At 48.8% G+C, this 57,671-nt stretch carries 48 protein-coding genes and 1 pseudogene (2 of these 49 only partly in view); 42 read left to right on the forward strand and 7 right to left on the reverse strand.

Annotation, left to right across the window (positions count from 1 at the left end):
• The 3 genes in view from rimO to QZZ36_RS02115 are tightly spaced (at most 27 nt apart) and all read left to right on the forward strand, a layout consistent with a single transcriptional unit that may run on beyond the window.
• On the forward strand, window positions 1-27 hold the 3' portion of the coding sequence (rimO, locus tag QZZ36_RS02105) for a 30S ribosomal protein S12 methylthiotransferase RimO (RefSeq protein ID WP_295075977.1). 1,302 nt of this gene lie to the left of the window's left edge; the window shows 27 of its 1,329 coding nt (coding positions 1,303-1,329); its start codon lies off the left edge, out of view; its stop codon occupies window positions 25-27.
• On the forward strand, window positions 27-611 hold the full coding sequence (gene pgsA / locus QZZ36_RS02110) for a CDP-diacylglycerol--glycerol-3-phosphate 3-phosphatidyltransferase (protein ID WP_295075980.1): 585 nt from the start codon (window positions 27-29) through the stop codon (window positions 609-611). The genes rimO and pgsA overlap by 1 nt, the downstream gene beginning before the upstream one ends.
• 27 nt (window positions 612-638) lie before the next feature.
• Entirely contained in the window at window positions 639-1,025 is a 387-nt protein-coding gene (locus QZZ36_RS02115; RefSeq protein ID WP_295075983.1) for a metal-dependent transcriptional regulator, read from the forward strand.
• A 129-nt stretch (window positions 1,026-1,154) separates the two neighbouring features.
• On the opposite strand, the gene htpG is transcribed toward QZZ36_RS02115, so the two are convergent.
• A complete protein-coding gene (htpG, locus tag QZZ36_RS02120) occupies window positions 1,155-3,056 on the reverse strand; it encodes a molecular chaperone HtpG (protein ID WP_295075986.1) in 1,902 nt (633 codons plus the stop codon).
• A 606-nt stretch (window positions 3,057-3,662) separates the two neighbouring features.
• Between htpG and QZZ36_RS02125 the strand changes: the two genes are divergently transcribed.
• The 15 genes and pseudogenes from QZZ36_RS02125 (at window position 3,663) to QZZ36_RS02195 (ending at window position 19,049) form a co-directional block, all read left to right on the forward strand.
• The gene (locus QZZ36_RS02125) at window positions 3,663-4,040 is read left to right on the forward strand and encodes a hypothetical protein (RefSeq protein WP_295075989.1); all 378 of its coding nucleotides are present in this window, start codon (window positions 3,663-3,665) and stop codon (window positions 4,038-4,040) included.
• Between the two features lie 69 nt (window positions 4,041-4,109).
• Window positions 4,110-4,481: pseudogene (locus QZZ36_RS02130) on the forward strand (four helix bundle protein).
• A 49-nt stretch (window positions 4,482-4,530) separates the two neighbouring features.
• Entirely contained in the window at window positions 4,531-5,952 is a 1,422-nt protein-coding gene (gene cysS / locus QZZ36_RS02135; protein ID WP_295075992.1) for a cysteine--tRNA ligase, read from the forward strand.
• 151 nt (window positions 5,953-6,103) lie between these two features.
• Window positions 6,104-6,889: an MBL fold metallo-hydrolase gene (locus QZZ36_RS02140; RefSeq protein WP_295075996.1), complete on the forward strand. Its 786-nt coding sequence runs from the start codon at window positions 6,104-6,106 to the stop codon at window positions 6,887-6,889.
• Window positions 6,886-7,362 (forward strand): 23S rRNA (pseudouridine(1915)-N(3))-methyltransferase RlmH, encoded by a 477-nt coding sequence (gene rlmH, locus QZZ36_RS02145; RefSeq protein ID WP_365685439.1) that lies wholly within the window; start codon window positions 6,886-6,888, stop codon window positions 7,360-7,362. The genes QZZ36_RS02140 and rlmH overlap by 4 nt, the downstream gene beginning before the upstream one ends.
• A 212-nt stretch (window positions 7,363-7,574) precedes the next feature.
• The gene (locus QZZ36_RS02150) at window positions 7,575-8,345 is read left to right on the forward strand and encodes an ABC transporter permease (protein ID WP_295076002.1); all 771 of its coding nucleotides are present in this window, start codon (window positions 7,575-7,577) and stop codon (window positions 8,343-8,345) included.
• Entirely contained in the window at window positions 8,345-9,607 is a 1,263-nt protein-coding gene (locus QZZ36_RS02155) for an ABC transporter ATP-binding protein (RefSeq protein WP_295076005.1), read from the forward strand. The genes QZZ36_RS02150 and QZZ36_RS02155 overlap by 1 nt, the downstream gene beginning before the upstream one ends.
• Window positions 9,597-10,049, forward strand: a complete 453-nt coding sequence (locus QZZ36_RS02160) for a hypothetical protein (protein ID WP_295076008.1) — start codon at window positions 9,597-9,599, stop codon at window positions 10,047-10,049. The genes QZZ36_RS02155 and QZZ36_RS02160 overlap by 11 nt, the downstream gene beginning before the upstream one ends.
• Entirely contained in the window at window positions 10,049-11,128 is a 1,080-nt protein-coding gene (locus QZZ36_RS02165; RefSeq protein ID WP_295076011.1) for a glycosyltransferase, read from the forward strand. Before QZZ36_RS02160 ends, QZZ36_RS02165 begins: the two co-directional genes overlap by 1 nt.
• A 4-nt stretch (window positions 11,129-11,132) precedes the next feature.
• Window positions 11,133-12,332, forward strand: coding sequence for a glycosyltransferase family 4 protein (locus QZZ36_RS02170; protein ID WP_295076014.1), 1,200 nt, complete (start codon window positions 11,133-11,135; stop codon window positions 12,330-12,332).
• A complete protein-coding gene (locus QZZ36_RS02175; protein WP_295076016.1) occupies window positions 12,332-13,510 on the forward strand; it encodes a glycosyltransferase family 4 protein in 1,179 nt (392 codons plus the stop codon). The genes QZZ36_RS02170 and QZZ36_RS02175 overlap by 1 nt, the downstream gene beginning before the upstream one ends.
• A gap of 9 nt (window positions 13,511-13,519) precedes the next feature.
• The gene (locus QZZ36_RS02180; protein ID WP_295076019.1) at window positions 13,520-15,991 is read left to right on the forward strand and encodes a hypothetical protein; all 2,472 of its coding nucleotides are present in this window, start codon (window positions 13,520-13,522) and stop codon (window positions 15,989-15,991) included.
• A 17-nt stretch (window positions 15,992-16,008) separates the two neighbouring features.
• Entirely contained in the window at window positions 16,009-16,977 is a 969-nt protein-coding gene (locus QZZ36_RS02185) for a glycosyltransferase family 2 protein (RefSeq protein ID WP_295076022.1), read from the forward strand.
• Window positions 16,967-18,121: a glycosyltransferase family 4 protein gene (locus QZZ36_RS02190; RefSeq protein WP_295076026.1), complete on the forward strand. Its 1,155-nt coding sequence runs from the start codon at window positions 16,967-16,969 to the stop codon at window positions 18,119-18,121. Before QZZ36_RS02185 ends, QZZ36_RS02190 begins: the two co-directional genes overlap by 11 nt.
• A complete protein-coding gene (locus QZZ36_RS02195; RefSeq protein WP_295076029.1) occupies window positions 18,111-19,049 on the forward strand; it encodes a lysylphosphatidylglycerol synthase domain-containing protein in 939 nt (312 codons plus the stop codon). Before QZZ36_RS02190 ends, QZZ36_RS02195 begins: the two co-directional genes overlap by 11 nt.
• A gap of 132 nt (window positions 19,050-19,181) precedes the next feature.
• Here the strand turns inward: QZZ36_RS02195 and QZZ36_RS02200 are convergent, their stop codons facing one another.
• The 3 genes from QZZ36_RS02200 to QZZ36_RS02210 all read right to left on the reverse strand — a co-directional run bounded on the left by QZZ36_RS02200 (window position 19,182) and on the right by QZZ36_RS02210 (window position 23,024).
• Entirely contained in the window at window positions 19,182-19,424 is a 243-nt protein-coding gene (locus QZZ36_RS02200) for a hypothetical protein (protein WP_295076032.1), read from the reverse strand.
• Between the two features lie 90 nt (window positions 19,425-19,514).
• The gene (locus QZZ36_RS02205; RefSeq protein ID WP_295076035.1) at window positions 19,515-21,890 is read right to left on the reverse strand and encodes a homocysteine S-methyltransferase family protein; all 2,376 of its coding nucleotides are present in this window, start codon (window positions 21,888-21,890) and stop codon (window positions 19,515-19,517) included.
• An 18-nt stretch (window positions 21,891-21,908) separates the two neighbouring features.
• The gene (locus tag QZZ36_RS02210; protein ID WP_295076038.1) at window positions 21,909-23,024 is read right to left on the reverse strand and encodes a bifunctional chorismate mutase/prephenate dehydratase; all 1,116 of its coding nucleotides are present in this window, start codon (window positions 23,022-23,024) and stop codon (window positions 21,909-21,911) included.
• Window positions 23,025-23,268: 244 nt separating this feature from the next.
• Between QZZ36_RS02210 and ruvC the strand changes: the two genes are divergently transcribed.
• From ruvC to QZZ36_RS02305, 19 genes are all read left to right on the forward strand, one after another.
• Window positions 23,269-23,754, forward strand: coding sequence for a crossover junction endodeoxyribonuclease RuvC (gene ruvC, locus QZZ36_RS02215; protein ID WP_295076041.1), 486 nt, complete (start codon window positions 23,269-23,271; stop codon window positions 23,752-23,754).
• 29 nt (window positions 23,755-23,783) lie between these two features.
• Window positions 23,784-24,407 (forward strand): Holliday junction branch migration protein RuvA, encoded by a 624-nt coding sequence (gene ruvA / locus QZZ36_RS02220; RefSeq protein WP_295076044.1) that lies wholly within the window; start codon window positions 23,784-23,786, stop codon window positions 24,405-24,407.
• Window positions 24,408-24,437: 30 nt separating this feature from the next.
• On the forward strand, window positions 24,438-25,172 hold the full coding sequence (locus QZZ36_RS02225) for an enhanced serine sensitivity protein SseB C-terminal domain-containing protein (protein ID WP_295076047.1): 735 nt from the start codon (window positions 24,438-24,440) through the stop codon (window positions 25,170-25,172).
• Window positions 25,173-25,187: 15 nt separating this feature from the next.
• Window positions 25,188-26,246, forward strand: a complete 1,059-nt coding sequence (gene ruvB / locus QZZ36_RS02230) for a Holliday junction branch migration DNA helicase RuvB (RefSeq protein ID WP_295076051.1) — start codon at window positions 25,188-25,190, stop codon at window positions 26,244-26,246.
• 32 nt (window positions 26,247-26,278) lie between these two features.
• Window positions 26,279-26,806 carry a hypothetical protein gene (locus tag QZZ36_RS02235; protein WP_295076054.1) on the forward strand — a complete coding sequence of 176 codons (528 nt, stop codon included), beginning with the start codon at window positions 26,279-26,281 and terminating at the stop codon, window positions 26,804-26,806.
• Window positions 26,807-27,060: 254 nt separating this feature from the next.
• A complete protein-coding gene (gene glmM / locus QZZ36_RS02240; protein ID WP_295076057.1) occupies window positions 27,061-28,422 on the forward strand; it encodes a phosphoglucosamine mutase in 1,362 nt (453 codons plus the stop codon).
• Window positions 28,423-28,425: 3 nt separating this feature from the next.
• Window positions 28,426-28,944: a hypothetical protein gene (locus tag QZZ36_RS02245; protein ID WP_295076060.1), complete on the forward strand. Its 519-nt coding sequence runs from the start codon at window positions 28,426-28,428 to the stop codon at window positions 28,942-28,944.
• 18 nt (window positions 28,945-28,962) lie between these two features.
• A complete protein-coding gene (locus tag QZZ36_RS02250; protein ID WP_295076063.1) occupies window positions 28,963-29,829 on the forward strand; it encodes a class I SAM-dependent methyltransferase in 867 nt (288 codons plus the stop codon).
• 36 nt (window positions 29,830-29,865) lie between these two features.
• Window positions 29,866-30,657, forward strand: a complete 792-nt coding sequence (locus QZZ36_RS02255) for a hypothetical protein (protein WP_295076066.1) — start codon at window positions 29,866-29,868, stop codon at window positions 30,655-30,657.
• A 14-nt stretch (window positions 30,658-30,671) separates the two neighbouring features.
• A complete protein-coding gene (locus QZZ36_RS02260) occupies window positions 30,672-31,523 on the forward strand; it encodes an energy-coupling factor transporter ATPase (protein WP_295076069.1) in 852 nt (283 codons plus the stop codon).
• Window positions 31,524-31,560: 37 nt separating this feature from the next.
• The gene (locus QZZ36_RS02265) at window positions 31,561-32,424 is read left to right on the forward strand and encodes an energy-coupling factor transporter ATPase (protein ID WP_295076072.1); all 864 of its coding nucleotides are present in this window, start codon (window positions 31,561-31,563) and stop codon (window positions 32,422-32,424) included.
• A complete protein-coding gene (locus QZZ36_RS02270) occupies window positions 32,425-33,228 on the forward strand; it encodes an energy-coupling factor transporter transmembrane component T (RefSeq protein ID WP_295076075.1) in 804 nt (267 codons plus the stop codon).
• Window positions 33,229-33,251: 23 nt separating this feature from the next.
• Window positions 33,252-36,155, forward strand: a complete 2,904-nt coding sequence (locus QZZ36_RS02275) for a YfhO family protein (RefSeq protein ID WP_295076078.1) — start codon at window positions 33,252-33,254, stop codon at window positions 36,153-36,155.
• Window positions 36,115-36,876 carry a tRNA pseudouridine(38-40) synthase TruA gene (gene truA / locus QZZ36_RS02280; RefSeq protein WP_295076081.1) on the forward strand — a complete coding sequence of 254 codons (762 nt, stop codon included), beginning with the start codon at window positions 36,115-36,117 and terminating at the stop codon, window positions 36,874-36,876. Before QZZ36_RS02275 ends, truA begins: the two co-directional genes overlap by 41 nt.
• 29 nt (window positions 36,877-36,905) lie before the next feature.
• Window positions 36,906-38,078 carry a DUF5711 family protein gene (locus tag QZZ36_RS02285; protein WP_295076084.1) on the forward strand — a complete coding sequence of 391 codons (1,173 nt, stop codon included), beginning with the start codon at window positions 36,906-36,908 and terminating at the stop codon, window positions 38,076-38,078.
• 70 nt (window positions 38,079-38,148) lie between these two features.
• On the forward strand, window positions 38,149-39,045 hold the full coding sequence (locus tag QZZ36_RS02290) for a hypothetical protein (protein ID WP_295076087.1): 897 nt from the start codon (window positions 38,149-38,151) through the stop codon (window positions 39,043-39,045).
• A gap of 83 nt (window positions 39,046-39,128) precedes the next feature.
• Window positions 39,129-41,477 carry an ATP-dependent Clp protease ATP-binding subunit gene (locus QZZ36_RS02295; protein WP_295076089.1) on the forward strand — a complete coding sequence of 783 codons (2,349 nt, stop codon included), beginning with the start codon at window positions 39,129-39,131 and terminating at the stop codon, window positions 41,475-41,477.
• Window positions 41,467-42,162, forward strand: a complete 696-nt coding sequence (locus QZZ36_RS02300; protein ID WP_295076092.1) for a cohesin domain-containing protein — start codon at window positions 41,467-41,469, stop codon at window positions 42,160-42,162. Before QZZ36_RS02295 ends, QZZ36_RS02300 begins: the two co-directional genes overlap by 11 nt.
• A gap of 62 nt (window positions 42,163-42,224) precedes the next feature.
• On the forward strand, window positions 42,225-43,352 hold the full coding sequence (locus QZZ36_RS02305; protein ID WP_295076095.1) for a DUF4317 domain-containing protein: 1,128 nt from the start codon (window positions 42,225-42,227) through the stop codon (window positions 43,350-43,352).
• A 144-nt stretch (window positions 43,353-43,496) separates the two neighbouring features.
• Here QZZ36_RS02305 and QZZ36_RS02310 read toward each other — a convergent pair whose 3' ends face one another.
• Window positions 43,497-43,910: an NUDIX domain-containing protein gene (locus tag QZZ36_RS02310; protein WP_295076098.1), complete on the reverse strand. Its 414-nt coding sequence runs from the start codon at window positions 43,908-43,910 to the stop codon at window positions 43,497-43,499.
• A 232-nt stretch (window positions 43,911-44,142) separates the two neighbouring features.
• Here QZZ36_RS02310 and QZZ36_RS02315 point away from each other — a divergent pair, with 232 nt between their 5' ends.
• Complete coding sequence (locus QZZ36_RS02315; RefSeq protein WP_295076101.1) at window positions 44,143-45,690, forward strand: SPOCS domain-containing protein; 1,548 nt, start codon at window positions 44,143-44,145, stop codon at window positions 45,688-45,690.
• A gap of 107 nt (window positions 45,691-45,797) precedes the next feature.
• Window positions 45,798-47,273, forward strand: coding sequence for a stage IV sporulation protein A (spoIVA, locus tag QZZ36_RS02320; RefSeq protein ID WP_295076104.1), 1,476 nt, complete (start codon window positions 45,798-45,800; stop codon window positions 47,271-47,273).
• 297 nt (window positions 47,274-47,570) lie between these two features.
• Here the strand turns inward: spoIVA and QZZ36_RS02325 are convergent, their stop codons facing one another.
• Complete coding sequence (locus QZZ36_RS02325; RefSeq protein WP_295076108.1) at window positions 47,571-51,455, reverse strand: endo-1,4-beta-xylanase; 3,885 nt, start codon at window positions 51,453-51,455, stop codon at window positions 47,571-47,573.
• Window positions 51,456-52,025: 570 nt separating this feature from the next.
• Between QZZ36_RS02325 and yicI the strand changes: the two genes are divergently transcribed.
• Window positions 52,026-54,344, forward strand: a complete 2,319-nt coding sequence (gene yicI, locus QZZ36_RS02330) for an alpha-xylosidase (protein WP_295076111.1) — start codon at window positions 52,026-52,028, stop codon at window positions 54,342-54,344.
• A gap of 286 nt (window positions 54,345-54,630) precedes the next feature.
• Window positions 54,631-55,617 carry a CPBP family intramembrane glutamic endopeptidase gene (locus tag QZZ36_RS02335; protein ID WP_295076114.1) on the forward strand — a complete coding sequence of 329 codons (987 nt, stop codon included), beginning with the start codon at window positions 54,631-54,633 and terminating at the stop codon, window positions 55,615-55,617.
• Window positions 55,618-55,683: 66 nt separating this feature from the next.
• Here QZZ36_RS02335 and QZZ36_RS02340 read toward each other — a convergent pair whose 3' ends face one another.
• Window positions 55,684-56,679, reverse strand: coding sequence for a CPBP family intramembrane glutamic endopeptidase (locus tag QZZ36_RS02340; protein WP_295076117.1), 996 nt, complete (start codon window positions 56,677-56,679; stop codon window positions 55,684-55,686).
• A 143-nt stretch (window positions 56,680-56,822) separates the two neighbouring features.
• On the opposite strand from QZZ36_RS02340, the gene QZZ36_RS02345 reads away from it, so the two are divergent.
• Window positions 56,823-57,671: the 5' portion of an ABC transporter ATP-binding protein gene (locus QZZ36_RS02345; protein WP_295076119.1), read on the forward strand. 879 nt of this gene lie beyond the right edge of the window; the window shows 849 of its 1,728 coding nt (coding positions 1-849); it begins with the start codon at window positions 56,823-56,825; its stop codon lies off the right edge, out of view.

Below are 57,671 nucleotides of genomic sequence, written 5' to 3' on the forward strand. Positions count from 1 at the left end.
GACCTGATAGGAGAGGTGATAAAATAATGAATCTGCCAAATAAGCTGACTCTTCTGAGAGTTCTTCTTATACCGTTTTTCCTTTTGTTCATGTATATAAACGTGCCTTTTCACTATGCGATCGCCCTCATTATCTTTGCAGCTGCTTCCATAACGGACGCTCTTGACGGAAAGATAGCAAGATCGAGAAACCTCGTTACCAACTTCGGTAAATTCCTCGATCCCCTTGCGGACAAGGTGCTCGTAATAGCTGCGCTGGCGGTATTTGTAGAGCTTGCAGAGGTGAATATGGGTGCTGTACCCTTCATCATCATAACCGCAAGAGAGTTCATGGTATCAGGACTCAGGCTCCTTGCCGCAAACAGCGGTATAGTTGTTGCAGCCGGTATATGGGGCAAGCTGAAGACTGCCTTTACTATGGTGGCTATAATAGCTATACTGTTCTGGCTCAGTCTGTGCTTTGATTTCGGTATAGACTTCCCCGACGCGTTCAGAAATGCTGTGGACAATGTGATAATCCCTGCGCTTATATGGATATCTGCGGGTCTTACAGTAATTTCAGGTGCTGTATACCTGAAGGGTTACTGGAATCTCATCGACTCTGACAAGTAAGAAATGTCTCTTTGAAAGGAGAATATAATGAAACACTGTGCAGGTCAGATAAAGTATCTGGCAGCAATAAAGGAACTGTCCGAAAAAGAGGAATGTGTACGCTGTGTAAGCATAGCGCGGCACCTTGGAGTTTCAAGGCCAAGCGTAAGCAAAATGCTCAGGTGTCTCGCCAACTGCGGACTGGTATATGAGGACTTCTGCAACAGCGTCGTTCTCACTCCTGAGGGTGAGGAGACCGTGGAAAGGCTGTTCTCGTCATTTGACGAGGTATATGCGTTCTTCCACAGGTTTTTGAAGCTCCCCCGTGAGGAAGCTCATGAGCAGGCGATAAAGTTCATAACGGAATTTCCGCAGGATACCTGCGAGCGTGTGAAAGTGCTCATAAAGCGGACTCTGAAGAAAAAAGGAACATAAATTCAAGTTAGATACTTATGTATAAGACAAGCCCCTAAGCAATTGATGCTTCGGGGCTTGTTTATTTTTGTAGGGGACGATGCCTAACAGGCACTCGCCCCTGCAGAAATCATATTTTTACAGCATTTATTACATAAGCTCGCAGATAAGGTTCGAGAACTCGACGGGATTCTCAATGCTCATGCCTTCGATAAGAAGAGCCTGATCGTAGAGCAGCTGTGCGTACTTGCCCAGCTTTTCCTTGTCGCCGCCCTCGCTGAGAGCTTTAAGTTTGCCGAATATCTCATGGTCGGGATTGATCTCCAGAACTCTCTGCGCGTGTACCTTCTGATCTGTAGGCATGGAGTTGAGGACCTTCTCCATTTCAAGGGATATCTCGCCCTCGCTTGTAAGGCATACGGGGTGGGATTTAAGTCTCTGTGAGATAGCCACCTTTGTTACCTTGCCGTTCAGCGCTTCCTGAAGCTCTTTGAGAAGGTCTGCGCTCTCCTCCTCTTTAGCCTTGAGCTCTTCCTTCTTTTCAGGTGAGTCAAGTCCCAGGTCGTCAGCGGATACCGACTTGAATTCCTTATCCTTGTACTTCATCAGCGACTTTACAGCGAACTCGTCGATATTGTCCGTCAGGTAAAGTATCTCGAAGCCGTTGTCCTTTACCAGCTCTGTCTGAGGGAGCTGCTCGATACGTGCTGCGCTCTCGCCTGTAGCGTAGTAGATGTACTTCTGATCCTCACGCATACCTGTAACGTACTCGTCAAGAGTTACAAGCTTCTGCTCGTTGGAAGAAGTGAACAGGAGAAGATCCTGAAGCTTTTCCTTATTCATGCCGAAGTCGCTGTAGATACCGTATTTCAGCTGCAAGCCGAATGCCTTCCAGAATTCCTCGTACTTCTCACGCTCGTTCTTGAGCATCTTTTTCAGCTCGCTGCTGACAGTCTTTTCGATGCTCTTTGCGATCACTTTCAGCTGTCTGTCGTGCTGGAGCATCTCACGGGAGATATTCAGCGAAAGGTCCTCACTGTCAACAAGCCCCTTTACGAAGCTGAAATAATCGGGGAGAAGGTCTGCGCACTTGTCCATGATGAGTACGCCGTTTGAGTAGAGCTGCAAGCCCTTTTCGTATTCCTTTGAGTAGTAGTCAAATGGAGCCTTTGACGGTATATAAAGCAGTGCGTTGTAGGCAGGCATTTCGTTGCTGACGTGTGAATATTTCAGAGGAGCATTGTAATCGAAGAACTTCTCGGTATAGAAGTGCTTGTAGTCCTCCTCCTTCAGCTCGTTCCTGTTCTTTTTCCAGAGGGGAGTCATGCTGTTGAGAGTTTCAACCTCGATGTAGTCCTCATACTCAACAGGGAAGTTCTTCTCCTTTTCCTCTTCTGTCTGCTCCTTGGGACGGCTGTGGGATACCTCCATCTTGATAGGGAAGCGGATATAGTCAGAGTATTTGGAAACGAGGGACTTTATCCTGTACTGGTCGAGAAACTCGCCGTAGTTCTCGTCCTCTGTATCGTCAAGCATTTCGAGGATTATCTCTGTGCCGGCGTTCTTTTTTTCGTCCTCGGTAATGGTATAGCCGTCAATGCCCTCGGACTCCCAGCGGTAAGCCTTGTCACTTCCGTAAGCCTTGGATATGACGGTGACTTTCTTTGCTACCATGAATGCCGAGTAGAAGCCTACACCGAACTGTCCGATTATCTGATTGTCCTCTTCCAGCTTGTTCTCGTTCTTGAACTTGAAGGAGCCGCTGTTTGCGATAGTACCGAGGTTGTTTTCAAGCTCCTCCTCGGTCATGCCGATACCGTTGTCGGTAATTTTAAGGGTGCGGCTGTCCTTGTCAGCGGATATCCATATTGCGAAATCGTCTTTATTCAGTCCTACCTTGTCATCGGTGAGGGATTTGAAATACAGCTTATCAATAGCGTCGCTTGCATTGGAGATAAGCTCACGGAGAAATATCTCCTTATGAGTATAGATCGAGTGGATCATCATATCGAGCAGTCTTTTGGATTCTGCTTTGAACTGTTTGGTTTCCATTAAAAACATCTCCGTAGTAAATTGATTAGCACTCTATCTCGTAGAGTGCTAAAACAAGTATATAACTTTTACGGGGGTAAAGTCAAGGGGAAGAGGAAATGTTTACAATTTGTTCATATTTAAAAAGCGACGCTCCGTCTTGACAAATCCCGGTGCTTTGGTATATAATAGTTTTTAGAGCTTAGAGCTTAGAGCTTAGAGCTTAGAGCTTAGAGCTTAGAGCTTAGAGCTTAGAGCTTAGAGCTTAGAGCTTAGACTCAGCTTTTTTGTATACAACTAAATTCTAAGATCTTGGTTCTAAGGTCTTAGTTCTGATAAAGGCGTAGCAGTCAGAGTAGCTTTTCTGCGGACTTTCAGAGAGTGTGCGGGTGGTGTGAGCACACAGTCGGGATAAGTGAAGTGCGGCTGTCAGCTCCGGCAGTGAAGCGGTATGTGTGTATCTGCCGGCGTTTCGTCCGCGTTAAGGATATGATGAGTAAAAACGGAGTGGAAACGTGCTTTTGCGCCTCCGAGGGTCAGCCCTCGGAGGCTTTGTTTTTATGTCCTGACAACATAAAAAATGTGTGATATAGTTTCATTTCTTTATTTGTAAAAAGGAGGACGGAGATGAATATAATAAAGTATCCCTCAGACGAGGCGGTAAACGAAGCTGTAAAGAACGACAGCAGATTCCTTGCGGCTGTCAGCCTTGACGGAAGCATGGCTTATGTGGGAGCGGCTGACGACGCAGGAGACCATATCGCTCTCCTTGAAAGCTTCGGCGAGGAAAGTCCCTCTGGCTTTTTCAGGCTCAGCTTCGACAGTCTTACTGCCGACTGGATATTCTCATGTCCGCGGAGCTATAAGGGAATAGCTGAAGAAAAGGAGCGCATGGGAGCTTACTATCATGACGGACTTCGCATACTTCCGGAGTTCCTTGTGATGTTCGGCTATTTCTCAAAGCTGAAAATAAAAAATCCGCCCCCTGAGATATGGGAGTTCTGATTCAGTTGAGAGTTGAGAATTGAGAGTTGAAAGTTTTTAATTCTTAATTCGGAAAGCTGTGAGGAAGATATGAGTGATAGCATTGTAGGCGAAAAAAGTTTTAAATTTGCTGTAAGAGTAATTAATTTGTATAAATTCCTTTTGGAAAAGAAAGAGTATGTTTTATCTCAACAGGTGCTGAGAAGCGGAACGAGCATCGGCGCAAATATAAGTTAAGCGTTAGAAGCGCAAAGCGGCAGGGATTTTATTTCTAAAATGGGAATAGCTCTGAAGGAGTCGGCAGAAACGATATATTGGCTTCGGCTTCTGCGTGAAACAGATTACATAAATGAGATACAGTTTGAATTAATGCACAGAGATGTTCACGAAATAAAACTGATTATTTCATCAATAATAAAAACCAAAAAAGAGAATATGAAGAAAATGAGCAATGGGAAATAACTCTCCACTCTCAATTCTCAACTCTCAACTTTATATAGGAGGAAGAAAAATGCAGTTATATAATTCACTGTCACATAAGAAAGAGGAGTTCGTACCTCATACTGAGGGAAAAGTCAATATGTATACCTGCGGACCGACCGTGTACCACTTTGCGCACATTGGTAATCTCAGAAGCTACATCATGGAGGACGTTCTTGAAAAATACCTGCGCTTCATCGGCTACGATGTGAACCGTGTCATGAACATCACAGACGTGGGACATCTTACCAGCGACGGCGACACCGGCGACGACAAGATGCTCAAGGGCGCCAAGCGCGAGCACAAGACAGTAATGGAGATTGCTAAGTTCTATACAGACGCATTCTTTGAGGACTGCAAAAAACTCAACGTCAGAAAGCCCGATACTGTAGTTCCGGCAACTACCTATATAGACGAGTTTATCCGCGTTATCAGCACCCTTATGGAAAAGGGCTACGCTTACGAAGCAGGCGGAAATATCTATTTCGATACCTCAAGGCTTGAAAAGTATTATGTTTTCAACGATTTCAACGAGGAAGACCTTGCAGTAGGCGTCCGTGAGGGTGTTGAGGCTGACGAGAACAAGCGCAACAAGGCAGACTTCGTGCTCTGGTTCACCAAGTCCAAATTTGACGACCAGGAGCTGAAATGGGACAGCCCGTGGGGCGTAGGCTATCCGGGCTGGCATATCGAGTGCTCGTGCATAAGCATGAAGAACAACGGCGAGTACCTCGATATCCACTGCGGCGGAATCGACAACGCTTTCCCTCACCATACCAACGAGATAGCGCAGTCTGAGGCTTACCTCGGACATAAGTGGTGCAATTACTGGTTCCATGTGCTCCACCTCAATACAAACAGCGGCAAGATGAGCAAGAGCAAGGGAGAGTTCCTGACGGTATCGCTTCTTGAGGAAAAGGGCTACAAGCCTGTGGTATACCGTTTCTTCTGCCTGCAGTCTCACTACAGGAAGTCGCTGGTATTCTCATGGGAGAACCTTGACAACGCTGTGGTAGCATACAATAAGCTCACAGAGAAGATAGCTCCACTTACAAAGGAGAGCGGCGGAGATATCGACAAGGCTGAGTACGACCGCCTTATGGGAGCTTTCAACGAGGCTCTCGGAAACGATATCAATACCGCTATGGGTATCACTGTTATATATGACGTTCTGAAATCAAAGGCAAATGCGGCTACAAAGCTTGCACTTATAAACGAATTCGACAAGGTCATGGGACTTGACCTTATCGCAAACGCCAAGGAAGCGGCAAATCCTGTAGGTGACGGCGTCCTCGACGTCCCGAATGAAGTTATGGAGCTTGTTGAACAGCGTCAGGCTGCACGTAAGGAAAAGAACTTCGCACTGGCTGACGAGCTCCGCGATAAGATAGCGGCTCTCGGTTATGAGGTCAAGGAAACAAGACAGGGCACGGAGATCAATAAAATAAGTTGAGAGTTGAAAGTGGAGAGTTGAGAGTTAATGTGTTTGCTGTGTTCACGTTATTTAAATAATATCGCCGCAAGCGACACCAAAACTGTCAACTCTCAACTATAAGCTTTGCGCTTATAAGCATAATAATGATCAAAAAGAACGGAGAATCCCAATGGCAAGACTCTATCCCCTTTTCAGTTCCAGCAAGGGCAATTCCACATTTATCGGCACTGAAAAGGGCGGTATCCTTATAGACTGCGGCGTCAGCTTCAAACGGCTCTCGGAAGCCCTTGAAGTGAATAATATACCGCTGAGCGCGGTCCAGGGCGTGTTCATAACCCATGAGCACACCGATCACATCGCAGGCCTGACTATGCTCACAAAAAAGACGGGTATGCCGGTGTACGGACAGAAACGCACTCTGCAAAGGCTCTGCGACGGTAATAAGATAGCGGTGAATTCGCCTGTTATCGACATAAACGGCAAGACTATAAGCTGCGGCGGCAGCGAGGTGAGCTGCTTTGATACTCCCCACGACGCCATACAGAGCTGCGGCTATCGCATACATACCTCTGACGACAAATACTGTGCGATATGCACCGACCTCGGTCACGTTACCCCTGAGGTGGACGAAGCTCTTACAGGCTGCCGCATGGTGCTGATAGAAGCAAATTACGATGACTATATGCTGCGCAGAGGTCCCTATCCGCTGTACCTGAAAGAGCGTATCCTTTCGCAGAACGGTCATCTCTCCAACGACGACTGCGCTGTGCAGGTGGGCAGGCTCATAGAGCGGGGAACTACACATTTCCTTCTCGGACATCTCAGTCAGGACAACAACCGTCCCGATATTGCCGACGGAACTGTACAGAGAAGCCTTGAAAGATTCGCAAGAGGAAGGGACTATCTCCTCGGAGTAGCTCCTGTTGAAACACAGGGAGGAGCGGTGATATTCTGATGAATATAAATCTGATAGTCATAGGAAAACTGAAAGAGGATTATCTCCGCAGCGCCTGCGGGGAATACATCAAGAGACTGGGGAGATACTGCACATTCGAGCTCCGTGAGCTGGACGAGTGCCGCCTCAGTGACGACCCGTCGGAGAAGGAGATAGCGACCGCACTGAAAAAGGAAGCGGAGCAGATAAAGAAGTACGCAAGGGGCATGATAGTCCCCATGTGCATCGAAGGAAAGCAGCTGACAAGTCCCGAACTTTCGGAGAAGATAAGCTCAGCCGGAGTGAGCGGGCAGAGCACCGTCACTTTCATTATCGGCAGCTCCTTCGGACTTGACCCGGAGATAAAGGCAATGGGAACTCTCAAACTCTCAATGTCGAAGATGACCTTTCCGCACCAGCTTGCGAGGGTAATGCTCCTTGAGCAGATATACCGCGCGTTCCAGATAGCGGAGGGCGGAAAGTACCATAAATGATAGTTGATATGCAGGGGCGGTGACTGCATTGCTCCGGATTGAATATGTTATTTAAAAAAGCGGACAAAACTGTCCGTTTTTTGCATTATATGGCAGAACGGCAGCTTTTTACTTGACAGCATAAATGGCTTGTGATATAATTAAAAGATACTATGGAATTTTATGCGCTTTTGGCGGAAAGTACCGCTTATCAGCGCTTTAAGGAGCGTTAAATGAGTACGATAAAAGAGCTGTACGCATACAGGCAAATGATATTCAGCCTTGTGAAAAAGGATCTGCGCGGACGCTACAAGGGCTCTGTCCTCGGCTTTCTGTGGACCTTCATCAATCCTCTTTTTCAGCTGATAGTCTATACGATAGTTTTCACACATATACTCCCGAACAATAATGTGGATAAGTATTACCTTTATCTGTTCGTTGCGCTGATACCGTGGATATTCTTCTCCTCTGCCATAACAACCGGAGCAGCTTCCGTTCTGGCACAGAAGGACCTCGTGAAGAAGATATACTTTCCCAGAATGGTAATCCCCATATCCTATGTGACCAGCTGTTTCGTGAATATGCTGCTGAGCTTCATAGTGGTATTCGCGGTCATAATCGTAACGGGAACAGGCTTCAATTTTCTTGCGCTGCTTACGCTTCCTGTTATCATGCTGGTCGAATATCTCTTTGCTCTGGGAATGTCCCTGCTGACCTCTGCTGTCACAGTTTATTTCAGAGACCTGGAGCATATCCTCGGCATTGTGGCTATGGGTTGGATGTATCTTACTCCTATCGTGTATCAGGTGCCTCCGGGATATGAAAAGTATTTCGATCTCAATCCTATGACGCATATAATCGAATGCTACAGGACCGTGCTGTACGAAAAGCAGGTGCCTGACCTATCAACCCTTCTTCTGGCGGCAGGACTGGGAGTATTCTTCCTTATATTCGGCACAATGGTATTCAACAAGCTTCAAAGGCATTTTGCGGAGGAACTCTGATGGCAGGAAATGAAATTGCGATAGAAGTCAAAGACGTGACCAAGAGCTTCAAGGTATATCTTGACAAGGGTTCACAGTTGAAGGAAAGGCTTCTCTTCTTCAAAAGGAACAAATATGAGGAGCGAAAGGTGCTCAGAGGGATCAGCTTTAAGGTGAACAAGGGCGAGGCTATCGGTCTTATCGGCAGGAACGGCTGCGGAAAGAGCACGACCCTGAAACTGCTGACAAGGATAATGTATCCCGATTCGGGAACTATAAAGATGAACGGTAGAGTATCGAGCCTTATCGAGCTCGGAGCAGGCTTTCACCCGGATATGAGCGGCAGGGAGAACATCTACACCAACGCTTCCATATTCGGACTTACCAGAAAAGAAATTGACGCGAGATTACAGGATATAATCGACTTCTCGGAGCTCGCAAGCTTTATAGACAATCCTGTCCGCACCTATTCATCGGGAATGTATATGCGCCTTGCCTTTTCCGTAGCAATAAATGTTGACGCTGATATACTCCTCATTGATGAGATACTTGCGGTTGGCGACGCCAATTTTCAGGCGAAATGCTTTGCCAAGCTCAAAGAGATAAAGGCTCAGGGAGCGACAATAGTTATAGTTTCACATTCACTCGGTCAGATAGAGCAGATATGCGACCGCTCGATATGGATATACGACGGCCTTATTCGCGCTGAGGGCGACCCAAAAGAAGTAGACCTTGAATACCTTGACTTCATGAGCCGTGAGATGCAGAAGAACATGAACAGCGGCAATGTAACGGGTGCCTGTGAGACAGAACGTCACGGCAACGGCAATGCGCGTATCGAAAAGGTATCATCTTTCAGTGCCGAAGGAGAAGAACAGTCTGTTTTCCGCACGGGCGACAGGATAGTTTTCAGGATAGGCTACAGCGTGAAGAAAAAGGTGGAGGACGCTGTTTTCGGACTAGGCGTATTCAACAGCAAGGGCATATCCTGCTACGGCACCAATACGAGGATAGACCGCTTTGATATATTTGACATTTCAAAGGACGGAACAGTAGAGATAGTTCTGGAAGACGTACCTCTTCTTCCTGATGTGTATACCCTTGATTTTACAATAGAATGCGGCGACGGAATACCTGTTGATTACTGCCGCCATATATACAAGATAGAGATACTGTCGAGCGTCGGAGATGTGGGTGTCGCAAGGATAAAACACAGCTTCGGGCTTGACGATAATACAGACTGGAAAAAAAGTAACCGAAAGGACACGGAAAATGGACAATAGTATAAATATAGAGCAGATAATGGCTGACATAAGAAGGGAGATAAAGGAAAAAGGACTTACTTCGGATATGCTCAGCTTTGATGATATTCCCTATAAGAAGACCGCTCAGGGCGGCTCTCCCGCGGAAGCCATAGACTATGTTACTTCTCACTACTATGTGCAGCCATATCAGGAGTTCAAGGGCAATCCCGTGAAGGTATTCTTCAAGAAGGCTCTGCGCAAGATAATGAGATTCTATGTGGATCCTATAGTTATGGAGCAGAACGACTTCAACGCCAACACTGCCATAGCCGTAAAAGCAATATCAGAGGACAAGTCAAAGGATATGTGCAACAGGGTCGAGACCCTTGAAATAGTAAACAAAGAGCTTGCAAAGCGCCTTGAAAAGCTGGAGCGTGAGAACGCGGAGCTCCGCAGCATGATAACAAAGGAGCAGGCATAATGCGCGTAGTACAGCTCCTTCCCACCCTCTCATTCGGCGACGCTATAGGCAATGACACTATCGCTCTTAAAGGCGTTATCAGCGAGATGGGATATTCCACTGATATATACGCTGAGAATATCGACAAGCGGCTGCCCGGCGGTCTTGCGAAAAAAGTTGACAAGCTCCGTGATCTGAAAAAGGACGACGTCCTTATATACCACAAGTCTACCGGCACAGACCTTACCTTCAAGCTCGAAAAGTATAAGTGCCGCAGGATAATGGTGTATCACAATATCACGCCGGCTGAGTTTTTCCGCTCCTACAGCGTACCTGCCACACAGCTCACGGAGCTCGGCTACAAGGGCGTTGAGTTCCTCAGGGATAAAGTGGACTATGTACTGGCGGTATCGGCGTACAATAAGTCCGAGCTGCTGAAAATGGGTTATACCTGCCCTATAGATATCAGACCGATACTTATAAAGTTTGATGACTACAGGCAGGCTCCTGATGAAGCTGTGATAAAAAAATACAGCGACGGAAAGAAGAATATTATCTTTGTGGGACGTATCGCTCCGAATAAGAAACAGGAAAACGTCATAAGGGCATTTTACAGCTACAAGAAGCTCAATCCGGAATCAAGGCTGATACTTGTTGGCTCTGCCAGGGGCATGGAAAACTACCGTGACCGTCTTGCGAAGTACGCAAGGGCTCTCGGTATAGGCGATGACGTTGTCTTTCCGGGACATATAAAGTTCAGCGAGATACTTGCGTATTATCACCTTGCCGACGCATTCGTGTGCATGAGCGAGCATGAGGGCTTCTGCGTACCGCTGGTGGAAGCGATGTTTTTCGATGTCCCTATAATCGCTTATGATACAAGTGCAATATCAGATACCCTCGGCGGCAGCGGAGTGCTCCTTGACAGCAATGACCCCGTATACGCGGCGGCTGTTATGGACAGGGTGCTCACGGACGACAAGCTCCGGGAGAGTATAATCGCAGGTCAGCGCAGACGTCTTGAGGACTTCTCCTATGAGAACGTCAGGGCTGTATTCGAGAGGGAGCTCAGGGACTTCATAGACGGCAGAAAAGGATAAGGAAATGAAAAAAATAGGATTTGTTATCCCGTGGTACAGCGAGAAGATACCCGGCGGAGCCGAAATGGAGCTCCGCGGTCTCACCACGCATCTTCACGAGGCAGGAGTGGAAGTGGAAATGCTCAGCACCTGCGTGAAGGAGTTCTCCGCTGACTGGAACGAGAACTATTTCAGTGCGGGTACTGATAATGTACACGGGTTCAATATAAGGCGCTTCAAGGTAAGGAAGCGCGATACAGGAGCGTTTGACGCAGTGAACGCAAGGCTGATGAAGGGACTTCCTGTTTCCGCTGACGATCAGAACACATATGTTGAGGAAATGGTGAACAGTCCCGACCTCTGCGAGTATATAAGGACTCACAGTGACGAGTACAGCCTCTTTGTGTTCATACCCTATATGTTCGGCACGACATATCATGGCTTGCAGGTATGCCCTGAAAAATCGGTGCTGATACCCTGCTTCCATGACGAGCCCTATGTGTATATGGACGTATTCAAACCGGTCTTCGAGAACATCGGCGGTATAATATACCACGCAAAGCCTGAGTACGAGCTGGCAAACCGGGTCTTCGACATGAGCCGCGTAAAGCAGGGCTGTCTCGGCGAGGGAGTATATACGGACCTTACCGGAGACGCTGCGGCTTTCCGGAGCAAATTCGGCATAGACAGTCCCTTTGTGATATACGCAGGAAGGAAGGACGAGGGCAAGAATGTCCATACCCTTGTCAGGTACTATTCCGAGTACGTGAAGCGCCATGACACCGACCTGAAGCTGATACTCATAGGCGGCGGAAATATAGAGCTTCCTGACGGACTTGTAAAGCAGAAGAGGATAATCGACCTCGGCTTCATAGACCTGCAGGACAAGTACAACGCTCAGGCAGCGGCGGAATTCCTCTGTCAGCCCTCTACCAACGAGAGCTTCTCCCTTGTTATCATGGAGAGCTGGCTGTGTGGACGTCCGGTGCTCGTAAACAGCGACTGCGCTGTAACGAGAAATTTCGCCTCAGAGTCCAACGGCGGGCTTTACTTCGGGGACTATTTTGAGTTCGAGGGCTGCACCGACTGGTTCCTGAGCAATAAGGAGAAAGCAGCGCAGATGGGCGAAAACGGCAGGAACTACGTCCGCAGCAATTTTGCGTGGGACGTTATCGTGGATAAATACATGAAGTTTTTCAGAGAAGTGAGCGGAGATAAGGAATAATGAAAAGGATAGCTCTTGTCAATCAGAGATACGGACTTGAAGTCAACGGCGGCTCGGAGTATTACACCCGTCTCATCGCCGAAAGGCTCGCAGGCAGCTTTGATGTGGACGTGATTACAACAAAGGCACTTGAATACACCACATGGGAGAATCACTACAAGGCTGACGAGGAGGAGATAAACGGAGTAAGGGTTCTCCGTTTCCCGGTGGCAAAGCCCCGCGCAAAGGACTTCAACGACTATAACGGGAAGTACCTGCGCTCCGGAAATTACAGCACTGAGGCTGAAAAGATATGGTTCGAGAAGCAGGGTCCCTATTCTCCTGCGGCGATAGACTATATCCGCGAAAACAAGGACAGATATGATGTTTTCATATTCGTTACCTATCTCTATTACCTTACTGTTGCGGGACTTCCTGAGGTGGCTGACAAAGCGGTGCTTATTCCCACAGCCCATGAGGAGCCCTATATACACTTCAAAACATTTGAGAAGCTTTTTACTCTCCCGAAGGCCTTCGTGTTCCTCACTGACGAGGAAAAGGCGCTTGTACAGGGACTCTTTGACTGCAGGGATATACCCTGCCGGGTAATGGGCACGGGCGTTGAAGTGCCCTGTGAGCCTGATGAAGCGGCTTTCCGAAGCAAGTTCGGCATCGAGGGCGATTATCTTATATATGTGGGACGTATCGACGAGGGCAAGAACTGCCCTGCGATGTTCAGATACTTTCTCGAATACAAAAAGCGCCGTCCCGACAGCGGTCTGAAGCTGGTGCTCATGGGAAAACCGGTATGCGATATACCCTCCCATAAGGATATCATCAGCCTCGGCTTTGTCAGCGAGGAGGACAAGTTCAGCGGCATAGCAGGAGCAAAGTGCCTGTGGCTGCCGTCGAATTTCGAGAGCCTTTCGATATCGGTGCTGGAAGCAATGACGCTGTCTGTTCCCGTTATAGTGAACGGCGTGTGCGAGGTGCTGAAAGGACACTGCATAAAGAGCAACGGCGGTCTTTATTATACTGATTATTTTGAGCTGGAAGGCATATTAGACTATATCTTCTCTCACGGCAGGGAGTACGGTATCATGCGGCAGAACGCGGGAGAATATGTTGACAGGAACTATCGCTGGGAGGTCATAATGAAAAGCTTCAGCGAAATGATAAACGATATCTGTAAGGAGTGAGCATAAGAAATGATATTTGCGGCAGTCTGCTTTGCGGGAGTGGTCTTCTCCGTGCTTGGCGCTGTGATATGGTTCAGGAAAAAGAATATAATAGAAGGTGCGGTACTTGGTGTGATAATGTGGTTCTTTGCGCATATATTCGCAAGTATGGGACTTTTTCTGATCGACAGGTATACTGTGTTCCGCGCAGGCTGCGGAGCAGCCGTACTGAGCGCGGCAGCACTGGCTGCGGCGCTTTTCGCGCGAAGGAGCAAGCCCTTCCGCTGGCGGCACATATGGAAACATGATTTCTCACTGAAGGATATGCTTATACCTGTGATAGTATGCGTTCTCGCTGTGCCGTTCGTAATGCGGAAAAACGAGTTTTTCGGCATGGGACAGGATCAGGGCGTATACCAGACTCAGGCGATATACTTCATCAATGGCGATACAAAGCGTCAGAAAGAGCTTTCGGAGTATGACGAGCTGGAGACCGACGAGGAACGTGAGTTTTTCGAGAGCACTGTAAAGGGCTCTCTCGGCGGATACGACATACCTGCGGAAGATTATCCCGATACTGTCTATGACAGGACACGCGGACCTGTTTCGGGAATAATACACGGTATCCCTACATACTCGGCATTGCTTGCCATGTGGGGAAAGGTATTCGGTATATCAAATATGCAGGGCTTTGAGACAATACTTTATATATGCCTTATCTTCCTGGTATATTTCATATGCTGCAACCTCAGACTTAAAAAGACTGCGTCTGCCTGCGCCTGCGCGGCGACTGCGTTTGCTCCCATAGTGATATGGGTGGCAAAATCATCACTTACCGAGATACTTCTCTCACTTGTGCCGGCGGTATTCCTTTACCTTATAACCGATGAGGACGATCCTGCGAACAGGAGCCTTTCCATAATACCGATTCTTGTATTTGGCTGCTATCATGTATCGTTCTATACAATGCTGCCGATGTTCGTGCTGATATACGGCGGAATGTACTTCTTCACCCGTGAGAGCAGATATGCTGTGCTGATGCCGGCAACAGTGGCGTTTTATGCGGTGAGCTATTTCATGATGAGGCATATACAGCCGTTCTATACTATGAACAACTACAGATCGGTATTTGTCGGCGGACTGAACGTGAACAATATCACGGCGGCGGTAGCGGCGGCGTCTGTTGTATTGCTTACAGCTGTCATCGTGTTTGCGGTCATCGTTAAAAGGCGCACGAAAAAGGATTTCAGCGCTGTCAGGTTCGCAAGGAACGCGGCGGCTTCAAATGGTTTCATACTGCTGCTCAGACTGATGCTCATACTTCCCTGTGTGTACATAATTGCAAGAGCTCTTATAAAATACCGCAGCTGGGGCGCCATGAACCATGTCGCTCTGCTTGGATTCGCTGGAAATGCGGGACTTATACTCATGCCTCTCGGTATAATCTTCGCAGTGGCATATATCAGGTACTTTGCGGAAAAGCCGTCAAGGCTCGTGATTTTCCTCATGTTCTTCTACTGTATACTGGTATATTCCTCGTTCCTGAGATATGAGATACAGTATTATTACTACTATGGCAGATATCTTGCACCGTTCATTTCGGTCGCTGTGATATTCGCGGCCGCGGCTCTGGACAGAGCCGGTGGAAAGCTGCTCATACCGGTGACAGCTGCCGGACTTCTCTATGTTGCACGTTTTGACGCATACCTTATGATAAATGTCGATGACAGCCGCATTGAATGGGATGTCATGGAGGATCTTGCCGACTTTATCGGCGAGGACGACTGCGTGGTCATATCTTCTGATTACGCTTCAAAGCTGTGGCTGGCAGTGAGGAGCATGACGGGCGCAAAGGTCATACCAGAGGACAGGAACGACAGCGGACAGCTTGACAGACTTGCCGAAAGATACGGCAGAGTAAGTGTGCTCACGGCAGATGTGCTTGACGAGGAGATATTCTCCAACGTGTATTCAAACAAGATACATCACTGCGAGGACGATCTCAACAATACCGGCAGGATAGTGCCGTTTTCAAAGAGCTTCTGGAAGATAGACGACGATATCCGTCTGTATTCCTATGACAGAAGCAGATATGTCTATACCGCAAAGGGTGACTACACACGCCTGAGCGGGGTTTCAAATCTTGAGCCCACGTTATTATGCTGGACCGACAGTGAGGACGCACAGATAAAGTGCGGCTTCCCTGCGAAGGATTACGATGTTACCCTTGAATTCGGCGATAAGCTCCCCCTTGATAAGATAGGCATTGACAAGGCGGAGGTCACTCTCCTGCTCAACGGCAGGGAGATAGGGACTCAGGCTATAACTCCCGAAAACAACGGAGAACCGCTGCATTTCAGTCTGAAAAAGGAACTTGTTAATGACGGGGAGAATATACTTTATATCAGCAGTCCGCTGTGGAAAGCGGCGCTTGCAAATCCTGCCGACGGCAGAACTCTGGGAATACCCTTCAGGGCGGTGCGGTTTGAAGCTGCTCAATAACGAAAGGAAAGATCACAATGAAGCTGATAATACAGATACCATGCTATAACGAGGAGGAGACCCTTGAACTGGCATACAACGACCTGCCGCATCATATAGACGGTATCGACACTATAGAGTACCTTATCATAAACGACGGAAGCAGGGACAATACCGTCGCCCGCGCCCGTGAACTGGGATTCCATCATATCGTTTCCTTCAAGCGCAACAAGGGGCTTGCCAAGGGATTTATGGCGGGTATAGACGCCTGCCTGCACCTCGGAGCTGATATAATCGTGAATACCGACGCCGACAATCAGTATTGCGGAGCGGATATCGAAAAGATAGTCCGTCCCATACTTGACGAAAAGGCGGATATAGTCATAGGCGAGCGCCCTATCGACAAGACCGAGCATTTCTCATGGAAAAAGAAGAAGTTCCAGCATATCGGAAGCTGGGTGGTACGGGTTGCCTCAGGTACTGATATCCCCGACGCACCAAGCGGTTTCAGAGCATATTCCCGTGAGGCTGCGCTGAGGCTCAATGTTGTCAACGAGTACACTTATACCCTTGAAACTATCATACAGGCAGGCAATAACAAGACTGCCATGACCTCTGTTCCAATAAGGACTAATCCGGAGACAAGACCTTCCCGCCTTTTTTCAAGTATGTGGCGGTATATGAAGCGCTCATCCACTGTTATCACACGTTCATTCGTTATGTACAAGCCTCTGAAGTTCTTCATGACTATCGGCTTTGTGCTTCTTCTCTTCGGAGCTGTGCTGGGAATAAGATTCCTTGTGCTCATGGCAATGGGTGAGGGCGGCGGACATATACAGTCCCTTATCCTTACCGCTATACTCGTTATGATGGGCTTCCAGACCATGACCATAGGACTTCTCGGAGATACCATATCCGCAAACAGGAAGCTCCTTGAGGACGTGCAGTACAGAGTGAGAAAGATGGAATGCGGCAGGAGCGACGAGGAAATAAAGAATGAAAAATAAAAAGGAAAAGATAGTTATGATAGGTCCGGTATTCCCGTACAAGGGCGGCATAGCCCACTATACGGGAGCAATGGTGAAGAATCTTAAAAAGGATTTCGACGTCGAGACCGTATCCTACAAAATGCAGTACCCTAAGCTGCTTTTCAGGAACGAGCAGAAGGACTTCGCCAACGACCTGTTCAGGATACCTGAGACAAAGTATCTCATAAACACTGCAAATCCGATAAACTGGCTCATATCGGCTTATAAGATAAAAAAGATGAAGCCGGACCGTATAATAATACAGTGGTGGCACCCTTATTTCTCGCCCTGCTACAGCTGCCTTTCGTTCCTGCTCAGAAGGATACCGAGGATATTTGTCTGCCATAATGTATTCCCCCATGAGCGTTTCCCAATGGACCGCTTTCTTACAAAGCTTGCGCTGAAAAGGGGTTCGGCATATATAACCCACTCAGAAAAGGAGGCAGCCGACCTGAAGCAGATAACAGCTTCGCCTGTCTGCGAGGCTGCTGTGCACCCTGTGTATAACGCCTTCAAGATAAAGGATATGACCAAGGAGCAGGCAAAGCAGGAGACAGGTATAGCTCCCGGCAGGAAAATGCTTCTGTTTTTCGGCTTTATCCGGGAGTACAAGGGACTGCGGCATATCATTAACGCCATGCCGGAGATACTGAAATACGATCCTGATATCGAACTGTGGGTGGTCGGCGAATTCAGGTGTGAAAAGGAAGAATATCTCGCACTGATAAAGAAGAGCGGAGCTGAGGACAGGATCAGGATAGTTGACGGCTATATCCCCGACAGCGGCATAGAGAAGTATTTTGCGGCTGCGGATATAGTGGTGCTGCCCTATGAATCCGCTACACAGAGCGGTATAGTACAGATAGCCTACGGCTTTGAAAAGCCTGTTGTCGCCACAAATGTGGGCGGACTCCCTGAGGTCGTTCTTGACGGAAAGACCGGCTATATCGTACCGCCGAAGGATCCCCGCGCTCTTGCAGAGGCTGTATGCCGTTTCTTCCGTGAGGACAGGGCGGAGGAGTTCGCGGAAAATGTCCGCAAGGAAGCCTACAAGTATTCATGGGACAGAATGAACGAGGTAGTTCAGCGACTTACAGAAAAGACTGGTGCTCATGAAGGATAAGCTTAACATAAAGAAGCTGGTGAAGCTTGCAGGACATCTGGTAGTAATTCTGGCACTTGCATTTGTTGTCAGAAAGATCGCAGACATGGATATCAGCCTGAAGGATCTCAGCTCACCCGGAGTGATCGGAGCCTTTGCGCTGAGCTTTGTCATACAGACTGCGCAGATAATCATAGCCTGCTTTCCGTGGCTCATGTTCACGAGGTCGCTTTCAGGCAGAAAGATACCGTATTCGTCGGCTATGCCTGTTTATACACAGTCCAATATATACAAATACCTTCCGGGAAACGTATTTCAGTACGTGGGACGAAACAAGCTTGCCGCGGACATGGAGATAAGCCATGTGGACGTAGCCTGTGCCACTGTACTGGACGTATTCTTCTGCGTTTTCTGGACAGGAGCGGTATCTGTTATCCTGCTGGGCGGCAGGATAGGTGCGCTTATTGAGAAGTACGGAAAGAACCTGTTTATCGCGGGAGCGGCAGGGATACTCATTCTTACGGCGCTTTTTGCGTTTATATGGCTGAAATTCCGCGACAGGCTCCGGAGCTATCTTTCACGCTATTCAAAGGCGTTTGAAAGGAGCAACCGTCCGCAGCTCCTGAGCGGAGTGTTTTACTATTTCGCTCATAACATCGTATCAGCGGCAATGTATATGTCATGTGTGGCACTTATTATACCACAGGCTGAAACGAGAGAGCTGTTCACGCTTACAGGAGCTTTCCTGTTTGCGTGGATAATCGGATTTGTTACGCCCGGAGCTCCGGGCGGTATCGGTATACGCGAGGGCGTTATGCTGTTTGTCTGCGGCAACAGCTATGCGGACAGGATACTGCTGTTCGTGCTGGTAATGCGCATAGCCTCGGTGTTTGCCGACGTAGCGGCATTTCTTATCGGCAGAGTTTATGCTTCCAAAGCTAAGAACTAAGTGTAGGGGCTGATGTCCACATCAGCCCGTCAATAACCATAAAACTTCAAATGACACATTGTAGGGAACGCCGCCCTCGGCGTTCCTTTTGTTTATCCAACCGAAAAAAGCAGCCAACTGAGGCTGCTTTTTTCATTGTTTGTTTAATTCGTCGAGCAGGTCAAGAGTCCTGATGACCTTTTCACAGTGCCTGCACTGCCAGTCGCAGTCGCTCTTCTTGGCTTTTTTATGGAGCAGTTCCAGCTCGCCGCCGCATATGGGACAGGGAGCTCCCTCACCGTTCCAAAGCTTTTTCAGGAACGACATTGCTTCATTGCGCGAGTTGATTTTCAGTTCTTTCAGTGTTATCTTTTCCATAATAGTACCTGTACACATTCCATCTTGCCACCTTGCCATCTTCACATATAGTTCTTGCGGACGCCCATTGGGCGTCCCTATTACTTTCTACTCTCTACTTACTACTCACTACGCATTATAGACCTGCGAGGCTATATCCACGGTCTGCTTCGCGTCCTTGGCGTAGAAATCAGCGTGTATCTGCTCCGCGTAGGAGGCGGTGAGAACAGCTCCCCCCACCACAGTCTTGCATTCGGGATATTTCTCGTTGAGCTGGCGTATAGTCTCAGCCATAGCGCCGAGTGTGGTCGTCATAAGTGCGGACAGTCCCACAAGGCTCACCTTGTTCTCCACAGCTGCGTTTACGATAGTCTCAGGCGGTACGTCCTTTCCGAGATCTATGACCGTGAAGCCGTAGCTGTCAAGGAGCACCTTTACGATGTTCTTGCCTATATCGTGGATGTCTCCGTGTACCGTTGCAAGGACCACCTTGCCCTTTGATACGCTCTCGCTGTTTGCAGCCGAGAGCTTTGTCTTTATTATCTCAAAGCAAGCCTGCGCCGCTTCCGCTGTGAGTATCAGCTGCGGCAGGAATATCTTGCCCTTTTCAAATCTCGCTCCCGCGTTGTCGAGAGCAGGTATGAGGTAGCTGTTGATTATCTCCATAGGGTCAACGCTCTGCATAAGCTCCTCTGCGGCTTTTACGGCTTGGTTTTTCAGACCGTTCTCCACTGAGTACATTATATCGGGAGCACCCTTGTCCTGCGCAGGTGCGGGAGCCTTGGGAGCGCTGTCGTCCTGAGCGTATATGCTTATGAAATCCGCGGAATTTCGGTCTATACCCGCAAGGAGACGGTAAGCCCGGACAGCTCCGATTATGCCCTCGATATTGGGGTTTATGATAGGCAGGGTAAGACCGCTGTGTAGAGCCATAGTGAGGAAAGTCCTTGTTATGAGCTCACGGTTGGGCAGTCCGAAGGAGATATTGGATACGCCGAGTACCGTGTTCAGTCCCAGCTCTGTTTTTACCCTGTGGAGAGCGTTGAGGGTCTCCATAACGCCGTCCTGCTCTGCGGAAGCCGTAAGGGTAAGGCAGTCTATAAATACGTCCTCCTTGGGTATGCCGTATTCCATAGCGCGGCGGAGTATCTTCTCGGCGATAGCAAAACGTCCGTCGGCAGTTTTCGGGATACCGCCCTTGTCGAGAGCCAGTCCCACCACGGAAGCGCCGTACTTCTTGACGAGTGGGAGTATAGCCTCAAGGGAATCGTCCTCGCCGTTTACTGAGTTGACTATAGGCTTGCCGTTGTATACACGGAGACCTGCTTCAAGGACCTCCGGGATAGTGGAATCCAGCTGCAGGGGGGTGTCGCATATGCTCTGTATAGCCTTTACTGCTGTTATCATCATTTCCTTTTCGTCGATACCGGGAAGTCCCACGTTTACGTCCAGTATCTCAGCGCCTGCGTGTATCTGTTCAACTGCCTGACCGAGAATATAGTCCACGTCGTGGGCGAGAAGAGCTTCCTTGAAGCGCTTTTTGCCGGTAGGGTTGATGCGTTCGCCGATAACACGGGGCTGATTTATTGTAACGCAGTTCACTGCTGAACAGGCGATGCTTGCGCGGACTATCCTTCTTGTCTGCCTTTCCGGGCCGGAAAGAGCCTCTATCATAGCCGAGATATGCTCGGGAGTAGTTCCGCAGCAGCCCCCGAATACGGTTACTCCGGCATTTGCCAGCTTTACGGCGCTCTCTGCGAAGTCCTCCGGACCTACGTTGTATTCATTGGTAACCGGGTCGGGAAGTCCGGCATTGGGCTTTGCGATGACCGGCAGGGTCGTAAGAGCGCATATCCTGTCGAGCACGGGGAAGAGCTCCTCCGGACCGAGAGAGCAGTTGACTCCGATAGCGTCGGCGCCCAGACCCTCCAGCACAGCCACCATACACTCCGGGGACACGCCTGTGAAGGTACGCATATTCTCCTCAAAGGTCATAGTGACGAGCACGGGCTTGTCCGAGTTCTCCTTTGCAGCGAGAACAGCGGCTTTTACTTCGTACAGGTCCGTCATTGTCTCTATAACGATAACGTCAGCGCCTTTTCCTGCGAGAACGAGCTCCCTGTATACCTCGTAGGCGTCCTCGAATCTGAGGGTTCCGGCAGGTTCGAGAAGCTGACCGATAGGACCGAGATCGAGAGCGACGAGAGCCTGACCTGCGGCGGCTTTCTTTGCGTTGGCAATGCCTGCTGACACCACCTCTTCTACTGTATGGCCGCTTTTAGCCAGCTTGAAACGGTTAGCGCCGAAGGTATTTGCATAGATTATATCGGCTCCGCTCTCAACGTACATACGGTGTATGCGCATTATAGCTTCGGGATCGGTGATATTCAGCAGCTCCGGGACGTGCTCGGTCTTTATGCCGTGAGCCTGCAGCATGGTGCCCATGCCGCCGTCGAGGAACACGAAGCTGTTGTTTTCAAGCAGGGAATAGAAGTTTTGGGACATATATATCTCCTTTGGTCCTTATTGTGATTGGAATGTACCGATACATCTGAAATTGCTCAGATTTTCCTCAAGGTCGCGGAGAACTGCTTTAACGCTTGGGTCTGAGAGCTTTCCGCTGAAATCGAGGAAGAACATTACATCAAAGCTTCCGTCACGTATGGGACGGTTCTCAATCCTGAGAAGGTTCATGCCGTTTACGAAGAATTTGGTCAGCAGACGGTAAAGACTACCTTCCTTATGCGGAATAGTGAGCATTACGGAGACCGCGTCGGACTCTTCCGCCACCTGAAGGTCTCTGGAAATAATTATGAACTGAGTGCGGTTTATGGTACAGTCAGCTATATCACGGGCGAGTATCTCAAGACCGAGCCTCTCAGCGCAGTCCACGGAGCATATAGCCGCTATGTGCTCCTTGCTGTTCAGCACCTTTTCCGCGGCTGTGGCGGTATTGCTGTACTCGTGCTTTTTCAGCCTTGTTCTGGTGAGGAATACCTCGCACTGTGAGAGAGCCTGCCTGTGGGAGTAAACACAGGTTATATCCTCGATTTTCGTGCCTTTTTTTGCGGCAAGGCAGTGATTTATCTCAAGAGTGACCATTTTTACGATGTAAAACGGGTATTTTGCCATGAGGTCGTAGGTGCTGTCCACAGAGCCCGCTGTGGAGTTCTGCACGGGAAGAACGCCGTAGTCCACCTCGCCTGCCTGTACCGCCTTGAAAACGTCCTCGAATGACGGATAGAAGGTGAACTCCCTTTCGCCGAAGACAGTTCTTGCCGCAGCTTCGGAATTAGCGCCCGAAGTACCCTGACAGCCCACTTTTTCCGCGCTTGCGAAGTCGGGAGAGGTATAGCTGTAATCCTTTGATCCCGTTATCATTGAGCGGTTCTGCAGTATCTTGCTGATGTCCATTATATTGGTGAAAAGGGCGGTAGTTCCGTTTTCAAGCTCCTTATTGCCTGTCAGCTCCTTTATGCGGTCGATGATCTCCTGTTCACGTCCGCCCTGAAAGACGGGCATATTGTGCTTTTTCTTGAAGTCGGCAACATCCCTGCAAAGCTCCATTCGCTTCATAAAGAGTGAAAGGATACCGCTGTCTATTTCATCTATTCCGTCACGAAGCTGTTTAAGATCCATATAAAAAATACCTCCGATTTAAGACCTTGGCTTTCAGCCCTTTGCTCTCCGGCATAGGCAGCTGACGGCTGAAGGCTAAAGCCCATTGATATACCTCACATATTATAGCATTTATTTTTGTAGAAATCAATAAAAAAGGGATAAATATATTGCAAAGGTCACTTGTTTTATGTTATAATGATATAGTGTATGGTGAGAAACTATAGTCACATGAACTTTTAAACAAAAAAACAGGTAAAAAACATTGAAAAAAGTCAGAATACTGGGAATTGATCCGGGATATGCGATAGTCGGGTTCGGAGTCCTCGATTACGACGGCGTAAGGTTCACTCCCATAGAGTACGGGGCAGTGCTGACAGAAGCCGGAACGCCCTTCCCTGAGCGGCTCAGGGCTATACACGAGGATATAGAGTTCATTTTCGAGAAGTATTCTCCCGAATGTATGGCGGTGGAGCGGCTCTACTTCACAACGAACCAGAAAACGGCGATAGATGTCGCCCAGGCACGCGGCATAACTGTTCTGTCGGCTGCAAAGAGGAATATCCCCGTGTCGGAGTATACTCCCCTGCAGGTAAAGCAGTCGGTGGTAGGCTACGGAAAGGCTGAAAAGAAGCAGGTCATGGAAATGACAAGGCAGATACTCGGTCTTGCGCAGATACCAAAGCCGGACGACGCTGCCGACGCCCTTGCCATAGCCATATGTCACGGGCACAGCATAAGGTGGAGCTGAAAAAAACGGGAATGGAGAATTGAGAATCAATGATATACAGTGTAAAAGGTACCCTTACGGTGAAGGAGCTCGGCTTTGCGGTGATAGAATGCGGCGGAGTGGGCTACGGCTGCCGTACTTCATACAATACCGTCGCTCAGCTGGGCGATATCGGCAGCGAGGCAAAGCTGTACACCTATCTCTACGTCAGGGAGGACGTTGTGGAGCTCTTCGGCTTCGCGACGCTTCAGGAGCTCAGCTGCTTCAAGCTGCTCATATCCGTATCCGGCGTGGGACCCAAGGCCGCAACGGCGATACTCTCGGACGTTACTCCGGAGAAGTTCGCGCTGCTTGTTGCTTCGGGAGACAGCAAGGCGTTCACAAAGACAAAGGGCATAGGCGCAAAAACAGCCCAGAGGCTCGTTCTTGAGCTGAAGGACAAGATATCCTCGGAATCCATAAGCGGAAGCATAAGCAGCGACGCCGCAGTGCTTGCGAGCATACCGTCAGGTGAAGCTTCATCGTCCGTATCCGAGGCTCTCGAAGCGCTTATGGTGCTGGGATATTCACAGGGAGAGACGGCGCCTATACTCGGCAGGCTCGATCCGTCCCTCAGTACACAGGAGCTTATAAAGGAAACACTCAGATTAATGGCAGCAAAAAATATGCGCTAAGAAAATATACAAGTAAGGAAGGTTACTGTTATGATGAATCTTGACGAATTGCTGAAAGCGGCAATAAAGGACCCCTCACAGCGCTCATTGTTCTTGCAGACTCTTATCAAGAGCGATGTGTACGTTATATGCAAGAATCCTGTCAAGCAGGAACGCGACCGCGCAGAGGGCGGTATACAGCTCGAACTGATAACCACCCAGAATCCCGACGGCGATATTTTCATACCGTTTTTCACAAGCTACCGTGCGCTGCAGCAGTTCGCAAAGCGCTATGTTGACTGCTATAAAATAAACTGCCTGCGCCTTTTCGACCTTATACAGTCGGTATCGGCGGTGCTTAACCCCAATTCCTACGGCAAGGAGTTCTCGTCGCAGGAGATAAAGAGCATACTCATGATAGCCCGCAATCTTAAGATCAAGGCTATCTCCTACAATGAAGCCGATATAATCAGCTATCGTCCCGTAGAGCATAACGTGGATCATATCATAAGAGCTGCCGGAAAATTCCTTTCAAAGCAGCCCAATGTTGACCGCGCTTACATAATGGAGATGATAAAGGGCTGCGAAAAGCCGCAGATACTTCTTGTACTGGACATGATGGGCAGTACGAGAAAGCTGTTCGTTCCGCTGTCAAAGTATCTCTCAAAGGTCGTAAAAGCCAATGAGCATCTGTGCTTTATAAGCTTCGAGCAGGATATGGGCAAGAAGGCTGCGGAGACCGTAGAGCCTTTCTATGTCCGCAAAAAGAGATTTTTCGAGAAATAATACAGAGGTGTTCACTTGATACAGACAGAGGATATGGAGTTCGCTCCGAGGATAATTACTCCGGAAAATACCACCGAGGACAGCGATACAGAGCTCAGTCTCAGACCGCAGACCCTTCATGAGTATATCGGACAGGACAAGGTGAAGGAAAACCTCGCCATATATATCGAGGCTGCAAAGCGAAGGAGCGAGCCCCTCGACCATGTGCTGCTGTACGGTCCTCCCGGACTTGGAAAGACCACTCTTTCGTCAATAATAGCACATGAGCTCGGTGTGAACCTCCGCGTTACCACAGGTCCGGCTATCGAAAAGCCCGGCGACCTTGTTTCGCTTCTCACCAGCCTTTCCGACAACGATGTGCTTTTCATCGACGAGATACACAGACTGTCCCGTGCGGTAGAGGAGATACTCTACCCTGCGCTGGAGGACAGGGTTATAGATATAATCATAGGCAAGGGTCCCTCCGCACGTTCCATACGTATGGACCTGAAGCCATTCACGCTCATAGGCGCCACCACGAGAGCAGGACAGCTTTCGGCTCCGCTCCGTGACCGTTTCGGCGTTATACAGCGCCTTGAGCTTTATACGAAAGAACAGCTCACGGATATCGTGAGAAGAAGCTCTATGATACTCGGTATCCCCTGTACCTCCGACGGCGCTGCGGAAATAGCCGGAAGAGCAAGAGGTACGCCGCGTATCGCCAACCGCCTCCTGAAAAGAGTGCGGGATTTCGCGGACGTTATGGGCAACGGTCAGATAACGCAGGAGATAGCTTCAATAGCCCTCAGCCGTCTTGACATAGACAATCTCGGACTTGACGGGCTCGACAGACGTATGCTTGAAATGATAATCAGAGGCTACGGCGGCGGTCCTGTTGGACTTGAAACGCTTGCTTCGGCTATAAACGAGGAAAGCGTCACCCTTGAGGATATATGCGAGCCATTTCTTATGCAGCTCGGCTTCCTCGGCAGGACACCCAGGGGAAGAGTTGCCACAAGGCTCGCTTATGAGCATCTCGGCATAAAGCCTCCTGAGCAGACCGCTGAGCCCGAAGACGGACAGATGAGCTTCTGACGACGCTCCCGTAAAGGGAGAAGGGGTAGAAAATGCTGATAAAAGGTTCAAGGAGATACAATCTCAGACACAACAGCGAGAGAGCCGGACAGCCGGAATTTGGCAGAATGATAAACGGACAGGGGCTTGGACTCGTATCACGGTTCAGATACGGCATATGTCCCATGAGTTTCAACGGCTGCGAGGTCATTGCCGTACACAATGCGCTCATTTACCTTGGCAAGCCCCAGCCGCTGAAGGACGTCGCTTTCTATATGGAGCGCTTCCGCGTGCTGATGGGTTTTTTCGGCTGTAACGCCTATCGGCTCGGAAAGGCACTTGAACATTTCGGAGCAGACTATACCCGTGAAAAAAATGCGGATAACGCAAAGGCTTTCATAATCACTTTCTGGACAAAGCGTCCCCTGTTTTCAATGATACACACGGTGCTGTGTGTGAGGGAAGCGGGTATGATAAAGGTATATAACCGCTACAACAACGTGGGCACTGTCGAGCTGTGCAGCAGCGTTGAAGAGGTAGCAGGGAAATACCGCCCCATAGCGGTGTACAAGATCAGTTGAGAGTTTAGAGTGGAGAGTTGAAAGCCGGCTCTGAACCGAGCTTTATCAAAGACCTTTTTAGGAAGTGTGCTGCTCAGATAAATTCAATTCGGAATTCGTAATTCGGAATGCGGAATTGAATGTGTCGGCTTACGCCGACGGATTATAGAATTATTCTGATCCTGTTCGCCGAATGGCGAACACCTAATAATTCCTAATTCCGAAATCCTAATTCCGCATCATAATTCTCAACTCATAAGAAGGAGATCTTATTAATGGCAAGATTGTTCGGTACTGACGGACCGAGAGGTATTGCGGTGACCGACCTCACCTGCGAGCTGGCAATGCAGACCGGAAGGGCTGCCGCCACAGTGCTTGCGAATAAAGGCGGCAAAAGGACCAGAATACTCATCGGCAAGGATACGAGGATATCTTCCGACGCGCTGGAAGCAGCGGTATGCGCGGGAATATGCTCGGTCGGTGCGGACGCGGAGCTGCTGGGGATAGTTCCTACACCTGCGGTGGCTCATCTTATAAGCGCTCATGAAGCGGACGGAGGGATAATGATATCCGGAAGCCATAACAGCGCGGAATTCAACGGACTGAAAATATTCTGCGGCAAGGGTCATAAGGTGATGGAGGAGGCAGAGGACGAGATAGAACGTCTTGTGCTCTATGCTCCGGAGGAGATGAAGTCCCGCAAAAACGAAGAGGTGGGACGTATCATACATTCCGAAAGCTCTGCCGCGGCTGAATACATCGAACACGTAAAAAAGGCGGCAGACACCGACCTCAGCGGACTGAGGGTGGCTCTTGACTGCGCCAACGGCTGCGCGGCATATACTGCCGGAAAGCTTTTCAGCGACCTTGGCGCGGAGGTGCTTGTGATATCCGACAAGCCGGACGGCACCAATATAAACAGGGACTGCGGCAGCACCCACGCTCAGCATCTCATGGAATATGTGGTGGAAAACGGCTGCGACTGCGGTTTTGCCTTTGACGGCGACGCCGACCGCTGTATCGCCGTGGACGAACAGGGCTGCATGATAGACGGCGACAGACAGCTTGCCATTTTTGCGCAGAGCATGAAAAATGACGGTACTCTTGAAAATGATACCGCCGTCATAACATCTATGAGCAGTCTCGGACTGCGTAAATACGCCGCAGCAAATGGTATAAATCTGGTCAGTTCCGGAGCAGGCGCACGGTATGTGCTGGAGCGTATGCTTGAGGGCAGCTATAAGCTGGGCGGTGAGCCGAACGGACATATCATATTCCTCAATGACAGCGGAACAGGTGACGGACAGCTTGCAGGCGCAAGGCTCATGGGCATAATTAAGAGGAGCGGCCTCAGACTCAGCAGTCTTGCGAATGATATACCGGCATATCCGCAGGTAAAGCTGAATGTAAAGATAACACCGCGGTTCAGGGAGCTTTGGAAAAACGAGAAGAGCATAACGGAGCTCATTGAGCGTTTCGAGAAGGAGCTCGGCAGCGAGGGCAGGATAATGGTCCGTGAAAGCGGAAAGGAGCCTATCGTCCGTATAATGACCGAGGGCACAGACTTCGGCAGGATAAATGATATGGCTGTGGAGATAGCTCGGCAGATCAAGGAATGTGACGAATCCAGAGGATAAGCCATGAAAAAGAAAAAAGAAAGTCCCGGAGCCGAAAAGGTCGATGTCAGCAATTTGTACGTCTCCGTCAGCTACTGGTATTACAAGGAGAGCGACCTTGCGGCGGCTGTCGAGTATTTCGGCATATTTTTAGTATGCTTTGCTGCCGGCGCTGTTATTATCAACGCCAACAGCATAGGTATAAAGAAAGGGCTTATCAATATTGCGGCAGCGCTTCTGCTGAATTATCCTGTGCGGAAGGCAGCGGCGGCATTGAACGATATCTGCGTAAAGCGCAAAATAAGGGAAAACGTGGATTCCGCAAAGTATTTTGCCGTGACTTACCCACAGTACAGCGGGCTTTGCGAGGAACTTAACGACGAATACGCCGTGAACCCTGACGCTGTGCCCTACCGGGATTTTCACCCTAAGAGACAGCTGGTCATGAATATAGTGGCTCTGGTCGGGCTCGGACTGCTGTTTCTGATAGCGGCGGCTGCAATAATTGCCTGTATATGGGTAAAGAATTACCTTGAGGAATAAAACTAAGGAGCATTTGTTTTGAGAACAGCAAGTAACTGGAAGGATTACAGTATAATAGATACTTCTGACGGAGAGAAGCTGGAAATATGGGGCGGTATAAGCCTCGTGCGTCCTGATCCGCAGATAATATGGAAGACCGGGCGCAATGATCCTCTCTGGAATAACGCGGACGGTCACTATCACCGTTCAAATCAGGGCGGAGGGAAATGGGAGTTCCGCAAGAGGCTCCCGGAATCGTGGAACATAAGCTACGGCGACCTTACCTTCAATATCCGTCCCACCGGCTTCAAGCATACCGGACTTTTTCCTGAGCAGGCTGTGAACTGGGACTTTATGGCAGATAAGATACGCAGTGCAGGACGTGAGATAAACGTACTCAACCTGTTTGCCTATACCGGCGGAGCAACTCTTGCCTGTGCGGCGGCAGGTGCTTCTGTGTGTCATGTGGACGCCTCAAAGGGCATGGTGCAGTGGGCGAGAGACAATGCGGCTGCTTCCGGACTTACCGAAAAGCCCATACGCTGGATAGTGGACGACTGTGAGAAGTTCATCGCAAGGGAGATACGCCGCGGACGGAAGTATGACGCGGTCATCATGGATCCTCCCAGCTACGGCAGAGGTCCGGGAGGAGAGGTGTGGAAGCTGGAAAACTGCGTATACGACCTTGTGAAGCTGTGTTCGGGAGTGCTCTCGGACGAGCCGCTGTTCTTTCTGATAAACAGCTATACCACAGGACTTTCTCCTTCGGTGATGGGATATATACTCGGAACTGTACTCAGCGGCAGGTCCGGCGGAAATGTGAGCTTTGACGAGATAGGACTTCCCGTAAAGTCAACGGGAATGACGCTCCCCTGCGGTTCGACCGCTATATGGCAGGCTGACTGATGATGCGGGAGAATTAAAGAAATAAAGGATAAGAATATGAAAAAACTGATAATAGCGCTTATTGCGGCTGCAATGGCTCTGACGGCAGTTTCCTGCGAAAAGTCAGGGAAAGCTCAGAAAAAAAGCGCTGAGGAAACACAGACCAAAAATATGAGCGAATATGAAGCCGAAAAACGCGGATCCATGAAACAGAGGGCAATAGACGAAGCGTTCGAGAAAGCTGACATGACGGCTCAGCAGATAGAAAAGTATGATATCCCCGATGACTGGAAGGAATTGTCGTTCAAGGGCATCAGTATGTGCGTACCTCCCGATGTGGAAGCGTCTGAAGGCTTTACCGGATCCGAGGAATACAGGAACCCGTCAGGAACAGTCCATATCATACCGTGGGCAGGTTACACATGGGACGAGGGCTTTGGCGGAGATGAGGATTTTCCTGAGATAACCGATGAAAAAGTCCGTAACGCCTTTTCTGAGCTTGGGATAGGATATGACGGCACAAGGCTGTCTTTTTACAGAGCAGTGCTTGCTCTTACAGGCAGCAGCAGGACAGACGAAAACGCTGATGCGTTTGAGACCGCTGTGCTTGCAAAGGGTATCGAGTTCAGCAATGTGGCGGAGGTCTTTGTAACAGAATCCGACGGACATCCGATATATATAAACGGCTTGTACAATGAAGCGGAAATGGAAGAGGAAGATACCGAAAAATACAGGACTTCCTTCAGCGCAAGTATCTTTGCCGATGAAAATACCGAGTATACAGTAATGATCTTTGCAGGTTCAATGTCGGAGGCTCTGAAGATGGCTTCCAGTATAAAGATCATTTAAGAACAGGGACAGATATGGAAAATATAATCGATATAAAAGGTCTTCACTTTGCCTATGAGTCCGACGACGAGGAAAAAAAGCCTGTCGAAGTCCTGAAAGGCATAGACCTTGATATAAAGCAGGGAGAATTCGTGGCGGTGCTGGGGCACAATGGCTGCGGTAAATCCACCCTTGCAAAGCACCTGAACGCAATACTGCTACCTACTGAGGGAACAGTCACGGTTGACGGAATAGACACCAAGGACGAGAGCAGGATATATGACCTGCGTCAGAGGGCAGGAATGGTCTTCCAGAACCCTGATAACCAGATAGTTTCCTCGATAGTCGAGGAGGACGTGGCATTTGCCCTTGAAAACCTCGGCGTACCCTATGAGGAGATGCGCAGACGTGTTGACGACAGCCTGAAAGCTGTGGGAATGTACGAATACAGGCTCCATTCCCCCAGTCAGCTCTCCGGCGGTCAGAAGCAGAGAGTGGCTATAGCAGGCATAATCGCCATGCAGCCAAAGTGTATCATACTCGACGAGCCCACGGCTATGCTTGACCCTCAGGGACGAAAGGAAGTCCTTGCGACTATACACCGCATGAACCGCGAACAGGGCATAACCATAGTTCTCATAACCCATTATATGGACGAGGCTGCGGACTGCGACCGAGTCGTGGTAATGGACAAGGGACTGGTAGTCCTTGACGATGTGCCTGAAAAGGTCTTTTCGCAGGTGGAAAAGCTGAAATCCATAGGGCTTGACGTACCGCAGGTGACTGAGCTGATATGGGAGCTGAGAAAGTCAGGCTGCGACATATCTCCTGAGATAATATCGGAAGAGGAATGTGTGGCGGCTATAGAAAAGCTGTTCGCAGACTGAGCAGGTCTGCCGTACAGGAAAGAAAAGGAGAATAGAATTGGCTATCCTTGAAACACAGGAACTTACATATACCTACAGCATAGGAACGCCCTTTGAAAAGACGGCTGTGGACCATGTGAGCCTTCAGATAGAAGAGGGCGATATGGTGGGCGTTATGGGACATACCGGTTCGGGAAAGTCCACTCTCATACAGCATTTCAACGGACTGCTGAAGCCTACCTCCGGAAAGGTTCTCCTTGACGGAAAGGATATATGGGAGGACAAGGACAAGATACGTGACGTGCGATTTAAGGTGGGACTTGTTTTTCAGTATCCTGAATATCAGATATTCGAGGAGACTGTCTACAAGGACATCGCTTTCGGTCCCAGGAATATGGGACTGGACGAAGCAGAGATAAAGCGCCGCGTATATGAGACTGCCCATGATATCGGACTTTCCGAGGAGCTCCTCGAAAGGTCTCCTTTTGAGCTCTCCGGCGGTCAGAAGCGCCGTGTGGCTATAGCCGGCGTTATGGCGATGGAGCCGAGAGTGCTCATACTCGACGAGCCCACCGCAGGTCTCGACCCTGCCGGCAGGGACAAGATACTTGAACATATCAGGCGCTATCACGAGCGCACTAAAAATACTATTCTTATCGTTTCGCACAGTATGGAGGATATAGCTTCATTTGCGGACAGGATACTCGTTATGAGCAAGGCGAAGCTCTTCTGCTATGACGAAACGGTAAAGGTATTCGCAAGAGCCGAAGAGATATCAAACATCGGTCTCGACGTACCCCAGATAACAAAGGTCTTCGGAGAACTGAAGCGCAGAGGGCTCGACTTCGGCAAGGAAGTCTACACGGTAGGCTATGCCCGCGACCTTCTCCTGAAGCAACTGAATGAAAGGAAGGTACGCTGAATGCTGAGAGATATCACTATCGGACAGTACTTTCCCGGTGACAGTATAATCCACAGGCTCGATCCGAGATTCAAGATCGTAATTACGCTCATTTATATCATAATGCTGTTCTCCGGCGGGAACTATGCGTGTCTCGCAGTGGGGGCGGTTTACACCTTCGGCGCTATATTCCTTTCGCGGATACCTCTGAAGATGTTCCTGAAGAGCGTAAAGCCGCTGCTGCCGTTTCTTCTGATAATGGCGGTCATAAACCTTTTCTTCATGAGCAGCGGAGATATACTGTGGCAGTGGAGATTCATAAAAATAACAGAGGCAGGACTGAATGCAAGCGTATTCATGGTCATAAGGATAGTTCTCCTGATAATGGGCACCTCCCTGCTGACCTATACTACGTCGCCTGTCACGCTTACTGACGCTATAGAGCGGCTGCTCTCGCCGCTCAGGAAGGTGAAGTTCCCGGTGCATGAGCTGGCTATGATGATGTCGATAGCGCTCAGGTTCATACCCACTCTCATCGAGGAAACAGACAAGATAATGTCAGCACAGAAGGCCCGTGGAGCCGAAATAGATACAGGCAGCTTCACGACGAGAGCAAAGAACCTCATATCCATACTTGTACCGCTGTTCATCTCCGCGTTCAGACGCGCCGACGAGCTTGCGACAGCTATGGAATGCCGCTGCTATCACGGCGGCGAAGGCAGAACAAGATTAAGACAACTCAAGTCCGCTCCGAGAGACTATATCGCCCTTGCGGTAACGGTGCTCTTCCTTGTGGGAGTCATCGTGCTGGGCAGGCTGCTCTGATACGGACGACAGAGAGGAAAACGATGAACAAAGAAGAAAGACGAATTGCTGCACGCATAAAGCTTGAGCAGTTCAGAAAAGGTAAATTTTACCGGATATTATACGAAAAGGGCGTACTTTATTTCATTATTTCGTTCCTGATACCTTTTTCAATAATGCTTTACGCATTCGGCGTGTTCGGGATACACCCTTTCGGTGACAGACAGATACTGGTCGTTGACCTGTGGCATCAGTACTATCCGTTTTTCAGGGTGGTGCATGAGAAATTGGCTACAGGCGGTTCATTCCTGTATTCGTGGGAGAACGGTCTGGGCACGAATTTCCTTTCGCTGATTTCGTACTATGCGGCGAGTCCGCTGAACTGGATATCGCTGTTTTTCGGAAACGGCGGCGAAAGGGACGCACTTACATTCATACTTGCGGCGAAGATAGGCTTCGCGGGAGCGTTTTTCAGCTCGTTCCTGAGGTATACCTATCACCGCAGGGATTTCTCGATATGTATGTTCTCGGTCGCATACGCTCTCAGCAGCTATACCTTAGGCTATTACTGGAACGTAATGTGGTTCGATACGATCGCGCTTTTCCCGCTGGTAATGCTTGGGATAGTAGCGCTCTGCCGCGAGGGGAAGTGGAAGATGTTCACATTCTCCCTTGCGCTGTCTCTCATAGCAAACTACTACATAGGATACTTTACCTGCATATTCTCGGTGTTCATGTTTGCGGCTGCAAGCATTATCGAGTGTAAAGGGATAAAGGACTGGTTCAGGAAGCTGTTTGTGATGATACGTTCATCTGTGCTGGGCATAGGTCTCGGCGCGTTCATGCTCCTGCCTGCTTATTTCGGACTGAAGCTGACATACAGCGTCAACAACACAATGCCCAAGCAGGTTACCTTCTATGAAGACTGGAAGAAGTTATTCGCTCATCTGCTGTCGTATGACGAGCCTACAAAGGTGGACGGACTTCCGAACTTCGCCTGCGGAATGCTGGCAGTGCTGCTCTTCGGAGTATTCCTGTTCTCATTCGGCATAAAGATAAGGGAGAAGATAGCTGCTCTTGTTATGCTGGGTGTTATTGCCGTCAGCTGCAATATGAATATCCTGAACTATATATGGCACGGCTTCCATTTCACAAATCAGATACCATACCGTTTTGCATTCATATTCAGCTTTGTACTCGCCGCGGCGGCGTTCAGGGCTTATGATGTGATACTTTCGAGGGGGATAAAGATATATCAGCTCGTTCTAATGCTCATAGCCCCTGCAACGGTATTTGTGCTCAACAAGATATCGAAGGGTGTTGACTACAGATTTGAGGGGGCGATAAAGAGCTCTGCGATAATAACCGGAGCATTCTGGCTCATATTCATATCCGCAAAGGTCTTTCCCTTCAGATTGCAGAAAAACCGCAATATTCTCCTGACCCTCGCGCTTTCCGCAGCTATGTTCAGCGAGTTCATCAGCAACGCTCAGCTTGGCGTAAAGACTGTCGATACTACGGGATACAAGGATTATCCCGCAAATTACCAGGAGGTCGAGTCACTTCTGAAATATGAGAGAAAGAATGACCGTTCACCGTTCTACCGTACTGAAATGAGCTCTACCTACACTCTCAATGACAGTGCGCTCTACGGGTATTACGGACTTTCACAGTTCTCTTCGGCTGCAAATGTTTCAGTGACTACACTGTGCAAACGGCTGGGACTGTATGCCTCAGAGGCAGGTAACAGATACTACTACAGGACGAATACTCCTCTGGTAAACGCTCTCTTCGGTATAAAATACCTTGTAAAGAAGAGCGGGGACCTTAATTCCGAGGAGTGGGCTTTCGACAATATAAGGACATACGGCAGCTCGAACCTTTACGAGAACCGCTACCCTCTTTCCCTGGGATTCATGGTCAGCGAAAATGTGCTCGATATGGAGGATAACGGCGCGGCTAACCCCTTCGAGTACCAGAATAAGCTCGTCAGCCGCCTGACGGGCAGAGAAGTGGAATTCTTCGTGCCGCAGCCTGTGGCTCTTGCGGAATATGACGGGCTTGACGTCACCAAGAACAGCTACGGCAACTATACTTTCCAGAACAATACCGAAGAGCCTACCGGCAGCGCTACCTATACATACGCCTGCCTTGACGGAAGCTATATCTACGGCTACGCAAACGGCTCAGGCGGTACCTGCGATCAGCTTGAGATAAAGTGCGGAGATTACCTTATCGACTCCGGAAAGCTTATCGAGAGCTATCCGATACTGTTCCCTATGGGCAACGGTCAGGCAGGAGATGAATCGACTGTGAAGATCACATCAAATGAGAAGCACAAGTCGGGAAACTTCAAGCTTATGGTCTATGCCCTGAAAAAAGACACCTTTGAAGACGTCTACCGCGCTCTCGCAGATGAGCAGCTTGAGATAAAGAAGTTAAGCGACCGTAAGATAAGCGGAAAGCTCAGCGTAAAGGATGACGGAGTGCTTTATCTGTCTATCCCTTACGAGAAGGGCTGGAAGGTCTATATCGACGGTGAAAGGACCGAGACTTTCAAGGTGCTGCAGGCTATGCTCGGAGTAAGAGTCGGCAGCGGCGAGCACGACGTGAGGATCGAGTATACCCCGGAGGGATTCCCTCTCGGAGTGACCATATCTTTCCTGTGTACAGTGCTTGTGATACTTTTGATGCTTGGCGAAAGACGGCGGATGATACGCCGGAAAAACCATGCGGCAGCGATGCAGAAGGAAGCGGAAAACGCCCCTGTGCCCTCGACATACAGACAGGGCGCTGCAATATATGACCAGTTCGGCATACCGAGACCGGAGGACCACATCGGCAGAGTCGAGGACTCCGAGGTAGTTCTCTATGACGGTGGCGGAACGGCTGAAAAGGAGGCGGATAATGCGCAATCTAAAAGTAATGGCGGCATACCGAGGTACTAAATATCATGGATTCCAGCGTCAGGACAATGCTGTTACTGTTCAGGAAGTTCTGGAGAGAGGACTCTCAAAGGTGCTCAATGAACCGGTGACAGTTACAGGCTGTTCGAGAACGGATACGGGAGTACACGCCAATATGTTCTGCTTCAATGTAAAGACCGGCAGCAGTATAAACTGCCTCGGCTTCTGCAGAGGAGTGAACGGCGAGCTGCCTGATGATATTTCCATTCTCAGCTGCGAGGACGCTCCCCTTGATTTTCATGCCAGGTATGACTGCAAGGGAAAGGAGTATATCTATAAAATGCACTGCAGCGAGTCGAAAAACCCCTTTGCGGCAGATCTTATGCTGCACTACAGGAGAACATTCGACATAGAGGCTGCAAGAAAAGCAGCAGGATACTTTGTGGGAACTCACGATTTTTCATCGTTTTGTGCTGACTGTACAAATGTTTCCACCACTATCAGGACTATTTATTCCTTCAAAATAGAAAATAGTGGAGATTCTGTGATAATGCTTGTAAAAGGCAACGGTTTTTTGTATAATATGATTAGGATAATCGCAGGCACTCTCATCGATGTGAGCGAGAAAAGGATAGCTCCCGACGATATACCTGCTATACTTGCCGCAAAGGACCGGCTCAGAGCCGGAAGAACGGCAATGGCTCACGGACTGTACCTGAACCGTGTGTTCTACAGTGAGGAGGAGCTGATGAAAGAAATATAAAAAACGGAACAAAAAAAGGAGGTGCCAGCGTGCCGAAGGTTTATGACGCCGATGACATCGTAGATCAGAAAAATCGGATGAAGCGGCAAAAACGACTGCGGCGGTTGATTTTGATACTGCTGGCAGCCGCTGTCGGAACGGGGCTTTATTTTACCCGCGAAAAGTGGTATAATAAATTAAGGGGTATAGGAGAACAGTACAGGACTATCGTCAATTCGGGCAAGCTTGCTGAAGGAAACTTTCCTATAGAGGTCAGCGGCGGATCAGAATATCAGCTCTGCCTTTCAGGCAGAAAGATGATACTGCTCAGCGATACGTATACTTATTACTATGATACTGACGGCACACTTATGAAGCGCCGGCAGCATACATACAACAATACAGTGCTGCGTACCGCAGGAGGACGGGCCCTGCTTTATGAACAGGGCGGAAATGATCTCAGTGTAGAGGACGAGGATCAGGTCTTCTACACAAAGACCTTCGCCAAAAGACAGATACTCTTCGCAAGGATAAGCGAGGAGGGCTATACAGCTGTAGTGACCACTGAGGACAACTACAACTGTGAGCTTACAGTGTATGATAAAAGGGGAAAGTACATTTACAAAAGGCAATGTATCGAAAGAGTCAGTGACCTAAGCTTTATTGACGGAAGCAAAGGTTGCGTGCTGGGATATATCTCAGCAGAAAACGGTCAGCTCATTACCAAGGTTCAGAAGATCAGTTTCAATGAGAAATCGGAGCACTGGACATCCCCGGGTCTCAATACCCTCGGTCTCAATGTCTGCGGATACGAAAGCGGCGCTTTTGTTATCGGCGCAGACGCCTGCGGCTATGTTGACAACAGCGGTCAGATAAGCTCGTATTACTCTTATGACGGCGAGTTTGTTGCAGGCGCAAGCGAGAACGGCAATTCAGCAGTTATAGTAAATAACGATGATAGAAGAAAATACGTCATGGCTCTGTTCAGCGGCGAAAAAGCCGAAGCGCTCGAAATAGTGCTTGATGAGCCTTCAATTGACGTTACCATCTATGAGGACCTGGCATATGTAATGTGTCAGGGAAAGATAATGGCTTATGATTTCCGCGGCGGACTGCGTTCCATTGCGGACGTAAGCGACTCATATACCGGCTTTGTACGCAGCGATGATCATATTTTCCTGATGGGCTACAATAAAATAGACCGTATAGATTATGAAAGCTGACTCTTATCAAGGATCAATTCTATTACCCGAAAGGAGGCAGCGTCATCGGATGTGATAGGCGCGAAATAGTATGGGAGAACAATTTTGGTGGTTTTACGATGTTATCGTAATAGCTGTAGCAGCCCTGTGCATATTTATTACAGCAAAGAAGGGTCTGCTCAAGGCGTCATTTGCAGTAGTAGGCTATATTCTGGCAGTATTTGTCAGCTTTTCAATCAGTTCGGGGATAGCTGACAAAATAACCGAGGATGCCATAAGGGGAAGCAATTCCCAGAAGATGCACCAGACGCTTTATGATTACAAGTATTCGGAAGAGCTTGCAGCAAAGATCGAGGGACTGAAATACAATATCTATGTAAGTCCGAGTGCCCTTGAGGACGTCTACAGCTCAGGCGAAGATGTTGACTATAATATCTATGATTTCCTGAATAAGCTCAGCAATAAGAAAGTCGATGAGGAAGAAGTATTCTACGAAAAGCTCCATAACTGCTATGCGGAAGCGGCAAAATCCCTCATCTCAAGGCAGCTGAATCAGTATTCGGCAGAATATGCTGCAAATGAGATCAGAAAGGATCCGCAGACATTCTGGCAGTTCCTGAAGATCATAAGCGATCCGGAGAATTCACAGCCGGGTGCAAATTTCCTTGTGGATCATTATCTTATGACGCCTTACAGGACTTATATCAGGCTTATTGTATATCTTATAGCGTTTGTACTTATCCTGCTCGCAGCGCTTGCCATAGCACACGCTGCCGCAAGGAACGACCATACGGACAATGGTGCGGTAACATATATTTTCTGCGGTATAATAGGTATCGCAAAGGCTGCGGCGATAGTATTCGCCATTGCAGTGATCATAAGACTGTATGTGATTATGGGCAGCAATAAAATGCTGTTCTTCAATCATGATGTAATTGAGAAGAGCTATATTTTCAAGTATTTCTATCAGATCGTGCAGAAATGGTAGTATACCGGATATGATGCGATATGCCGTTCACTCCGCTTTTACGCGGAGATGCGGTCATAACTAACTACAGGAGGAACTGCCTGATGATAATGTGCAGTAAATGCAAAAAAAGACCTGCGGTGGTGTTCATAACCTCTGTTCAGGGAAGCGAGAAGAAAAACGAGGGACTCTGCCTTTCATGCGCGAGAGCACAGAATATCCCGCAGATAAAGGAATATATGGATAAACTCGGTATCACCGACGAGGAGCTGGATCAGCTCTCCGATCAGATGATGGGTATGCTGGACGGCGACAGCTTTGAGATGGGCGGTTCAGGTGTGCTCCCTGATTTTATAACAAATATGTTCGGCGGAAATGATTCTGACGGCGATGAGGGCGAAAAGAGCGGCTTCGATCCGAGAAATCTCTTCGGCGGGAAGAGCTCAGACGATGAAAAGTTTTCAGACAACAAGGAAAAAAAGGGACCTCCCTTCGGCAGAGGCAAGGATAAAAAAATAAAGGAGCCGAAATTCCTCGGCAGCTACTGCACTAACCTCTCACAGAAAGCGGCTGACGGCAAGCTTGACAATATCATCGGAAGAGATATGGAGATAGACCGCGTCATACAGATCCTTTCAAGGCGTACCAAGAACAATCCATGTCTTATCGGTGAGCCCGGCGTCGGCAAGACCGCTATCGCCGAAGGCATTGCCCTGCGCATAAACGAGGGAAATGTTCCCTTCAACCTTGCGGACAAGAAAATATACCTCCTTGACCTTACTGCTCTCGTTGCGGGAACTCAGTTCCGCGGACAGTTCGAGAGCCGTGTGAAGGGACTTGTTGACGAGGTAAAGCGCGAGGGAAATATCATACTCTTTATCGACGAGGTCCATAATCTTGTGGGCGCAGGTGACTCGGAGGGTTCCATGAACGCCGCGAATATCCTGAAGCCGGCACTTTCAAGAGGCGAGGTACAGGTAATAGGTGCGACCACATTCGGCGAGTACCGCAAGTATATCGAAAAGGACTCCGCTCTGGAGCGCCGTTTCCAGCCTGTTACAGTAAACGAGCCCACTATAGAGGATACAGTAAGTGTACTCGTGGGAATAAAGAAGTATTATGAGGAATTCCATAAGGTACACATCTCGGATTATCTGGTAAGAGTCTGTGCTGTGCTCTCGGAGAGATATATCACAGACCGTTTCCTGCCGGATAAGGCTATCGACCTTCTTGACGAGAGCTGTGCCTTTGCTTCCATACGTTCTCCCGAAATAGGAGAGTATGAGAAGTGCAGAAAGGAAATAAAAGTTCTGGAGGATATGGAGAACACCATATCCGAGCAGGAGGAGATAGACTACAAGGCTCTTGCAGAGGTCAAGGGCAAGCTCATACACCTCCGCGAGAGCGAGGCGGAGCTTAAAGAAAAGGCTGAAAACGTGAATGTTGAGGAGTCCGATGTTACCAAGGTGGTAGAGCGCTGGACCGGTATCCCTGCAAGCAAGATAGCCGAGAACGATTTCCTGAAGATAGCAAGGCTGGACGAGGCACTCAAAAAGCGCATCGTCGGTCAGGAAGAGGCTGTAGGCGTTCTTACCAAGGCGATAAAGCGTACAAGAGTACAGCTCAGCAAGCGCCGCAGACCTGCTTCGTTCATATTCGTAGGTCCTACGGGCGTGGGAAAAACCGAGCTTGTAAAGGTACTGGCTGAGGAGCTCTTTGACTCTCCGGATCCGCTTATCAGGCTGGATATGACAGAGTATATGGAGAAGCACTCCGTTGCGCGTATGATAGGCTCGCCTCCGGGTTATGTAGGCTACGACGAGGCAGGACAGCTCACCGAAAAGGTACGCCGCAAGCCATATTCGGTAATACTCTTTGACGAGATCGAAAAAGCTCACCCCGACGTTATGAATATACTCATGCAGATACTTGACGAGGGCAAGGTGGACGACGCTCACGGAAGAACTGTAAACTTTGCAAATACTATAATCTGTATGACCTCAAATGCAGGCTCTACGGACAAGAGCATAGGCGTAGGCTTCAACCGCACAGAAAATGAGATAACCCGCGAAAAGGCAATGAAGGGGCTGAGAGATTTCCTGCGTCCGGAATTTATAAGCCGTATCGACGAGATAGTGGTATTCAAGGATCTTACCAAGGAGCATTATGCTCAGATCGCTGCCCTTACTCTCGATGAGATGAAGGAGCCCCTTGCGGAAAAGAATATATCACTTGAATATACAAAGGAAGCTCTTGATCTTATTGCGGAGAAATCCTTCGGCAAGTCCTACGGCGCAAGAGATATACGCCGTGTTATCCGTCAGGAGATAGAGGACAGTATCGCTGACCTGATAATAGAAAAGGTATCAGAAATTAATAAGATAGTTATATCCGTCAAGGACGGAAGCTTTAATGTTACCGGCAGAAAGGAGAAAGCCAAAAATGAAGCGTAATATCCTTGCAGCATTGCTTGCAGCGGCTTTAGCTGCCGGTATGGCAGGCTGCCTTGAAAAGAAGGAACCCGTAGTCTCGGACAGCGGAAAGACACCTTCTTCAACTTCGGCAGGCGAAAATGCTGAAGGCACGACAATGACCGAGAGCATGGAGCTCATGCGCCTGAAATATGCGGACGTTCCTGAGGCTTCAAGCGGTCCGGTCATAAAGATAAGCGATACTTCCGCAAAGCCCGGCGAAATGGCTGAGGTCACGGTGTCCGTGAACGGTGCCAACGAAAACTGGATGATGTGCGGTATCCATATAACATATCCCGACGTTCTGAAATGCAAGCTGGAAAATGAAGACGGTACGGACTTTTCAGTTGATTATGAGGCAGGTCCGGCTATAAAGAAGAGCGCAGGTTTTGTGGCTATGGACTGGGAGCTGAATCTTCCGGAAGAAATGGTACGCAATAAGACACGTTCACTTTTCTTTACGACGGTGTTCAAGGAAAATGACGGCAGAGACGGCGATATAGCGACGTTCTACTTCAAGGTGCCGGAAGACGCAAAGCCCGGAACAGTATATGATCTGGGATACTACTTCATGGATTCGGATATGTTCAGAAATGCTGAAAACGACCAGTCGTTTGAGAAGTATGCCTTTGAACATCTTCAGGGCGGAAGCATTACAGTAAAATGATAACAGGGAGCTGCGGCGCTTACGGGCGGCAGCTCCATTTTATGCGGAAAGGACAATACATAATGAATAAAAAGGAAACAGCGGAGATAAAGAAGAATTTTTCTGACAAGAGCGGCTTCTTTATAATGGAGCGCGTACTTACGGCTTTTATCGACGCTGAAAAGAATCTTCGCTACCATAATGTAAGCTCTTGCCTTACAATGCCTGTGGAGGAGCATGATGTATATGACGAAACTCTGAAAAAGGTGCTCAATACCAATGTGGGCAAGGCATTTATCGAGTATGAGTTCCCGAATGAGGCTTATGACGAGGGACAGCCTCAGAATATCCTGTATACTCTCCTGACATCTGAGCTGAAGGACGATATCGCCTGTGAGGAATTCCTGAACCATATCGCAAATAATATCGCATATACAGGGCCCTTTGCGGTAATAACCTCATACTGCACCTACACTATCCGCAAAAAGGACAAAAATGACGAGTTCGCAGAGGGCGAGGACGAGATGTACCGCTATATACTTACTGCTATATGTCCTGTGAATACCAGCAAGGACGGTTTTGTTTTCGACAGTGTGGGCAATGAGATTACAAAAAAGGTGAATACCGAGCTGATAATAAGCAAGGCTCCCTCGGACGGCTTCCTTTACCCTGTTTTCAGCAACAGGAGCTCCGATATAAATCATGTTATGTACTATACAAAGAATGTGAAGTCGCCCAATGTTTCGGTAGTTGAGAATGTACTGGGCTGCAGCTTTGTGATGTCAGCAGAGAGTGAAAAGAACAGCTTCCAGAGCATACTCAAAAATGTTGTGGGCGACGACCTTGACTATACTCTTATCAAGACTGTGAACGAGAAGATACAGGAGGTTGTCGAGGACAACAAGGACGATACGGACAGGGTTGTCATTGACAATATAAAGCTTAAAGATATACTTGTTGATGTGGGACTTCCGGAAGAGCGTGTGAATATGGTAGAGCCCGTGTACGAAAAGGTATGCGGCAATGCTCCGCTTACGGCTGCTAACCTTGTGGAGACAAAGACGGTCCTTGCTGCACCGGGAATAACAGTTAATATCAAGCCTTCGGCGGCGGATAAGGTACGCACCAGCGTAGTTGACGGCAGACGCTGCCTCCTTATCGACATTGACGACCCCACTATCGAGATCAACGGACTGCCGGTTACTCTTTGATAATTGAGAATATATTTGCAGTGGGCGGTGCCGGCACAGTCCACTAATAATCACTAATAACTGAACATTCAAGCGGGCGCACACTGTGCGCCCCTACAAGCTGACGGCTAATGGCTAAAAAAGGAGACCAAAAGGTCTCCTTTTTTAATGATTCTCTTTTATAGCGCTTTTTGCTTTAGCGACTATAGTTCTGTCATTTTCGTATGACAGTATATTCGCAGCGTATGAAATGTCTACCCAGCGGATATCCGCTATCTCTCCCTCCTGAGGTGAAAAATCCACGTTTTTCGCCTTGGCAAGAAAATAAACGACTACCTTTACGGTGTCTTTCTTTGGTGAGTAGGTAACTGTTTCTCTGAATGTCGGATCAATTATCACGTCAATGGAGGTCTCCTCCATTATCTCACGACGAGCAGTCTCGACCTCGGTCTCGCCCTTTTCAACGTGTCCCTTGGGAAAGGACCAGTGACCGCTGTTGATATGCTTTATCAGCAGAATTTCCGTATTGCCATGATATTTCCTGTAGACAATCGCGCCGCATGATTTCTCGTGGAGCATATATTATCCTTTCTTGCCCCTGTTTTTCGGGCAGAATAAAAGCAGACGCCATTCGGGGTGCTGCTTTTTTATGTTGTTCACAATTATTATAGCATATTTTGTCTATTTTGTCTATACCCGACTTTGTAAATTTGTAATGAATTTTATCAAAATAAGGTGCTGCCTGTACGGTTCTAAATAATTCTTTTGCCGAATATCATTACATAAAGCAATCTTCAAGGAGGTCTACTTTATGGATCTGAAACTTACCAAAGAGACTGTTCCGGCTGCTGAAGTGATATGCGACAGCGTACAGGAACAGCCTGTTGAACTTGATTATATCCTGCCTGATTACTGTCCGGACGTATTCCGTCTTATACGCTGTGAAGCTGTTCCCGTCATCACAGACTGGAACGTCAGCGGTGACAGGTTGACCTATGAGCTGAGGTGTGATATACATATCCTCTATTGCGGCGAGGACGGCTCGGCGGTGCAGTCCGTGGAGCAGCAAAGGACGTTTACACGCACTGCTGAGCTGGGAAAAAGCGTGGAGCGTCCTGAGGTAAGGATAACCGCAAAGACCGATCATGTGAACTTCCGTGCTGTTAACAAGCGCCGTATCGACCTGAGGGGGGCTGTTTCCGTCAAGATAAGTGTTGCGGGGGAGCAGGCGCAGGAGGTGGTCTCTGACGCAGAGGGCATGAATATACAGCTCAGGAAGGTACCTGTGAAATACGCTGCACAGAGGCTGTCAGCCGTGAAGAATGTACGTGTCGAGGAGGAAATAGAGCTGACCGCTGCTCAGCCTGATATCGTCAGCGTCATAAGCTGCCGCTGCAGTGCTCAGGACTGTGAGATAAAGCTGATATCAGGAAAGCTCCTTGCAAGAGGTGAAGCAGATGTGGAACTGCTTTATGCCGGAGACATAAATGATGAGATGACAGTAGAGCCTATGCGTTTCTCTCTGAGCTACAGTCAGATAATAGACGTTGACGGGCTTGATGACAGCTTTGAGTGCAAGGTGGTGCCGGAAGCGGTCAGCTGCGATATAAGCATAATAAGCGGCAGCGATGCCCGTGCTGTCCGTTGTGAGACGGAGCTGAGGCTGTCATGCACGGCGGTCAAGACTGCAACGGTAATGATAGCGGAAGACGCTTTTTCAACAGTTTATCCCTGCGGAGTGGAAATGTCAGAGATAAAGGCAGAGCAGATACCGGTGGTATACGATGAGAGTATCCGCCACAGCGCAAGGCTCGCTGAGGGTGAGAACGTACCGCTGAAGATATATGCAATGTGGAGCGAGCCTAAGAATATCAACGCTCATATCGGTGAGGACGGGCGTTCTGTGGTCATCAGCGGTATGCTCGTTTACTCTATGGCGGCAAAAGAGAATACAGGCAGTATCACCATGCCGGACCGCGAAGAGGCTTTTGAAGAAACTATTGCGCTCCCGGACCATATCAGCGGTGCAGATGTTTCGGCGGAGGTAAATGTCCGTGGGACCACTTATGATATCTCTGCTGAGGGAGTCCTTACCGCAAAAGCTGATATGGCTGTCAGGCTGTCAGTATACAGTTCTGATTCCATAAGAGCTGTAACGGATATAACCGTTGACGACAGTTCCAGAAAGGAGCGGGACGGCGATTACGCGATAAAGCTCTATTTCGGCAGCGAAAACGAGAAGGTGTGGGATATCGCAAAGCGCTACAGCACAAGCGTTTCCGCTATAATGGAAGAAAACGACCTTACCGGTGAGAGACTTGAAAACGGCGGTATGCTGCTGATACCTATAGTATCGTGAAATATTAGAGCTAAGAGCTTAGAACTAAGAGCTAAGAAATAGAACTAAGAGGTCTGGTTTTGCGGATATTAGTCCTTAGATCTTAGTTCTGAAAAAAGGAGAATATTATGGCTAAAGATATATACAGTGATATCGCCGAGCGTACAGGCGGCGATATCTACATCGGCGTGGTGGGACCGGTGCGGACGGGAAAGTCCACCTTCATAAAGCGTTTTATGGAAACGCTTGTTATACCTAATATTAACAGCGAGTTCAAGCGGGAAAGAGCACTTGACGAGCTGCCTCAGTCTGCCGCTGGAAAGACCATAATGACCACCGAGCCGAAATTCATACCTGAAGATGCTGTCCGTATCGACCTCGGAGACGGTGCTTCCTTCAACGTGAGGCTCATAGACTGCGTGGGATATATTGTTCCGAGCTCTCTCGGCTATATCGAGAACGAGCAGCCCCGTATGGTAATGACCTCGTGGTTCGACGAGGAGATACCCTTCAATATGGCTGCGGAGATAGGCACTCAGAAGGTCATCACCGACCATTCTACTATAGGACTTGTAATAACTACCGACGGCTCCGTTACCGATATCCCCCGTGAGGAGTACGAGGAGTGCGAGGAGAGAGTTATCCGCGAGCTGAAAGAGCTCGGCAAGCCCTTTGTGGTGATACTCAATACCGTAGATCCTGATTCTGCCGAAGCAAAGGCTCTTGCGGCGCAGCTTACCGAGCGCTACGACGCGAAGGTAGTCCCTGTGAACTGCCTGAGCCTCGACGAAGAGGATATACGGGGTATAATGCGTGAGATACTCTTCTCCTTCCCCATAAAGGAGATAAATATCCGCACAGCGAGGTGGATAAATACTCTCGGCAAGGGACACTGGCTGAAATCAGAGATACTGGACTGTATACGCAATGCTGCCAAGGATATAAAGCTTGTCCGTGAGGCAGAGGACGCGGCTGCGGCTATAGCACAGTGTCCCGACGTAATAAAGGCGGAGATAAGCGGTATAGATCTCGGCAAGGGGGCTGTCACCATAACTGCCGAGCTTGACAACAGTCTTTTCTACCGTATACTCGGCGAAACTACGGGTATAGAGATAGAGAGCGAAAGCGACCTCATGCCCCTGCTGTCGGAGCTCAACGAGATACGCCGCAAATACAAGCGTATCGAGCCGGCTCTTGCGGAGGTGGAGGCTACGGGCTACGGTATCGTTATGCCGGAGCTGGAGGAGATGTCCCTTGAGGAGCCTAAGATAATCCGTCAGGGCGGCAAATACGGCGTAAAGCTCAAAGCCTCCGCGCCGTCCATACACCTTATGAAAGCCAATATCAATACCACTATCAGTCCTATTGTCGGTACGGAGCGGCAGTCCGAGGAGCTTGTGATGTATCTCCTTGACGGCTTCGACGACGACCCGAAGAAGATATGGGAGAGCAATATCTTCGGAAAGTCCCTACACGAGCTTGTCAACGAGGGGCTTCACAGCAAGCTTTTCAAAATGCCTGTGGACGCCCGAATGAAGCTGCAGGAAACTCTCGAACGTGTCATAAACGAGGGCTGTTCTGGTCTGATATGCTTTATACTATGAAAAAAGGAGTACCGTGAGGTACTCCTTTTTTCAGCCGTTAGCTTTTAGCCATTAGCCGTTAGCCTGTAGGGGCGGCGTTATGCCACCCGTTTAAAAATATGAAACTGTCGGGGACGGCGTCCCCGACGTCCCGTTGTTACCCGACATTTTATGTCGGACAACAGGAAAGCCGTGCTGCCTAAGCACGGCTTTCCTGTTCTGATTTGTCCCTTACAATAAAAGTTTTGGAATTATATCAATCTGTGCGGCGCGTTTGTGCAGATGCACCGCACAGATCAACATCGAAAAGGAATTATATTATGCGAGCTTCCAGTAATCGAATTCGCAGTCGCCGCTGAATACCATGTAGATATCCTTAACACCTGTTACGTTATTCTCTACTGCTGCCAGCTCGTTCTCGCTGCCGTTGAGTTCGCCGTAACCGATGCAGGTACCTGTTGCAGAACCTACACAGAACTTAACTACTGCGTTGCCGCTGCCCTTGACTGTGATAGAAGATACGCCATTGCTGAGGTCAACGCCGCTGACCTTGATCCAATCGCCCTTCTTAGCCTTGACAGTTGTGTTGCCGACACCGCTTACGCTTATGTTCTTGGACTGGTTGGACATTGTCTCTGCCTGTACAGTCTCGTATGCGTTGAGGTTCTCGATCTGGCTTACACCGTTCTGTGAACCGTTACAGCTGATCTTTCCGTTGTTTATAGTTGCCTTGTCGATACAGGGTGATCTGTAGTTAAGACCCTTGCCGCCGTTAACGCCCATACGCATTTCAAGCTGACGTGAGTGATAAAGTACATAGTAGCTGCCCTTGAATTCGATGATCGAGTGGTGGTTGTTACCGCCGTTATCAAGTCTCTGTGTAGCTGTGTTCTTGAATACAACACCCTGGTACTGATATCCACTGAGCGGATTTGTTGATGTCATGTAACCGATATCAGCATTGCTGAATGACTGACCGTTTACATTTGCACCGCCGGGAACATTCCAGTTGTGGCAGAATGAATAATACCATGTGTTGCCGATCTTGATCATGCTTGAGTCTTCAAAGAGGTAAGGTGTACCGGGATCGATAGGTGTACCTACGATGGAGATCATGTCATCGCCAAGCTTAGCGATACGTCCCTGTTTTGTATTGGCAGCCTGTCCGTCAGGAACACCGCCGCCGTATGCAATGATAGCTGTATCTGTATCAGGGTCATAGTAAACGCCCGGATCGAAGAGCCATGTTACGTTACTGTTCGGTGTGTTTCTTGAAATGAGTTCGTGTCCGAGAGGATCCTTTACATTCTTGGTGAATGTCGGGTCGTCAGCTGTGATAACACCGATACCTGAACCATTGTTTGCGAAGTAAAGGAAGAACTTGTCCTGTCCGTTGATCTTTTTCCATGCTGCATCAGGAGCCCATGCGTTATTAGCCCATCTTGCAATAGGTGTGCCGTTTACTCTTGTTTTTGCAACAGGGATCTGACCGTGGTCAGTCCAGTTTACAAGGTCTGCAGTTGATAAGCAGTTGATATAGCCTGAAGAATAATCGTTTTCAATAAGCTGACCATTCTTGTATGCGAATTCATCAGCTGTTGTGTAAACGTAAAGTCTGCCGTCATATACGAGCCAGCCTGGGTCAGCACCGAAACGCTGAGTATAGATCGGGTTATTCTCGTTTTGCTTCTTGAAGCTTTCTGCCAGTGTAATGCCGCTGAACTTAGCCTCGTACTGTGAGGCATCAAGTGTTGCAACTGCCGGCTTGTTTACAGGGAATTCCTTGATCTTGCCAAGAATGAATTCCTGAAGACAAACGAGGTCTGTTACGTCAAATGCCTTGCTCTGGTCAACATCGGCAGCCTTCTGAGCGTTTGAATCGCTGAAACCGCCCTTGACGATAGCTTTTCTTGCCTCGACCATGTCTAAGGAGTTGATAACGCCGTCGTAGTTTATATCGCCGAGGTGGAGAGTTGTAGATGTCTGTCCGCCGGATGAAGTCTGTCCGCCGCTCGGAAGGTCAGGCTGTCCTGCGCCGTCAACCTTTGTGCCCTTGGGAGCGCCGATAACTTCGTCGATATAGAAGTCAACGTACTCGTTTTCGTCAGTTGTCTCAACGTAGATCTGCATATTGGAAGCGCCTGCGGGGATAGTATAGCTTGTATTTGCAAGCTGTACCCATTCGCCCTTTGGAGCTGAAGCAAGTGCGATCTGATCGTAGGTTGTTGTGCCTGAAGCGTCATCATACTGGAGAGTGAACTTGAACTCCTGTGTGGATGATGAACCGCTTGTATAGCAGGCATTAGCGGAGAAGCTGTAGGTCTCGCCTGCCTCGAATGCTCTTGAGTCAAGTGATAATGCAGCGCCGTTCCATGAGTTGGTTCTGCCGCTTACATAGAGAGACTTGCTGCCTGCGAACTTGGTGCTGCTGCTTGTCTCAACAGAAGCTGCGCCTCTGCCTGACCAGCTGTCAGTTGAGCTTTCAAATGTGCTGTGGAACCAGTAGCCCTCATCGCTTACTTTTGCAGGCTCAACAGGCTTTGGAGTGAATCCGCTGCTGCCGGGACCTGTGTAGGGGATACCTACGCCCCACTCGCTGTCGGGAACGAGGCTTGTAAGAGCTGTATACGCTTCCTTGGGCTGATTGCTGCCGTTGTAAAGAAGTCCGTTGCTGCCCGAACTGAGCCATGAGTTTGCGTCGTTCGGACCCCAGATCTGAACAAGAGTTACCTTGTTGTCGTGACCGGAGCTGTTCCAGTCCATAGCGTGCTTGAATATAGCCTTGTACTTGTTTGCCTGATCGGTATTTGAGTACCTGCCGCTCTCAACGCTGATATCAAGCTCTGTTACCTGAACTTCGATGCCAAGGTTGAGGTAATCGTCCATAGCCTTGAGATAAGAATTTGTATCGCCCCATGCGTTGCTTGCAGCAGCGTTTACGTGGGACTGCATTCCCATGCCGTCGAGAACGCCCTTAGCCTTCAGTGGCTTGAGGATCGAGTTGATGATACTGTTCTTCTTGCCGTCGGCAAATTCGTTATAGTCATTGTAGAAAAGCTTACAGGTTGAAGGAGCGTACTTTCTTGCGTAAGTGAAAGCCTCCTCGATGAAGCCGTTGCCGCCGTATACCTGAACCCAGGGTGAGTTGCCGTTGCCGTAGCCGCCGCCTCTCGGACCGCCGTTGCCGTTGTCCGAGATACACTCGTTACATACGTCGTATGCGTAGAGGTCAAGGTCCGGATACTGTGTTGCGAAAGCCTCGAACATATGCTGGATATAGCTTTCCATACGCTTGCTCATGGTGCTCTTGTCAACCCAGCTTCCGTTCTGCTGGAGGTTGCTCTTGAAGAACCACTCAGGAGTCTGGCTGTGCCATACAAGAGTATGTCCTCTGAAAGCAAGACCGTTCTTTACGCAGAAATCGCATATAGCAGCACAGCTGTTGAGGGATACCTTTATATTTGTGTCCGATGAACCGCTCTGTACCAGAGTTGCGTCGGGCTTTGTCTCGTTCTCACACTCGATAGCATTGTGATCCTTCAGGATTATGCCCTGTATACCGCTGTTGCTGATAGTACCTCTGTTGAAGATATTACCTACGCGGAAATAGTTTGCGAACTCGTCCTTGAGACCCTTGCCCGACGGTGCAGCGTGTGCTTCGCTTGCAGCCTTGTCGCCTGTGATAAGGAAATCATCGAACAGGAAGTCCTCTGTGGAATCGTTTGTTATTTTGAGTCTGAACTCATAGCTGTCCTTTGAAGCTGTATAGCTTCCTTTGAGCTCTGTCCACTCGCCTGCGGGGACATTCTTTGAATCGAGCTGAACAGTAGTTTCCTCTCCTGTCTTTTCGTCGATTGTCAGAAGTGAAAAGCGGAACTTTTCAGCTGTTTTGCTGTAAACCTTTACACTGTAGGTGTATTCGTCGCCGCCAAAGAGATAGAGTCCCTTTGAAGAAGCTGCGCCGTCAGATGACGAAGTACGGCCTGATATCATCATGCCTCGTGATGTACCGAAGCCTGCGCCGGGCTGAGCTGTGAGCTCAACGCTTTCGCCGTCACCGTACCAGCCTTCGTAGTTGCGCTCGAAATCGTTGTATACGATCTCAGCAGCATAGGTGCGCGAAACTACGTCAGGTAAAACGGTAATCACCCCTGAAAGGCAGCTTGCAGCCGTAAGGCCTGCAATCAACTTTTTTACTTTCATACATTCTCCTCCTCATTAATAAAATGTATATTTTTCGTTCAACGTAATGATATATTTTATATCATTTCATGCTGTTACTCTATTTTACAATATTTGTAATGATAAATTCAACCCCAAAAACAAAGAATAGGTGTAAAAAATGCAGACAAACTTAAAAATATGTAAAATTTAAAATATTTTCGGTCAAGAAATTGGTATTTTTTACATAGGATTACAATTGCTCAAAAGGCGGGCTTATGTGCGCAATATGTTGTGAGGATACGTCAGATAGCGGATTTTAAGGCTGCTTCTCGTCAGTTTGCTCAATTTGTATTTACAAATTTGTGTATTGTGACTATTACGAAGATGTGAATAGAATGTTCCGGCACTGCGTTTACAGCAAAAAATCAGGGGATACTATTATAATAGCGATCTGCGTTTTTTGCACCTGTGACCCGAAAAATAAATAAAGCTGCGCGGATATTCAATTAACTATTGCAAAAATCCGGAATTGATGTTATTATAAAACTATAGGAAATGTACGGTTGGTTTTAAAAGTTGTACGTACAATATCAGGCAGGGGGTATACAAATGAAAGTATCAGACGGCTACTGGATGAACAAAACAGGCTACAATGTACACTGGGCTTCGCAGATCTACGAAATAAAGGCGGATGAACGCTCGGTCACGGTCTATGCTTCGGCGCAGTACATCGCTAACAAGGGAATGACTCTCGGCGGTCCTGTACTGACAGTGACATTCACTTCAACTCTTGAAAACAGCATAAAGGTCAGGATAGAGCATTTTTCGGGGGCTGCTCTGAAAAAGCCGGACTTCGCGCTTAATGAGGACAGCGGATTCAGACCTGTCATAAACAGGCTTAGCAGCGGCGGTTGGGAGCTCGTCTCCGGCAAAACGTCGGTGAGAATAGGGTGCGAGAAGGAAAAATGGGACATTGCTTACTATTACGACGGCAGACTGCTCACAAGGTCTGGCTGGCGGACAACTTCACTTATCGAGGAAGAGCCGTGGCACAGGAAGCATACCCTTGAGGAGCAGTCGCAGGAGCGATTCTTTGCCCGTTCCGATAACGGCGGAAATACCTATATACGTGAAATGCTGGGACTGTCCGTAGGAGAATACATCTACGGCTTCGGCGAGAAGTTCACAGCCTTTGTGAAGAACGGTCAGACCGTGGAAGTGTGGAACAATGACGGCGGTACCTGTTCCGAGCAGAGCTACAAATCGGTGCCCTTTTATGTTTCGTCCCGCGGCTACGGAGTTTTCGTCAACAGTCCGGACAGGGTCAGCTTTGAGGTTGGAAGCGAGAATGTGTCGGAAACAGCCTTTTCAGTGCAGGGCGAGTCCCTTGAATACTTCATATTCGGCGGAGATACCATTGCCGGCGTTATAGAACGGTATACCGCTCTCACAGGCAGACCTGCCCTGCCGCCGCCATGGTCCTTCGGGCTGTGGCTGTCAACGTCCTTCACTACCGATTACGACGAAAAGACGGTCAGCTCGTTTATCGGCGAGATGAAGCGAAGGGACATACCTCTCGGCGTGTTCCACTTCGACTGCTTCTGGATGAAGGAGTTCCAGTGGTGCGGATTTGAATGGGACAGCGATAAATTCCCGGACCCTGAGGCTATGATATCAAGGCTCAAAGCAAATGGGCTGAGAGTATGCGTCTGGGTGAACCCATATATCGGTCAGCGCTCGGCAGTCTTTGCGGAGTGTGCGGAAAAGGGCTATTTCCTCAGGAACCGTGACGGCTCCGCCTTTCAGTGCGATATGTGGCAGCCGGGAATGGCTGTGATAGATTTTACCAATCCTGATGCGAGGACATGGTTCGCGGAAAAGATAAGGGCGCTTGCAGAGCTTGGCGTTGACGCGGTAAAGACCGATTTCGGGGAGCGTATCCCCACAGATGTCGTATACTCCGACGGCTCTGACCCCTACAGGATGCACAACTATTACTCGTACCTGTATAACAAAACCGTATTTGAGGCTCTTGAGGCGGCAAATGGCAGGGGGAATTCCTGCCTCTTCGCAAGGTCTGCCACCGCAGGCTGTCAGCAGTTCCCGGTACACTGGGGCGGCGATTGCTTCTCCTCATATGAGTCCATGTGGGAGACTCTCCGCGGCGGACTTTCGCTGTGTATGTCGGGCTTCGGATTCTTCTCCCATGACATCGGCGGCTTTGAGTCTACGGGAACTCCCGACCTTTACAAGCGCTGGACAGCCTTCGGACTTATGTCCACCCATTCGCGCTATCACGGGAACAGCTCCTACCGTGTGCCGTGGCACTTCGACGAGGAGAGCTGCGATGTTGCGCGGCATTTTGTAAAGCTCAAATGCAGGCTGATGCCGTATCTGTGGGCAAGCGCTGTAAAGACTAACCTTACCGGAGTGCCGGTGATGAGGGCGATGGCGGTGGACTTCAGCTCTGACCGCAATACGCTTACACTGGATACACAGTATATGCTTGGTGATTCCCTGCTTGCTGCTCCTGTTTTCAGCGAGGACGGCGAGTGCAGCTTCTATCTGCCGGACTGCGGCAAATGGACGGATATACAGACAGGCGAGACACTCTGCGGAGGACGCTGGTACACGAAAAAGTACGATTACTTCGGTATGCCTCTGTACGCAAAGCCCGGCTCAGTGATAGTTTTCGGTAACTGCTGCGATACTGCCGATTATGACTACCTCAGTGACATGAAGATAGTGGTATACGGTCTTGACGAGGGCATGACTGCCGAAGCCTCGGTATACGACGGCAGCTGCGAAGTGAGGGCAGATATAAAAGCGGTACACAGAGGAGACTGTATAGAACTTACGGTGACAGGCACGGACAAGCCCTTTACTGCCGAAAGCGCACAGGGACTGGATATAGTGGTTATCAGCTGAAAAGTTACTGCATTTCTCTTTACTTTTGCTGTGAATTATGGTAAAATAATATTCGGATATTCAGAACAGAAGGAAGGGATCTCAAATAGATATCAATGAACCTCAGGGTTACAGTGCGGAATATGCCGCCCTTAACCATGAAATATACGACCTTACGAGGCAGCTTGAGGAAAGGGACAGGGAGTACAGGAACTCCACAAAGATAGATCTCCATGATCCCTTCAGGAACCCTACCGAGTTCAGATGGTACAGGGACGATTATTCCGAGATACTGCCGTGGGCGACAATGCCTGAATTTTCAGTTCCGTTCGAGCCGGCAAATGTTGAAAAGAGTGCGATCAGACGTTTTTACAATATAGGCGGATTCACGGTGCTTATGCAGTTCTTTGCTTCGAGCCTGCTTGCCCTTGCCCTTATGGTAGTTATAAAATGGCTGCTCATGAAGCTGAATCCCGGCTCTCCTTCCAGTGCGGTATCGCACTATATGAGAAAGAGCTCGATACTTGCCGCGATAAACCTCTTTACCTATATGTTCACAAATATCGGTTTTGCGATTATTGGACTGAAATGGGCGAAGATAAAGCCCTCCTCCATGATAAAAACGAGGGATTACCATTTTGCGGACGCTGTGCAGCATTGCTTTGCGGGCATATTCATTTGGTATTCCGCTGCAATAATCTCCCAAGGCATAGAAAATATCTTTTCAAAGTACGGCTTTACTACGGAAGTCATGGATATGGATTACGGCGAGACCGGCATAGGCTTTGCGGTAATGGTGCTGTACAGCTGTATAATAGCGCCTGTTACGGAGGAGATATTTTTCCGCGGGGCTCTGATGAAGATATTCTCAAAATCGAACCAGCGCTTCGGAATATTCATGTCAGCCATGTTTTTCGGGCTTGCGCACGGTAATCTGCCGCAGTTCATGCTTGCTTTCCTTATCGGAATTTTCTTCGGTCATATAGACATGAAGCATAATTCGATAATCCCGTCGATAGTGGTCCATATACTTATCAACTCGCTTGTGACGATAATAACCGAATTCAAGGGCAACACGATCGCAATGGGATTCTTAGAACTTGCCGTTATCATCTGCTGTATCATCGGCGTTATCATGCTGGTGATATTCAGGAGCGAGTGCAGACTGCCGGTATCGACTCCCGAACAGAGCCGCAGAGGCATAGCGGTCGCAAAGACCTCGGTGGGCATTATACTTGCTGTTCTTGTTCAGGCTGCATATACGCTGCTTATAATCTATCAGACCAAAACGTAAATGAAAAACGCCATAGTGTCAGTGAGCTTCGTTCACATCGGCACTATGGCGTTTATTATTTTTATGTCAGGCGTTTTCGTTCACAGCTTCCGGTGCTGCTTCAGCTGCGGGAGCTTTTTTCGATATCAGGTACAGCATAAGGGCTATGCCGGCGCAAAGTACGGCAGTAGTGATGAGACTGCCCTCTATACCGAATTTGCCGCCTGTGAGAAAGGCATGGGCTGAGACAGGAACGCTCTCCATGAACGACTGCAGTTCAGAGGAGCCGCTGACGCTTATTCCGTAGATATTTCCCTGAGCGAAGTTCCACATGGAGTGTATAGCGCATACGCCCCATATATTGTCGGAGTTTATCATGTAAAGTGCGGCGAATACGCCGAAAAGCGTGAGATTGATGAATGGAAGCACTCCGAAGCCGGGGTTTGAGATATGGGCAAGAGCAAATGCCACAGCGCTTACGATGACTGCCACATATGTTTTCTGACCGCTGCCTCCTATGGAGGTCATAAGATAGCCGCGGAAGATGAATTCCTCGCTCATTCCCTGTACTATGAATCCTAAAAAGAAAAGAGCGATCCAGCCGTAACTGATATTGCTGCAGAGCTTTATGCGTGTTATACCCAAGGCTGCACTTGAGAGCGCAAGTACCGACATCAGCAGCAGTCCTGCCGCAAGTCCTGTGAGATAGTGGAAGAAGAATCCCTTCTTACGTGCTCCCATTGAGCGTACAGGACGCATCTCAACGCAGCGGCAGTAGAACAGCGAGGCAAGTGTGCCGAATATCGTTGAGAAAAGCGAGGGTACCATTACCTTTGGCGAACCGGCTGCTTTTGCCGCGACCTTCCACATCTCCTTCAGGTCGAAGGTCGGACTTGTCTGTACATACTCCTGTATCTCGGCGTTTTCAAGCACAGTTTTCGAGGAGAAGACTGCTGATGACAACGATTCGAGTATCAGTATTATTATAAATACCGCTAAAAAGCATATTATTATTGTGAAAAAATTCTTTGAAGCGTGTGATTTTGAGGCTTCACCGAACATTTTTGGTCTGTAATCGAGCATAAAACGCACCTCCGTAATTAATTTTACTATGTTACGGGACGAATGTCAAGACGGTCAATGCGCTTTGCTTCTTATTTGACAATATACCGTTAAAATGATATAATTAAATTTAGACTATTTTCAAGAATGAAAGGGGTATGCCGATGTATAAAACAATATTATCGCACGTCGGAAAATACAGGAAAGAGGCGCTGCTTGCTCCTGTGACCATTATAGGAGAGGTGGCTATGGAGGTCATTATCCCTACGGTAATGGCTCTGATAATCGACAACGGCGTGAAAAAGGGGGACATAGGCTATATAGTCAGAATGGGCGGACTCATGGTGCTCATGGCGGTATTCTCGCTGTGCTTCGGAGCTCTTGCGGCACGTTTCAGCGCTGTAGCGGCGATGGGCTTCGCAAAGAACATCAGAAGTGCGCTATTCCGCAGGGTACAGGGCTTCTCCTTTGCGAATGTGGATAAGTTCTCCACGGCATCGCTTACGACCCGTCTGACAACAGATGTAACAAACCTGCAGAACGCTTTCATGATGTTTGTGAGAATGGCGTTCCGCTCGCCTATAATGCTGATATGCGCAACTGTAATGGCTGTAAGGGCTAATGCGAAGCTGTCGGTGGTATTTATTTTTGCCATACCTCTGCTTGCTCTTGCGGTATTCCTGATAATGACCAACGCGCATCCGAGATTTGAGAAAATGCTGAGAAGATACGACGATATGAACGCAAAGGTACAGGAAAACCTTGTGGGCATACGTGTCGTAAAGGCGTTTGCCCGTGAGAAGTACGAAAACAAGCGTTTCGAGGAGAATACCGAAAATGTACGTCTTGCGCAGTTCGCGGCGGAAAAGCTGGTAATACTCAGTATGCCTGCGATGCAGCTGGTAATGTACGCAAGTATAGCGGCTATACTCTACTTCGGCGGTCATATGGCTGTCAGAGGAGATATAGAGACAGGTGCTCTTTCGAGCTTTATCATGTATGTGGGACAGATA

The sequence above is a fragment of the Ruminococcus sp. genome (genome assembly GCF_016287535.1).
Lineage (GTDB): Bacteria > Bacillota > Clostridia > Oscillospirales > Ruminococcaceae > Ruminococcus.

Bases quoted from the DNA above. Each gene is read 5' to 3' on its own strand.
- QZZ36_RS02200 (WP_295076032.1), bottom strand. From the start codon at position 19,424: ATGTGTACAGGTACTATTATGGAAAAGATAACACTGAAAGAACTGAAA.
- QZZ36_RS02335 (WP_295076114.1), top strand. From the start codon at position 54,631: ATGCCTGAATTTTCAGTTCCGTTCGAGCCGGCAAATGTTGAAAAGAGT.
- QZZ36_RS02290 (WP_295076087.1), top strand. From the start codon at position 38,149: ATGGGAGAACAATTTTGGTGGTTTTACGATGTTATCGTAATAGCTGTA.
- QZZ36_RS02150 (WP_295076002.1), top strand. From the start codon at position 7,575: ATGAGTACGATAAAAGAGCTGTACGCATACAGGCAAATGATATTCAGC.
- QZZ36_RS02205 (WP_295076035.1), bottom strand. From the start codon at position 21,890: ATGTCCCAAAACTTCTATTCCCTGCTTGAAAACAACAGCTTCGTGTTC.
- QZZ36_RS02140 (WP_295075996.1), top strand. From the start codon at position 6,104: ATGGCAAGACTCTATCCCCTTTTCAGTTCCAGCAAGGGCAATTCCACA.
- glmM (WP_295076057.1), top strand. From the start codon at position 27,061: ATGGCAAGATTGTTCGGTACTGACGGACCGAGAGGTATTGCGGTGACC.
- QZZ36_RS02185 (WP_295076022.1), top strand. From the start codon at position 16,009: ATGAAGCTGATAATACAGATACCATGCTATAACGAGGAGGAGACCCTT.
- QZZ36_RS02315 (WP_295076101.1), top strand. From the start codon at position 44,143: ATGGATCTGAAACTTACCAAAGAGACTGTTCCGGCTGCTGAAGTGATA.
- QZZ36_RS02195 (WP_295076029.1), top strand. From the start codon at position 18,111: ATGAAGGATAAGCTTAACATAAAGAAGCTGGTGAAGCTTGCAGGACAT.
- QZZ36_RS02245 (WP_295076060.1), top strand. From the start codon at position 28,426: ATGAAAAAGAAAAAAGAAAGTCCCGGAGCCGAAAAGGTCGATGTCAGC.
- QZZ36_RS02225 (WP_295076047.1), top strand. From the start codon at position 24,438: ATGATGAATCTTGACGAATTGCTGAAAGCGGCAATAAAGGACCCCTCA.
- QZZ36_RS02235 (WP_295076054.1), top strand. From the start codon at position 26,279: ATGCTGATAAAAGGTTCAAGGAGATACAATCTCAGACACAACAGCGAG.
- QZZ36_RS02295 (WP_295076089.1), top strand. From the start codon at position 39,129: ATGATAATGTGCAGTAAATGCAAAAAAAGACCTGCGGTGGTGTTCATA.
- QZZ36_RS02260 (WP_295076069.1), top strand. From the start codon at position 30,672: ATGGAAAATATAATCGATATAAAAGGTCTTCACTTTGCCTATGAGTCC.
- QZZ36_RS02180 (WP_295076019.1), top strand. From the start codon at position 13,520: ATGATATTTGCGGCAGTCTGCTTTGCGGGAGTGGTCTTCTCCGTGCTT.
- QZZ36_RS02275 (WP_295076078.1), top strand. From the start codon at position 33,252: ATGAACAAAGAAGAAAGACGAATTGCTGCACGCATAAAGCTTGAGCAG.
- QZZ36_RS02160 (WP_295076008.1), top strand. From the start codon at position 9,597: ATGGACAATAGTATAAATATAGAGCAGATAATGGCTGACATAAGAAGG.
- QZZ36_RS02325 (WP_295076108.1), bottom strand. From the start codon at position 51,455: ATGAAAGTAAAAAAGTTGATTGCAGGCCTTACGGCTGCAAGCTGCCTT.
- QZZ36_RS02115 (WP_295075983.1), top strand. From the start codon at position 639: ATGAAACACTGTGCAGGTCAGATAAAGTATCTGGCAGCAATAAAGGAA.
- pgsA (WP_295075980.1), top strand. From the start codon at position 27: ATGAATCTGCCAAATAAGCTGACTCTTCTGAGAGTTCTTCTTATACCG.
- QZZ36_RS02210 (WP_295076038.1), bottom strand. From the start codon at position 23,024: ATGGATCTTAAACAGCTTCGTGACGGAATAGATGAAATAGACAGCGGT.
- QZZ36_RS02190 (WP_295076026.1), top strand. From the start codon at position 16,967: ATGAAAAATAAAAAGGAAAAGATAGTTATGATAGGTCCGGTATTCCCG.
- QZZ36_RS02155 (WP_295076005.1), top strand. From the start codon at position 8,345: ATGGCAGGAAATGAAATTGCGATAGAAGTCAAAGACGTGACCAAGAGC.
- QZZ36_RS02125 (WP_295075989.1), top strand. From the start codon at position 3,663: ATGAATATAATAAAGTATCCCTCAGACGAGGCGGTAAACGAAGCTGTA.
- QZZ36_RS02255 (WP_295076066.1), top strand. From the start codon at position 29,866: ATGAAAAAACTGATAATAGCGCTTATTGCGGCTGCAATGGCTCTGACG.
- spoIVA (WP_295076104.1), top strand. From the start codon at position 45,798: ATGGCTAAAGATATATACAGTGATATCGCCGAGCGTACAGGCGGCGAT.
- QZZ36_RS02340 (WP_295076117.1), bottom strand. From the start codon at position 56,679: ATGCTCGATTACAGACCAAAAATGTTCGGTGAAGCCTCAAAATCACAC.
- htpG (WP_295075986.1), bottom strand. From the start codon at position 3,056: ATGGAAACCAAACAGTTCAAAGCAGAATCCAAAAGACTGCTCGATATG.
- QZZ36_RS02170 (WP_295076014.1), top strand. From the start codon at position 11,133: ATGAAAAAAATAGGATTTGTTATCCCGTGGTACAGCGAGAAGATACCC.
- QZZ36_RS02300 (WP_295076092.1), top strand. From the start codon at position 41,467: ATGAAGCGTAATATCCTTGCAGCATTGCTTGCAGCGGCTTTAGCTGCC.
- QZZ36_RS02270 (WP_295076075.1), top strand. From the start codon at position 32,425: ATGCTGAGAGATATCACTATCGGACAGTACTTTCCCGGTGACAGTATA.
- yicI (WP_295076111.1), top strand. From the start codon at position 52,026: ATGAAAGTATCAGACGGCTACTGGATGAACAAAACAGGCTACAATGTA.
- QZZ36_RS02310 (WP_295076098.1), bottom strand. From the start codon at position 43,910: ATGCTCCACGAGAAATCATGCGGCGCGATTGTCTACAGGAAATATCAT.
- cysS (WP_295075992.1), top strand. From the start codon at position 4,531: ATGCAGTTATATAATTCACTGTCACATAAGAAAGAGGAGTTCGTACCT.
- truA (WP_295076081.1), top strand. From the start codon at position 36,115: ATGCGCAATCTAAAAGTAATGGCGGCATACCGAGGTACTAAATATCAT.
- QZZ36_RS02165 (WP_295076011.1), top strand. From the start codon at position 10,049: ATGCGCGTAGTACAGCTCCTTCCCACCCTCTCATTCGGCGACGCTATA.
- QZZ36_RS02175 (WP_295076016.1), top strand. From the start codon at position 12,332: ATGAAAAGGATAGCTCTTGTCAATCAGAGATACGGACTTGAAGTCAAC.
- QZZ36_RS02305 (WP_295076095.1), top strand. From the start codon at position 42,225: ATGAATAAAAAGGAAACAGCGGAGATAAAGAAGAATTTTTCTGACAAG.
- ruvA (WP_295076044.1), top strand. From the start codon at position 23,784: ATGATATACAGTGTAAAAGGTACCCTTACGGTGAAGGAGCTCGGCTTT.